This window comes from Aquirufa sp. Wall-65K1 (assembly GCF_054558475.1).
Map to the genome: position 1 here is coordinate 230,686 of NZ_JBPXKD010000003.1, position 57,671 is coordinate 288,356.

General features: G+C 38.5%; 52 protein-coding genes and 1 tRNA gene (2 of these 53 only partly in view). 35 read left to right on the forward strand and 18 right to left on the reverse strand.

Annotated features, from left to right (window positions below; translation table 11 throughout):
- The 3 genes in view from ACST15_RS06300 to ACST15_RS06310 are tightly spaced (at most 5 nt apart) and all read left to right on the forward strand, a layout consistent with a single transcriptional unit that may run on beyond the window.
- On the forward strand, positions 1–291 hold the end of the coding sequence (locus tag ACST15_RS06300) for a dTDP-4-dehydrorhamnose reductase family protein (RefSeq protein ID WP_459453845.1). The gene continues 576 nt to the left of window position 1, outside the view; the window shows 291 of its 867 coding nt (coding positions 577–867); its start codon lies beyond the left edge, outside the window; its stop codon occupies positions 289–291.
- Positions 292–1,491: a glycosyltransferase family 4 protein gene (locus tag ACST15_RS06305; RefSeq protein ID WP_459453846.1), complete on the forward strand. Its 1,200-nt coding sequence runs from the start codon at positions 292–294 to the stop codon at positions 1,489–1,491. It begins immediately after the preceding gene.
- Between the two features lie 5 nt (positions 1,492–1,496).
- A complete protein-coding gene (locus tag ACST15_RS06310; RefSeq protein WP_459453847.1) occupies positions 1,497–2,390 on the forward strand; it encodes an NAD-dependent epimerase/dehydratase family protein in 894 nt (297 codons plus the stop codon).
- 36 nt (positions 2,391–2,426) lie between these two features.
- Here the strand turns inward: ACST15_RS06310 and ACST15_RS06315 are convergent, their stop codons facing one another.
- Positions 2,427–3,806 (reverse strand): capsule assembly Wzi family protein, encoded by a 1,380-nt coding sequence (locus tag ACST15_RS06315; protein WP_459453848.1) that lies wholly within the window; start codon positions 3,804–3,806, stop codon positions 2,427–2,429.
- Between the two features lie 323 nt (positions 3,807–4,129).
- On the opposite strand from ACST15_RS06315, the gene ACST15_RS06320 reads away from it, so the two are divergent.
- The 4 genes from ACST15_RS06320 (at position 4,130) to ACST15_RS06335 (ending at position 7,828) form a co-directional block, all read left to right on the forward strand.
- Positions 4,130–4,360 carry an acyl carrier protein gene (locus ACST15_RS06320; RefSeq protein ID WP_459453849.1) on the forward strand — a complete coding sequence of 77 codons (231 nt, stop codon included), beginning with the start codon at positions 4,130–4,132 and terminating at the stop codon, positions 4,358–4,360.
- Positions 4,339–5,526 (forward strand): cytochrome P450, encoded by a 1,188-nt coding sequence (locus ACST15_RS06325; protein ID WP_459453850.1) that lies wholly within the window; start codon positions 4,339–4,341, stop codon positions 5,524–5,526. Before ACST15_RS06320 ends, ACST15_RS06325 begins: the two co-directional genes overlap by 22 nt.
- 1 nt (position 5,527) lies before the next feature.
- Positions 5,528–6,898, forward strand: a complete 1,371-nt coding sequence (locus ACST15_RS06330) for an MBOAT family O-acyltransferase (protein WP_459453851.1) — start codon at positions 5,528–5,530, stop codon at positions 6,896–6,898.
- A gap of 117 nt (positions 6,899–7,015) precedes the next feature.
- Positions 7,016–7,828 (forward strand): hypothetical protein, encoded by an 813-nt coding sequence (locus ACST15_RS06335; RefSeq protein WP_459453852.1) that lies wholly within the window; start codon positions 7,016–7,018, stop codon positions 7,826–7,828.
- A gap of 3 nt (positions 7,829–7,831) precedes the next feature.
- On the opposite strand, the gene ACST15_RS06340 is transcribed toward ACST15_RS06335, so the two are convergent.
- The 3 genes from ACST15_RS06340 to lptB all read right to left on the reverse strand — a co-directional run bounded on the left by ACST15_RS06340 (position 7,832) and on the right by lptB (position 11,231).
- On the reverse strand, positions 7,832–9,241 hold the full coding sequence (locus tag ACST15_RS06340; RefSeq protein WP_459453853.1) for a capsule assembly Wzi family protein: 1,410 nt from the start codon (positions 9,239–9,241) through the stop codon (positions 7,832–7,834).
- 84 nt (positions 9,242–9,325) lie between these two features.
- On the reverse strand, positions 9,326–10,453 hold the full coding sequence (locus tag ACST15_RS06345; RefSeq protein WP_459453854.1) for a trans-sulfuration enzyme family protein: 1,128 nt from the start codon (positions 10,451–10,453) through the stop codon (positions 9,326–9,328).
- Between the two features lie 46 nt (positions 10,454–10,499).
- Positions 10,500–11,231 (reverse strand): LPS export ABC transporter ATP-binding protein, encoded by a 732-nt coding sequence (lptB, locus tag ACST15_RS06350; protein WP_223143362.1) that lies wholly within the window; start codon positions 11,229–11,231, stop codon positions 10,500–10,502.
- Between the two features lie 138 nt (positions 11,232–11,369).
- On the opposite strand from lptB, the gene ACST15_RS06355 reads away from it, so the two are divergent.
- From ACST15_RS06355 to ACST15_RS06365, 3 genes are all read left to right on the forward strand, one after another.
- Positions 11,370–11,442, forward strand: a tRNA-Phe gene (locus ACST15_RS06355).
- Positions 11,443–11,752: 310 nt separating this feature from the next.
- Positions 11,753–12,700 carry a sugar phosphate isomerase/epimerase family protein gene (locus tag ACST15_RS06360; RefSeq protein WP_459453855.1) on the forward strand — a complete coding sequence of 316 codons (948 nt, stop codon included), beginning with the start codon at positions 11,753–11,755 and terminating at the stop codon, positions 12,698–12,700.
- 8 nt (positions 12,701–12,708) lie between these two features.
- Positions 12,709–15,126: a glycoside hydrolase family 95 protein gene (locus ACST15_RS06365; protein ID WP_459453856.1), complete on the forward strand. Its 2,418-nt coding sequence runs from the start codon at positions 12,709–12,711 to the stop codon at positions 15,124–15,126.
- A 276-nt stretch (positions 15,127–15,402) separates the two neighbouring features.
- On the opposite strand, the gene ACST15_RS06370 is transcribed toward ACST15_RS06365, so the two are convergent.
- Both ACST15_RS06370 and ACST15_RS06375 read right to left on the reverse strand, forming a co-directional pair.
- Complete coding sequence (locus ACST15_RS06370; RefSeq protein ID WP_459453857.1) at positions 15,403–17,370, reverse strand: TonB-dependent receptor plug domain-containing protein; 1,968 nt, start codon at positions 17,368–17,370, stop codon at positions 15,403–15,405.
- A 40-nt stretch (positions 17,371–17,410) separates the two neighbouring features.
- Positions 17,411–19,873 (reverse strand): bifunctional YncE family protein/alkaline phosphatase family protein, encoded by a 2,463-nt coding sequence (locus tag ACST15_RS06375; protein WP_459453858.1) that lies wholly within the window; start codon positions 19,871–19,873, stop codon positions 17,411–17,413.
- Positions 19,874–20,003: 130 nt separating this feature from the next.
- Between ACST15_RS06375 and ACST15_RS06380 the strand changes: the two genes are divergently transcribed.
- A complete protein-coding gene (locus tag ACST15_RS06380; protein WP_459453859.1) occupies positions 20,004–20,414 on the forward strand; it encodes a GNAT family N-acetyltransferase in 411 nt (136 codons plus the stop codon).
- 4 nt (positions 20,415–20,418) lie between these two features.
- Here the strand turns inward: ACST15_RS06380 and ACST15_RS06385 are convergent, their stop codons facing one another.
- Entirely contained in the window at positions 20,419–22,158 is a 1,740-nt protein-coding gene (locus ACST15_RS06385; protein WP_459453860.1) for a T9SS type A sorting domain-containing protein, read from the reverse strand.
- Between the two features lie 246 nt (positions 22,159–22,404).
- On the opposite strand from ACST15_RS06385, the gene ACST15_RS06390 reads away from it, so the two are divergent.
- The 5 genes from ACST15_RS06390 (at position 22,405) to ACST15_RS06410 (ending at position 29,256) form a co-directional block, all read left to right on the forward strand.
- On the forward strand, positions 22,405–23,790 hold the full coding sequence (locus tag ACST15_RS06390; RefSeq protein WP_459453861.1) for a DUF6056 family protein: 1,386 nt from the start codon (positions 22,405–22,407) through the stop codon (positions 23,788–23,790).
- 65 nt (positions 23,791–23,855) lie between these two features.
- Entirely contained in the window at positions 23,856–26,861 is a 3,006-nt protein-coding gene (locus tag ACST15_RS06395; protein WP_459453862.1) for an amidohydrolase family protein, read from the forward strand.
- Positions 26,862–26,872: 11 nt separating this feature from the next.
- Complete coding sequence (locus tag ACST15_RS06400) at positions 26,873–28,174, forward strand: amidohydrolase family protein (protein WP_459453863.1); 1,302 nt, start codon at positions 26,873–26,875, stop codon at positions 28,172–28,174.
- Positions 28,175–28,372: 198 nt separating this feature from the next.
- Complete coding sequence (locus ACST15_RS06405; RefSeq protein WP_109324460.1) at positions 28,373–28,579, forward strand: helix-turn-helix transcriptional regulator; 207 nt, start codon at positions 28,373–28,375, stop codon at positions 28,577–28,579.
- A 101-nt stretch (positions 28,580–28,680) separates the two neighbouring features.
- Positions 28,681–29,256, forward strand: a complete 576-nt coding sequence (locus ACST15_RS06410) for a hypothetical protein (protein WP_459453864.1) — start codon at positions 28,681–28,683, stop codon at positions 29,254–29,256.
- Here the strand turns inward: ACST15_RS06410 and cysM are convergent.
- Genes cysM through bshC form a run of 4 tightly spaced genes read right to left on the reverse strand, consistent with a single transcriptional unit; the run spans position 29,242 to position 33,517 of the window.
- Positions 29,242–30,117: a cysteine synthase CysM gene (cysM, locus tag ACST15_RS06415; RefSeq protein ID WP_459453865.1), complete on the reverse strand. Its 876-nt coding sequence runs from the start codon at positions 30,115–30,117 to the stop codon at positions 29,242–29,244. The genes ACST15_RS06410 and cysM overlap by 15 nt on opposite strands.
- A 1-nt stretch (position 30,118) precedes the next feature.
- Positions 30,119–30,919 carry a serine O-acetyltransferase gene (locus tag ACST15_RS06420; RefSeq protein WP_459454002.1) on the reverse strand — a complete coding sequence of 267 codons (801 nt, stop codon included), beginning with the start codon at positions 30,917–30,919 and terminating at the stop codon, positions 30,119–30,121.
- Between the two features lie 17 nt (positions 30,920–30,936).
- Complete coding sequence (gene mnmH, locus ACST15_RS06425) at positions 30,937–31,962, reverse strand: tRNA 2-selenouridine(34) synthase MnmH (RefSeq protein ID WP_459453866.1); 1,026 nt, start codon at positions 31,960–31,962, stop codon at positions 30,937–30,939.
- On the reverse strand, positions 31,955–33,517 hold the full coding sequence (bshC, locus tag ACST15_RS06430) for a bacillithiol biosynthesis cysteine-adding enzyme BshC (protein ID WP_459453867.1): 1,563 nt from the start codon (positions 33,515–33,517) through the stop codon (positions 31,955–31,957). Before bshC ends, mnmH begins: the two co-directional genes overlap by 8 nt.
- Before the next feature lie 107 nt (positions 33,518–33,624).
- On the opposite strand from bshC, the gene ACST15_RS06435 reads away from it, so the two are divergent.
- Positions 33,625–34,761, forward strand: a complete 1,137-nt coding sequence (locus ACST15_RS06435) for a PorP/SprF family type IX secretion system membrane protein (protein WP_459453868.1) — start codon at positions 33,625–33,627, stop codon at positions 34,759–34,761.
- Here ACST15_RS06435 and ACST15_RS06440 read toward each other — a convergent pair.
- Both ACST15_RS06440 and ACST15_RS06445 read right to left on the reverse strand, forming a co-directional pair.
- The gene (locus ACST15_RS06440; protein WP_459453869.1) at positions 34,758–35,228 is read right to left on the reverse strand and encodes an NADH-quinone oxidoreductase subunit A; all 471 of its coding nucleotides are present in this window, start codon (positions 35,226–35,228) and stop codon (positions 34,758–34,760) included. The two genes, ACST15_RS06435 and ACST15_RS06440, sit on opposite strands and share 4 nt — an antisense overlap.
- Positions 35,228–35,845, reverse strand: a complete 618-nt coding sequence (locus ACST15_RS06445; protein WP_459453870.1) for a DedA family protein — start codon at positions 35,843–35,845, stop codon at positions 35,228–35,230. The genes ACST15_RS06440 and ACST15_RS06445 overlap by 1 nt, the downstream gene beginning before the upstream one ends.
- A gap of 114 nt (positions 35,846–35,959) precedes the next feature.
- On the opposite strand from ACST15_RS06445, the gene ACST15_RS06450 reads away from it, so the two are divergent.
- From ACST15_RS06450 to ACST15_RS06460, 3 genes are read left to right on the forward strand one after another with little or no spacing between them, the layout of a single operon-like run.
- Complete coding sequence (locus ACST15_RS06450; protein WP_459453871.1) at positions 35,960–36,343, forward strand: hypothetical protein; 384 nt, start codon at positions 35,960–35,962, stop codon at positions 36,341–36,343.
- A gap of 44 nt (positions 36,344–36,387) precedes the next feature.
- Entirely contained in the window at positions 36,388–40,716 is a 4,329-nt protein-coding gene (locus ACST15_RS06455; RefSeq protein WP_459453872.1) for a CusA/CzcA family heavy metal efflux RND transporter, read from the forward strand.
- Positions 40,709–41,839, forward strand: a complete 1,131-nt coding sequence (locus ACST15_RS06460) for an efflux RND transporter periplasmic adaptor subunit (protein WP_459453873.1) — start codon at positions 40,709–40,711, stop codon at positions 41,837–41,839. Before ACST15_RS06455 ends, ACST15_RS06460 begins: the two co-directional genes overlap by 8 nt.
- Here ACST15_RS06460 and ispE read toward each other — a convergent pair.
- Genes ispE through ACST15_RS06480 form a run of 4 tightly spaced genes read right to left on the reverse strand, consistent with a single transcriptional unit; the run spans position 41,836 to position 45,365 of the window.
- On the reverse strand, positions 41,836–42,642 hold the full coding sequence (ispE, locus tag ACST15_RS06465) for a 4-(cytidine 5'-diphospho)-2-C-methyl-D-erythritol kinase (RefSeq protein WP_459453874.1): 807 nt from the start codon (positions 42,640–42,642) through the stop codon (positions 41,836–41,838). The genes ACST15_RS06460 and ispE overlap by 4 nt on opposite strands.
- Before the next feature lies 1 nt (position 42,643).
- The gene (locus ACST15_RS06470) at positions 42,644–43,636 is read right to left on the reverse strand and encodes a VWA domain-containing protein (protein ID WP_459453875.1); all 993 of its coding nucleotides are present in this window, start codon (positions 43,634–43,636) and stop codon (positions 42,644–42,646) included.
- Positions 43,633–44,493 (reverse strand): hypothetical protein, encoded by an 861-nt coding sequence (locus ACST15_RS06475; RefSeq protein WP_459453876.1) that lies wholly within the window; start codon positions 44,491–44,493, stop codon positions 43,633–43,635. Before ACST15_RS06475 ends, ACST15_RS06470 begins: the two co-directional genes overlap by 4 nt.
- Positions 44,493–45,365 (reverse strand): DUF58 domain-containing protein, encoded by an 873-nt coding sequence (locus tag ACST15_RS06480; RefSeq protein WP_459453877.1) that lies wholly within the window; start codon positions 45,363–45,365, stop codon positions 44,493–44,495. The genes ACST15_RS06475 and ACST15_RS06480 overlap by 1 nt, the downstream gene beginning before the upstream one ends.
- Before the next feature lie 100 nt (positions 45,366–45,465).
- Between ACST15_RS06480 and ACST15_RS06485 the strand changes: the two genes are divergently transcribed.
- The 7 genes from ACST15_RS06485 (at position 45,466) to ACST15_RS06515 (ending at position 51,205) form a co-directional block, all read left to right on the forward strand.
- Positions 45,466–45,807, forward strand: coding sequence for a DUF4296 domain-containing protein (locus tag ACST15_RS06485; RefSeq protein WP_459453878.1), 342 nt, complete (start codon positions 45,466–45,468; stop codon positions 45,805–45,807).
- Positions 45,808–45,851: 44 nt separating this feature from the next.
- The gene (locus ACST15_RS06490; RefSeq protein ID WP_459453879.1) at positions 45,852–46,703 is read left to right on the forward strand and encodes a glycerophosphodiester phosphodiesterase family protein; all 852 of its coding nucleotides are present in this window, start codon (positions 45,852–45,854) and stop codon (positions 46,701–46,703) included.
- Positions 46,704–46,714: 11 nt separating this feature from the next.
- The gene (locus ACST15_RS06495) at positions 46,715–48,235 is read left to right on the forward strand and encodes a GH3 auxin-responsive promoter family protein (protein WP_459454003.1); all 1,521 of its coding nucleotides are present in this window, start codon (positions 46,715–46,717) and stop codon (positions 48,233–48,235) included.
- A gap of 4 nt (positions 48,236–48,239) precedes the next feature.
- Positions 48,240–48,692 carry a GatB/YqeY domain-containing protein gene (locus tag ACST15_RS06500; RefSeq protein WP_459453880.1) on the forward strand — a complete coding sequence of 151 codons (453 nt, stop codon included), beginning with the start codon at positions 48,240–48,242 and terminating at the stop codon, positions 48,690–48,692.
- A 1-nt stretch (position 48,693) separates the two neighbouring features.
- On the forward strand, positions 48,694–49,755 hold the full coding sequence (gene rlmN / locus ACST15_RS06505) for a dual-specificity RNA methyltransferase RlmN (RefSeq protein ID WP_459453881.1): 1,062 nt from the start codon (positions 48,694–48,696) through the stop codon (positions 49,753–49,755).
- A gap of 9 nt (positions 49,756–49,764) precedes the next feature.
- Positions 49,765–50,349: a precorrin-2 dehydrogenase/sirohydrochlorin ferrochelatase family protein gene (locus ACST15_RS06510; protein WP_459453882.1), complete on the forward strand. Its 585-nt coding sequence runs from the start codon at positions 49,765–49,767 to the stop codon at positions 50,347–50,349.
- 253 nt (positions 50,350–50,602) lie between these two features.
- Positions 50,603–51,205: a transposase gene (locus ACST15_RS06515; RefSeq protein ID WP_459453883.1), complete on the forward strand. Its 603-nt coding sequence runs from the start codon at positions 50,603–50,605 to the stop codon at positions 51,203–51,205.
- Positions 51,206–51,569: 364 nt separating this feature from the next.
- Here the strand turns inward: ACST15_RS06515 and fbaA are convergent, their stop codons facing one another.
- The gene (gene fbaA, locus ACST15_RS06520) at positions 51,570–52,652 is read right to left on the reverse strand and encodes a class II fructose-bisphosphate aldolase (protein WP_459453884.1); all 1,083 of its coding nucleotides are present in this window, start codon (positions 52,650–52,652) and stop codon (positions 51,570–51,572) included.
- A gap of 533 nt (positions 52,653–53,185) precedes the next feature.
- Between fbaA and rplC the strand changes: the two genes are divergently transcribed.
- The 8 genes in view from rplC to rplP are tightly spaced (at most 47 nt apart) and all read left to right on the forward strand, a layout consistent with a single transcriptional unit that may run on beyond the window.
- Complete coding sequence (gene rplC / locus ACST15_RS06525; RefSeq protein ID WP_109324432.1) at positions 53,186–53,803, forward strand: 50S ribosomal protein L3; 618 nt, start codon at positions 53,186–53,188, stop codon at positions 53,801–53,803.
- Between the two features lie 42 nt (positions 53,804–53,845).
- The gene (rplD, locus tag ACST15_RS06530; protein WP_109324431.1) at positions 53,846–54,475 is read left to right on the forward strand and encodes a 50S ribosomal protein L4; all 630 of its coding nucleotides are present in this window, start codon (positions 53,846–53,848) and stop codon (positions 54,473–54,475) included.
- A 37-nt stretch (positions 54,476–54,512) separates the two neighbouring features.
- The gene (gene rplW, locus ACST15_RS06535; RefSeq protein WP_109324430.1) at positions 54,513–54,800 is read left to right on the forward strand and encodes a 50S ribosomal protein L23; all 288 of its coding nucleotides are present in this window, start codon (positions 54,513–54,515) and stop codon (positions 54,798–54,800) included.
- A gap of 47 nt (positions 54,801–54,847) precedes the next feature.
- Positions 54,848–55,675 carry a 50S ribosomal protein L2 gene (rplB, locus tag ACST15_RS06540; protein ID WP_459453885.1) on the forward strand — a complete coding sequence of 276 codons (828 nt, stop codon included), beginning with the start codon at positions 54,848–54,850 and terminating at the stop codon, positions 55,673–55,675.
- Between the two features lie 3 nt (positions 55,676–55,678).
- Positions 55,679–55,957: a 30S ribosomal protein S19 gene (rpsS, locus tag ACST15_RS06545; protein WP_109324428.1), complete on the forward strand. Its 279-nt coding sequence runs from the start codon at positions 55,679–55,681 to the stop codon at positions 55,955–55,957.
- 39 nt (positions 55,958–55,996) lie between these two features.
- The gene (gene rplV, locus ACST15_RS06550; RefSeq protein ID WP_109324427.1) at positions 55,997–56,374 is read left to right on the forward strand and encodes a 50S ribosomal protein L22; all 378 of its coding nucleotides are present in this window, start codon (positions 55,997–55,999) and stop codon (positions 56,372–56,374) included.
- 23 nt (positions 56,375–56,397) lie between these two features.
- Positions 56,398–57,225, forward strand: a complete 828-nt coding sequence (rpsC, locus tag ACST15_RS06555; RefSeq protein WP_109324414.1) for a 30S ribosomal protein S3 — start codon at positions 56,398–56,400, stop codon at positions 57,223–57,225.
- A 43-nt stretch (positions 57,226–57,268) separates the two neighbouring features.
- Positions 57,269–57,671 carry the 5' portion of a 50S ribosomal protein L16 gene (gene rplP, locus ACST15_RS06560; protein ID WP_109324413.1) on the forward strand. Its footprint extends 17 nt past the window's final position, so the window shows 403 of its 420 coding nt (coding positions 1–403); the start codon lies at positions 57,269–57,271; the stop codon falls past the right edge of the window.

The following is a 57,671-nucleotide window of genomic DNA, read 5'->3' on the forward strand; positions in this document are numbered from 1 at the left end:
CAGTTAGCAATTGCAATTGAACACGCCATTGAACAGCCCATATGTGGTCTAATCCATTTGACGAATGGTACAAGAATAAGCAAATATGATTTAGTTAATATATTTAAAAATGTGTTTGACAAAGATGTGTTGATTAAACCAGATGACAATTATAAAGTAGATAAATCCCTAGCAATATCTCTACAAACAAATCTGTTAGGGAGAGTTCCTTCTTATGAAAAAATGGTACAAGAAATGAAATCTTGGATGCAGGATAATAGAGATTTATATAGCCATAATTATACGTATTAGATGCGCTATTGGATTATTTCTGAGCTCTTTTTCCCTGATGAAGTATCTACAGGATATGTCATGACGAGGATCGCTGAGAAAATCAATGAAACCGCGTCAGTGGGCGTTATCTGTGGACCTTATGGTTACCAGTCTGGGGTTTTTAATGCAAAACATCAACTCTCAGAATCAATTCTAGTAAAAAGAGTAAATGTCCCAAGATTTAATAAAAATAGCCTTTTACTAAGAATCCTAGGTTTTATTCTTTTAACCACGGGAATTGCTATTAAAATACTGGTGCATGTAAAAAAAGGGGATAAGCTAGTGTTGGTTACAAATCCACCTACTTTATTACCTGTAACTGCTTTATTAAAGTTGATCAAGAGATTTCGGTTTATCATCATCGTGCATGATGTCTTTCCTGAAAATGCTGTGGCTGGAGGAATGATCAGTGAGAAATCTATCCTGTATAATTTTTTCCTTAACTTATTTAATTGGTCTTACCGAGTTGCCGATAGGTTAATTGTCGTGGGGAGCGACATGAAAGAACTTTTCTATGAAAAGGTAGGTAATAAAAAGCCCATCAGTGTAATTACTAACTGGGCTGATCATACAGATATCTTTCCCATCGAGTATTCAGGCTTTTCCAATAATTATCGACCTGAATCAAAGAATAAGATTATAATTCAGTTTGCAGGTAATATAGGAAGGGTGCAAGGGCTTGAGCAATTTTTTAGGCTTTTAGGAAAAATAAAAAACCATTCATGGTATCTGGTGCTAATAGGAGATGGAGCGCAAAAAGAACTACTTGAAAAAATGGTTGAAGAGCTTTTAATTGCAAATATTCAATTTCTCTCATCAAGACCTAGAGATGAGCAAAATGAATTTTTGAATGCCTCCGACATAGGTTTAGTCACATTAAGTCCTGGAATGTTTGGACTTGGTGTTCCATCAAAAGTATATAATATTTTCTCTGCAGGAAAACCAGTACTTTACATTGGCGATCGAAATGCTGAAATTAGTAGATATATCCATGAAAATAATGTTGGTTGGGCATTTTCCTGGGATGAAGAGGAGGCCATTGCTGATTTTTTTGAGAATATTCATCAAATAGTAGATGAAATTTCTGTAAAAGGAGTTAATGCAAGGAGATTGACGGAAAAGAACTTCACTAAAGATACTATTCTTGATTATTACCGATCTGAAATAGTTGATAACTAAGTTATATGAGAATATTGTTGACTGGAGCTAGTGGATTCCTTGGAAAGTACATTTTATCCAATTTTCAGGTTAATCATGTAGTCGACACTTTGGGGAGGAATAATAATTGTCATTATAAATGTAACCTAGCCAATGAAATTCCTACACTAAATGAAAAATATGATGTGGTGATTCATGCTGCTGGTAAGGCTCACCTAGTCCCGAATACACAAGTTGAGGTAGATGATTTTTTCGGGGTTAATTTTCAAGGGACAATCAATCTATTGAAGGCTTTGGAAGGTCAGCAATTAGGAGCCTTTATTTTCATAAGTTCTGTGGCTGTTTATGGCTTGAATGAGGGGAATAATATACCAGAAACAGCAACACTTCAGGCTATTGACCCCTATGGTAAGAGTAAGATAATGGCAGAGGAAGCGGTGCAGGACTGGGGTTTTAAAAACAATGTCCCCTGCACCATTTTCCGTTTGCCACTCTTGATAGGAATGGATGCACCAGGAAATTTAAATGCGATGATTAATGCAATAAAAAGTGGTATCTATTTTAATATTTCCAATGGTGTTGCCAAAAAAAGTATGGTTCTGGCAAGTGAGATACCTATTGCCATTGAAAAGGCTATGGGCGAAGCGGGAATTTTTAATCTTACGGATGGCCATAATCCCTCATTCAATGAACTCAGCCAACTTATCTCAAAGCAACTAAATCGAAAGGTTTATAGAATGCCTTATTGGATTGCAAAAATTATTGCAAAAATTGGAGATTTAATGGGTAATAAAGCACCTTTAAACACTAATAAATTCAAGAAAATTACTACTGACCTAACATTCGATGACACCAAGGCTAGAGAAGTTTTTGGGTGGAACCCTACACCTGTTTTGGAGGGGTTTAGAAATATTCATTAGTTTGTTTTGAACTAATTATTTCGGGTGGACAATTTATTAAAACAACAAATATTTTAAACCTATACTTATTCCCAACGTGTTTTCTACCCGTTTCCCTTGGTCATAAGCTAGCTGAAGTGTTCCACTGAATCGATCTGAAAATCTTTTTTGTAGCGAAATCATACCTGAAAATTGGGATATGAAATCTTTATCACTCAATCTTGGAGCCAAATGATTTCTTGGGCTAGCATAGAAAGAGTTTGAAATTCTTGTTTGCCAATGTAAGGTTTTTGTCATACTTCCTGAAAGACCTAGGTAAAGTGATTTTACAGCATTTAAAGTAAAATTAGATTCTCCGCCCTGTTTACTTTCACTATCAATGATAATCAATGGCGATCCAATTCCCTTTCCCCAATATTGCCAGCTTCCACGGCCATTGTTAAAATAGGATTCAACTTCTATTTGATGAGGATCTTTGATTTTTAAGAATTCAGCTAATCCTGAAACATAATTTCCTTGGTTGGCTGTATATAAATATTCTAAAGTAATTTTATCGACGAATCCACTAGATTTATTTTTAATGGAAATCCCAGTTAATCCATCATTAATTTGGGTCAAAGCAAATCCTCTACCTGTTTCATAGGCCGATTGTTTGTAGATCAAAATTTCCCAGCCTTTGGGTTGAAATTTTACAGCCAAATCAAAAGAGCCTAAATGGTTGCCAAATTGGTTGCCTAAATCATCATAAGTAGCCGTGGAGTCAGTTTTAACGAGTTCTCGATCCTTTAACACGGTAACTACATAAAAATAGGTATTTAATTTACTGGGATAGTAATCAGACTCTCCACCTGTTTTTACTTTGGCTTCCCCTCCCCACATTACTTGGTGGTTTAATCCAGCAAAAATATTGATAAAGCTTTCCGGTTTTCCGAATCGTCCATATAAACTTTTTTGGTGTAAATAACCATGGATAGTTGGACCTTGATTATCCATCCAGCCATGAGAAAATGTCATGTGTACTCCAAGCCACCCTTTAGCAAAGTTTATATAGTCTCTAGTTCCGATTTGAACTTTTGGTATTGGAACAGCATTGCCTGACCAAGCATAAAATCCTCCTGTTAGGCTAGAATCACCTAAACCATATATTTCTTTTCTCCTTCCAGCCCATAATTCCCATTTTCCTCGCCTTCCACTGATATAGGCTTGAGTTAACCAAAAATCATTTTGTTTGCCTCCCCATCCAGTGCCTTCTAGTTCATATTTCCAATCAGATTTATTCTGCAAATTATAATTTTTTCCCGACCATGCTTTAAGAATAGCCCCAGCGTTTTCCATGGGAACCTGACCATATTGTAAACTAAGTATCCAAAAGGGCGTAGTTCCTGCATTTGAAGCTAAAAGTTGAGTCTCAATGCGTGCATGAATGCTTGTATCCATTCGGCCCAATAATGGAGAATTTTGGAATAGTAAAATTCCCCCCAAAAGCAAAATGGATATGCTAGAAATAGTGTTTATTCTAAATGGGAGCATTTGGTTAATTATCCAAGTGTAATTTAAAATAAGACAATAATACGAGCAAAGTCAAAGATATAAGGGTCTAATTATTTAATGGTAATGCATGACTTTCCAAACGATGACCGATAAATCAATTCAGCTAAATCTAAGTCTTAAATTAAGATAGAATTACCTTTAAATTGAATTTAAGTGAAGTAATTGTTATAAATGATGTAAATTTGAAAATTAATTAGAAATAAAATTTAATGAATTTCAAGAATTGGATGATTACACAAATTGCCTCAGAGGCGTCTATCGCTGAGGAAGAGGTTGATTGTGATGTGCCATTTGAGCATTTTAATTTAGATTCCTTATCTATTGTGTCTATTTCTTTTGAAATGGAAAGTGTATTTCAATTGGAAAATGTCGATCCTTCCTTATTTTCGGAGTATAATACCATAAATAAACTCTGTGTATGGATGGAAAACCGCCAATAAAATGGAATCCATTTGCTCCTGATTATTTTACTGATCCCTATCCTATTTATGCGCTAAGTCGACAGCATAACCCTATCCAGAAAGACAGTTTTGGAAATATTTTGTTGTTTAGATACCGTGATGTTGCGCCCATCTTAGATTCGTTGGATTTTGAGGTGAGTAGTTTGGGCACTTATTTCGAGAGTAAAGAAAGTTATATTTTTAAGAATAGTTCAGCTTGCCCCTTTTTAGCCAAGACTACCAGTAAGTGGCTGATGTATTTGAATGGAGATATTCATCGGAAGTTGAGAATTGCTTTGGGAAGGGTATTATTCAGCTATGATTTTGATCGTTTAATTCAGGAGGCGGTACAGGATTGCATAAGCCATTTTGAAGATGATAAGGAATTAGATATTGTTGATTTTTCTAAATATTTCATCTTTCATATTTTAAAACAGTTTATTGGATTAAGGGATTTTGCAAGTCTGGAGAAAGTTGTTGAATTCTCTAATCTGGCGGCAAGAAGTCAGGATATATTTGTTTCAAAACAAATGTATCTTAAAATGAATGAATGTTTTATCGAGGGTAAAGGGCTATTTGCGGATTCAAATTTTAAGGCTAATTTGATCAAAGAGTTAGATGGATTTGAATTTGAAGAGGATGATTATTACTCTCTTTTGGCGGTGACATTAATGGCATTTTTTGAAACTTCCAAAGATAATTTAACCATCACTCTTTATACTATATTATCAAATCCCCATTTGAAAGAATTTGTAATTCGGGCTAATCAAAAAGAAATCAAGTTGTTAACGGAAGAGTGTATACGTTACGTTTCTCCCTTGCAATTTACTGTTAGAATTAATAAAAATGATGAGACTATTCAAGGTCAGCATTTTTCGGCAGGTACTCGATTTGTTTTGGGAGTAGCTAGTGCTAACCGTGATGAGGAAGTATTTGACTCTCCTGATGAAATTATTCCCAACAGAATGGTTAATCCACACCTGGCATTTGGAGCAGGAGCGCACCTTTGTTTAGGTGCGTTGATTGCTAGAAAAGAAATGGAATTTGGACTTAAACCTATGGTAGAGTTCCTCCAAAAATTTGAAATTGATTCAATACAACCTTTAGAATGGGGGAATCAAATATTCATGAGGACTTTAGAAAGTGCCAAGATTAAATTGAAATAAAATGGCGCAAATTGGACTTTTTTCTAGTGTCGTCTATTTGCTTATTGCTTTTAGTTCCATATTCATTTTTAGAATTCAAGTATGGAAATCCTTATTAATTAGTTCTATTCTCACACTTGGGATTTTCATGCCGCTTACCTTACTTTTTTTGTTATTGGGTACTGCTATTACCTTTCAAATAGGAATTAAAATTCAAACTTCAATTTATTGGAAAAGCATCGGCATCGGATTGCTCATTGGATTCTTGATTGTATATAAACTGAAAGAATCGTGGATTGATCACATGGATTCGCTTAACCTGAATTTTCGGGGAAATATGGAAATTTGGCAAATCGTGGGCTTAAGTTTTTTTGTTTTCAATGCGGTAAGTTATTTAATGGACATAAAAAAAAGATTTATTAAGCCGACAGATTCTTTCTTCAAATTAATGCTTTATTTGCTGTATTTCCCCACATTACATGCTGGCCCTTTACATCGGTTTACTTATTTGAAGAAACAGTTTGAACAAGCAAAAATCACAGAAGCATCATTTACGAATGGAATGAGGTTGATCCTGTGGGGTGTATTTAAAAACTTTGTTTTGGCACAGCGATTAAACCAGTTATTAATTTCACTCAATGGAAGTGAAATAGCGGGTTGGTGGACTTTGTTAATTGGCTTTGTCTTCTTCTTTTATTTGTATTTTAGCTTCAGTTCATTTGTTGATTTTTTCCAAGGAATTTCGGAAATCTTTGGTATTCGACTAAAAGATAATTTTCACAAGCGGGTTTATTTTTCTACGAACCGACATGAATTTTGGAAAGGGTGGCATATCACCTTAAATGAATGGTTTAGAGATTATTTTTTCTATTGGCAAATCAAGTTTACATTTTGGCGATCTAAGCCTTATCTACTTCTATTGTTAACCTATGTGCTTATTGGCTTATGGCATGGGATTAGCTGGCAATATCTTTTATGGGGATTGCTTAGTGGTTGCTGGATTATTCTAGAGAAGTTTGGGAGAATAAATGAAAAAATTAATCAAACTCAAATTTCAAAATTTGCTGGACTAGTATATCATTTATTTTTTTGTTCCATTTTAGCTGTGATTTTTATTTTCCCTAATTTTAGCCAGCTTTGGACTTTATGTTCCAAGGATAATTATTTACCTCTGGACATTTTGAAATTACACCAAAGGAATATGGGGATATTACTTTTCATGTTTATTCTGGTTGACATTATGCATATGCACGCTAGAGGCCTTCGTATGGATGAATATTTTGGAACAATGGTTACTTGGAAGCGACGGATACTCTATCTAGGTTTATGCTCCTTTATTATACTGTTTGGAGTTTTTTTAGGAGGGATAGACAATTACTATTTAAGATTTTAGATGCAGGCATTATTTAAGATAATATGTTGGGTCGGGATTTTAGGAATTTTGATTGGATTTGTTTTGCCGAAACTATCAGGCGAAAATCAAAATACTAAGGTTAAAGAACTTTCAAAAATGGCTTCAATAAAAAGTAATTCAAAAACCATATTTTTCATAGGTTCTAGTCGAGTAATGAGGAGCATAAATACACAATTATTGAATGATTCCTTGGATGAATGCGAATCTATCAATGTGGGGGTTTCAGGAAATAGTCTTGCTCAAAATTTGTACTTGGCCAATTATCTTAAAAACAAACCGGGGTTTAAAGTTTTATTTATTGAACTTTCGAGGTACAAGAAAAATCGTCCTAATTCTATCGTTGCCCAAACTCTGGGTTTAATCAATTATCCAGATTCTTACTATGAATTTATTCATGATTGTCCGAGTGTGACAAGAATTCTGAATAATTGGGAATCCGATGTGTGGGAATATCTAAATAATACACAGAGTATCATTAAGCAAATTCTTTCTCAAGAAAGGATATTGAAGTATCAAATGATTGGTTTTGCCCCAGTTTTTAATTCAAGTTATAGGAAAACTGATTCATTTATCTCCGAAAAAGATTTATTGGAATTTTCAAATGGGACTATTGACATGGAAGTCATGGGGAGGGTTCAAGAATTATTACATGGCCAGGTTAAAGGTAATTATCGGGTAATATTTTTGCTCCCCGTAACCACTATGGAAAAAAGTGAATTGAAATTTACCGTTCCTATCTTTCAAAATATTCCCATGAACAATAAATGGTATTACGATTCACCATTTATTCAAGCGATTTCTCACCCAAAATACTTAGCAGATAAAAATCATTTAAACTACCAAGGATCGGTCATATATACCCAAGGCTTACTTAAATACATTAAAGCCAATGAAAAATATTGGGAATAGAATTTATTGGAATCGATACTTCATTCCTAGCATGCCACCTAGCGTATTTTTGATTCGGTCGCCTTGGTCTACAGCAATCTGAATACTAAGTCCCAGTTTTTTATTGACTTGCTTTTGTAGATTCAAAGAGGCAGAAATTTGCTTTAAATAACTTTCTGGATTATTGGTTGGGATTACGGGATAGTCATACGAAGTGGATGAAAGCCTTGCCATCCAGTGAATTTGTTGAGGCAATGTCCCCCGAATTCCAACATACATGGACCTCACTGCATTATAAGCAAAACTTAGTCCGCCTCCTTGTTGACTTTCTTTGTCCATAATAATTAAAGGCGTACCTAATCCTCTTCCCGAGTAAATCCATCCATCTCGCCCACGCACATTTAGATAATTGACCATATTGGGGTAATCATGATCTTGTTTATTCAACAAGCTCCCTAATATAGACTGGTATGTACCTTGGTTTCCCGTATATAGGTATTCTAAACTTATACCTTCAATGATATTGGGTTCTTTCATGGTGAATGAAAGTCCGGTTAATCCATCATTAATGGTATTTAGTGACCAAATTCTATCTGATTCATAAGGGTTTTGGCGGTAAAGTAGGGCCGACATTTGGTCGTTTTGATATCGTATGCCCAAATCCAAACTTCCTAAATGATTGCCATATTTATTGTTCTCGTCATCATCAGGAAGTATTCCTTCCCCAGCGCCTAGAAGAACTTTAGTAAAGGCATTAAAATCTGAAGGATACACATCATAAAAGCCTCCCTTAGGATCTCGCCTACTACCTCCCCACTGCGCTTGGTGGTTGAATCCCACAAAAAGATTAAGACTTGAAATAGGTTGACCTAAACGAAAATAAAGAGATTTTTGATGAAGATAAGAATCGCCTATTGACCCTTGATTGTCAAACCAGCCATGGGCAAATTGGAAATTGATTCCCACCCAATCATGAAGTACGTTCACATAATTTCGGGTACCTACATGAACTTTAGGTAATGGAAGGGCATTGCCTGACCAGATGAAAAAACCAGCCGTCATCGTAGTGTCTCCTAAGCCAATAACTTCTCTTTTTGATCCCCCCCAAATTTCAAAGGCCCCTTTTTTTAGTCCAAGGTAAGCTTCTGATAATAAAAATTTGGATTCTTTACCCAGCCATCCAGTTCCTTCAATCTGGTACATCCAGTCAACATCTTTTTTGGGGCTGTACCATTTGCCATTCTTTATACGTATTATCCCAGTTGAATTTTCTACGGGAACGGTACCATATTGTAAACTTCTGGTCCAAAAAGGATTGGTACCATTGGTAGAACCAACCGCCCTAATATCTACAGAGGTATGACGTAAGGTATCTTTACCGATGTAAGGATTTGATAGGCCAATAAAAGAACTAAGTAGAAGAGAAAGAAGCATGTATAGAACAGTTTGTATCGATTTTGGATTACGAATCTATACCCTTAATTTACTAATATGCTCGAATAATCGAACATCATCTTTTTATAATTTATCCAACGCAACGCTTAAATCATCCCATAAATCGTCCACATGTTCTAAGCCAATGGACAAGCGCAATAAATTTCCAGGTGTGTTACTTTGCGGTCCCTCAATCGACTTGCGATGTTCAATCAAACTTTCCACACCTCCCAAGCTTGTCGCCTGTTGGAATAAAGCTAGGGTAGAAGCAAACGTTTGAGTCGCTTTTTCTGAGGCTTTTAGCTGAATGGCGATCATGCCACTTTGTCCGTTTGGCATTTGCTTCTTCGCCAATTCAAATTGTGGATGACTAGGAAGTCCAGGGTAATACACTTGTTCAATTGCAGGATGTTTTTCTAGTTTTTCTGCCAAAATGGCGGCATTTTTGCTATGCTCTTTCATCCTCAAGGGCAAAGTTTTTAGACCTCGGGCAAGCAAGTAACAATCCAGCGGATTGGGCGTAGCGCCCATTAAAATCTGTACTCGCTGAATTCTATGAGCCCATTCATCCTCTTTTTTTAGAATAATGGCACCGCCCAATATGTCAGAATGTCCGCCAATGTATTTGGTCGTCGCATGCATCACAATATCGGCGCCAAGGGCAATGGGGTTCTGTAAAATAGGACTGGCCAAGGTATTGTCTACACCTACTTTGATGCCTAATTTACTGGCGATTTGGCAGATTCCTTCGATGTCGCTGATACTTAACATGGGATTCGCTGGAGACTCCACCCAAATCAATTTGGTATTGGGCTGTATCGCCATTTGAACGGATGCCAGATCCGTCATGTCCACTTGGGATACCTGCAAACCCCAAGGACCCAAGATTTCTTCGGCTAATTTATAGCTCGCATAATAACCCACAGAAGGCATAAGTACATGATCTCCCGATTGTAGGCATTGGAATACGGCATTGACAGCCGCTAAACCTGACCCAAAGGCAAAGGCTCTAGCGCCACCTTCTAGTGCGGCCAAACCTTTTTCTAATACTTCGCGGTTGGGGCTTGAATTTCTAGCATACATGTGCCCTTTGGGATATGTTCCATCCTCTGAACGCTCAAATGTGGTACTTAAAAAGATGGGAGCAGCAATGGACGCCGCCGTTTCATCTTTTAAGTGGCTACTATGTATGGCTAGTGTTTCTTTTTTCATTTATATTGAAATTCTACATTCTACATCCCTAATCCCTAATAACTAATTAGTTTTTCTTTCTTAATTCGAAATTCTTACCCAGATACAGGCGACGAACTTGCTCATCATCGGCTAATTCTTGCGGGGTGCCGGCTTTCAGGATTCTGCCTTCAAACAACAAGTAGGCACGATCCGTAATGGAAAGAGTTTCATCCACATTGTGATCAGTGATTAGGATACCGATATTTCGGTATTTTAATTTGGCAACGATACTTTGAATTTCTTCTACCGCGATGGGGTCAACCCCAGCAAAGGGTTCATCTAATAGGATAAACTTGGGGTCTACGGCCAAAGCCCTCGCGATTTCTGTCCTTCTACGTTCTCCTCCTGATAGTACTTGACCTAAACTTTTTCGAACATGCGTTAAAGAAAATTCCTCTAAGAGTAATTCTGTTTTTTCTTTTTGTTCTGCTTTGGTCAAGGCAGTCATTTCTAGTACGGCCAGGATATTTTCTTCAACAGTCAAAGTTCTGAAAACAGAGGCTTCTTGGGCTAAATACCCAATTCCTAACCTAGCGCGCTTGTACATGGGTAGGTGAGTGACATCTAAATCATCCAACCATACTTTACCTTCATTGGGCTTAACTAAGCCTGTAGCGATGTAAAAAGAGGTTGTTTTTCCCGCACCATTAGGTCCTAAAAGTCCAACGATTTCTCCTTGGGCAACCTGATAGCTAATGTGGTCATTGACCAAACGTTGGCCATATTTTTTTACCAGATTTTCTGTTCTTAGGATCATATTTCAAAAATAGGGAAAAGAGTTGGGGTCAGCAAGCAGATTGCTCATTCCAAGCTTTTTCATTTTTTTTATTTGCGAGATTGCCATTTTTAAAAAATATTCCTACTTTTGCAATCCCGAAAGCAATCGGGCAATTGAGGTGGAGTAGCTCAGTTGGTAGAGCATCGGACTGAAAATCCGTGTGTCCCCGGTTCGAGTCCGGGCTCTACCACTTCAATTTTAGAAAGACCCTGACGAAAGTTGGGGTCTTTTTTTTATCTACATATTGGATTAGATTTGTTTCTGTTAGATTAGCTATTTATTTTAGGCTTTAGAGATTTGTCAACTCAGATTTGTTAACTCAGATTTGTCAACTTTTTAAAAGTTGACAAATCTTAATTGACAACCTTAATTGACAACCCTAATTGACAACCCACACAAACAAACCTTAATCGATAAACCTGAGTAGACAAATCTACCATTCATTTGTCAAATAGGTGCGCAAATAATATCACTAAACTGATTTTAACCTGGTAATTACTATGAAAATGAGTCGAAGGGACATATTGAAGGCCTCAAGTGCTACTGCTAGTTTGGGGCTATTGCCTCAGCTTTCTTCTGTCCAAAATACCCCCAACAAGAAAACCTTTCGTTTGAGTTTAAACCTAAGTACCATCATGGGTCAAAATTTAGGTTTTATCAAAGAATTAGAAGTGGCATCTCAAGCAGGCTTCCGATCTGTGGAAATTTGGATGCCGACCCTAGAAAAATACTTAGCTGGAGGAGGAACCATCGCGGATGCCAAAAAACGTATTTCCGACCTAGGGTTAAGTATTGAAAATGCAATTGGCTTTGCTCAATGGATAGTGGATGATTCAACAACCCGTAATAAAGGAATAGAGCAATTAAAAAGAGAAATGGCTTTATTGGCAGAATTAGGTTGTAAACGTACTGCTGCTCCTCCAATGGGAGCCACTTTAGAAGCAGGTTTAAACTTAAAAGCTGCCGCAGAACGTTACCGAACGATATTAGAATTGGGAGAACAAATGAATGTAATCCCTCAATTAGAAATGTGGGGCCATTCCAAAAATTTGCATCGGGTAGCTGATGTACTATTCGTAGCAGCAGAAAGTGGACATGCTAAAGCACGTTTATTGTTAGACGTATTTCATATTTATAAAGGAGGATCTAGCCATGAAAGTCTTCATTTGGTTGGAGAAAATTCCATTGAGATTTTTCATATCAATGACTATGTCACTACCATCAAGCCTGAACAAATAAAAGATGCAGATCGTATCTATGCAGGTGATGGGGAAGCTCCAATTGATAAAATTGTACATGCTCTAAAACCTAGTGCTCAGCCCGTAGTACTCTCCTTAGAATTATTTAATAAACAGCTTTACGCTCAAGATCCATTAGTTGTGGCAAAAACAGGGCTAGAGAAAATGAAGGCCGTGGTTCAACGAGTTAATGCCCAATATAAAGTTTAATCAAATTCATGAAAAAATTAAGTTTACTGCTAGCGCTTTTGTGTGGAATTACCTTTGGATCCATTGCGCTAAATCCCGCGAATCCTGCGCCTTCAAAAAAACTCAAGCTTTGGTATAATAAACCTGCCCAATATTTTGAAGAAGCGCTAGTTTTGGGAAATGGTCGAATTGGTGCAACTGTATACGGTGGCACAGAAACCGATAAGATTCATTTAAATGATATCACTCTTTGGTCAGGCGAGCCCATGGATCCTTATATGAATCCGCAAGCTTATAAACATCTTCCTGCCGTTCGAGAGGCGCTGAAAAACGAAAACTATAAACTGGCAGATTCTTTGGTTCGAAAATTACAAGGTAAATTTTCTGAGTCTTATGCCCCGCTTGGCGACTTATACATTGATTTCAAATCAAGTCCAGTAAAGAATTATTATCGAGAGTTGGATTTAGAAAAAGCAATTGCCTCCGTAAAATATGAAGCAGGAAATCAAACTATTTCTAAGGAGTATTTTGTATCCTCTCCTGACAAAATTTTAGTCATTCACTTGAAAAGTTCTCAAGCCAAAGGACTCAACTTTAGTGTTCGATTTGGTTCGCAATTAAAATATAAGTCGAAATCTACGATCAACCATTTGCATTTTCAAGGTGTGGCTCCTGTTCGAGCAGAACCTAATTATGTCAGAAAAAAAGGGAATCCCATCATTTTTAAAGAAAATCAAGGGACCCGTTTCTCCGCTGATGTCTTATTACAATCCACAGATGGACAAGTATCAAGAACGGATAGCACTGTCAGCCTAGCTAATGCCACAGAAGCCACCATTTTAGTTTCTTTGGCTACCAGCTTCAATGGCTTTGATAAAAACCCTAATAGCCAAGGTTTAAATGATGACGCGATTGCCCAAGAACAATTGCAAGTGGCCAGTCGAAAAACAGTCGTGGAAATGCGCGCTCGACATATTCAAGATTACCAACAATTTTTCAATCGAGTGAATCTCCGCTTGGGTGGAGAACAAGCCCCCGAACTACCTACAGATGACCGATTAAAAAGGTATGCCAAAGGTGAAAAAGACCCATATTTAGAGACTTTGTATTTTCAATTTGGTCGCTATTTGTTGATATCTAGTTCCAGAACTCCTGGTGTTCCAGCTAATTTACAAGGTTTATGGAATCCACACATCCAACCACCATGGAGTAGTAATTACACCATGAACATTAACGCAGAAGAGAATTATTGGCTTGCCGAGAATACGAATTTATCGGAGATGCATGTTCCTTTCTTAAGTTTCATTGAGAACCTAGAAAAAACGGGAAAAATCACGGCCAAAACATTTTATGATGCTCCAGGCTGGACAGTGCACCATAATTCTGACATCTGGGCGATGACAAATCCTGTAGGAGATTTTGGAAACGGTTCACCTAGTTGGGCTAACTGGTACATGGGTGGCGCTTGGGCAGCAACCCATTTATGGGAACATTATAGTTTTACTAAAGATCAAAAGTTCTTGAAAGAAAAGGCTTATCCCCTGATGAAAGGTGCAGCTGAATTTTGTTTGGCCATGCTAATTCAAGATAAGAATGGAAACTTAATTACTTCTCCATCCACTTCTCCAGAAAACCGCTACATCACACCTAGCGGATACCAAGGAGAAACAGTTTATGGAGGAGCTGCCGATTTGGCGATGATTCGTGAGCTTTTTCAAGACCTGATTGAGGCAGATAAAATTTTAAAACAAGACACGGCTTTCAGTCAACAGCTTCAGGATGCCATCAAGAAATTGTACCCTTATCAAGTGGGTAAAAAAGGGAACTTGCAAGAATGGTATTTTGACTGGGAAGATGTTGAACCTACTCACAGACATCAAAGTCACTTATTTGGACTATTTCCAGGAACCCATCTTACCGTGGAAAATACGCCTAAATTAACCGATGCCGCTAAAAGAACCTTGGAAATAAAAGGAGATGAAACAACGGGCTGGTCTAAAGGATGGCGGATTAATTTATGGGCTAGATTAAAAGACGGAAATCATGCCTATAAAATGTACCGTGAGTTGTTGAAGTATGTTGAACCCGACGGTGTTAAAATTGAGTATCGCCGTGGAGGTGGAACCTACCCGAATTTATTTGATGCTCATCCTCCTTTCCAAATAGACGGAAACTTTGGAGGAGCGGCCGCTGTAGCAGAGATGTTAGTACAATCCGACATGAATAAAATTTATCTTTTGCCTGCTATTTCAGACGAATGGAAAGTAGAAGGAGAGGTGAAAGGATTAAAAGCCAGAGGTGGATTTGAAATTGATATGGCCTGGAAAAATGGTAAAGTGGTACAATTATTCATCAAAGGTGTTCCAGGTGGTAAAACTTCATTATTTGTCAATGGAAAATCTCAGGAAATAAACATTGCTAAGGGGAAAAAAGTGAGAATATTGTAGGGAATGAAGAATGAAGAATGTAGAATGTAGAATGTAGAATGTAGAATGTAGAATGAAGAATGTAGAATGTAGAATGTAGAATGAAGAATGTAGATTTTTCCCTATTGTTCAGTTCTAGCAATAGTTGATTCTTTCCGCTTGCGGCTTTATTTAGTAGAATGTATATTTTGGGATTAGCTGGAAAATAGAAGTACTACACCTAGAGAGTATGTATACCCATAATAATTCTACATTCTACATTCTACATTCTACATTCTTCATTCTACATTCTTCATTCTAAAGAAATACCTGAAACTGTCCCCAGATGCTTCTACCTACGCCATTGATGCCAGAGCCATGCATGCGGTAATCTACATCACCTAAATTTTGAAGCTGAAGACTTAATTGCCAATGCTTACGTGAATAGGTTGTTTGTAAATTGACCACCCCCCAGCCCGCAGTACCTAAAGGATTCATCCGATTATCCGATTTATCACCGGTACTTAAGCGGTTTTGACTAAGGGCAAAAACATGTTCTATTTGGGAAGTAAATCGACCCGTTTGAATCAAATATTGAATAGATCCATGCAAGGGGGGGATTCGGCGCATAGGTTCATTTTGTGTCAAATTTTGACCAAAAACATAGGATAATTGTCCTTGTAAAGCACTTTTTGGATTGATTTTATATAATCCTGACCATTCTCCACCTGCTAAATAACTCTCTTCCACATTCCTTTTTTCGTAAACAGGATATCCTTGTATGACGGCAGATGTTTTCACGCGCGTAATTAAATTGCTTAGGCTAGTTCTAAAAACAGAAACTTGTTGACGAAAACGATAATTTTCAAATTTATAACCCATTTCCAAGTTTAAAGAGTACTCAGGTTTTAATTGGTAAGCGGGTTTTTCATACCTAAAATCAACAATTCCTAAGCTTCCTAAATCATCTAAATTAGGAGAACGAAATCCAGAACTACTAGATATAAAAATGGAAGAATTATGGCCTAAAAATCTACTTATCCCGGCAGTATAAACCATAGCTTGGTTTTGAACAATGCTTAAGCCTAAGGTGGTATCTGGTAAGGTGGCTTTGACTTGATGCCATCGTAAGCCTAACTCAATTTGGTAATGGGGAATTCGGATATGATGTAAAGAAAAAATGGAGCTCTGCTCATATTTCGATTGATCCGGATAAAGGCCTCTCAAAGGAGTGTTTTTTAGGGTATTTTGATTGATGTCGGCCCTTGAGCTTCCTACTCCATCATGGTATATTTCAAAACCTGAGGTAGAAGACCAATACTTGCTCCATTGGCTTTCAATATCGATACTCACACTTTGTGTATTCACTTGATCAGATTCAACCCGTAATATACTACTGCCATTTTTCTGTGCTCTTCGGTTTTCTAAACTAGACTGATAGGCTAAAGTTCCTATAATTTTTTTTGCCCAAGCTTGTTGGGTCGTAACAATTCCTTTCCAATAGACACGTTCATATTTTTGCTTTTCCATCTCATTAATGGCAAAGTTTTCCAAGACTATTTTATGATAAACGGGCACATTGGATTGAACCAATTGTTGGTGACCGATCTCCCATTCAAAAAATCTGCTTGCTTGATGCCTAAACTTTAACATGTATGAACCCTCTCGATAAGCACTTGGACTTTGTGCTCCTAATTGATTTCCGCGGATTAAATCACCAAATTTTTTACTAGATCCAGCAACCAATAATCCCCATTTTTTCTCACTATACATGATTTTTCCTTGATAGGAATTTTCCATGTCACTACTTGCCCAACGCGATTGTAAGTTAACTTGTAAAGAGGGATTCGAACTAAATTGTGGCCTTTGGCTATATAGATGAATAACTCCCGTTAAAGCATCTGAGCCATATTGCACTGCACCAGAACCCATGACACTTTCTACTTTTTCCAGCGTGAAGGGGTCAATGGTATTAAGGTATTGATTAGGCCCATACCGAAAAGTGGAATTATTAAATCTGATGCCATCAAGCATCAAAAGGGTTTGATTCCCCGTTAGTCCTCTCACGAACATAGAACCTCCTCCATGATTGGTTTTTTGAAGGAAAATGCCTGGCATATTCATTAAAAGCTCAGGACTAGTCCTGGCACTTTTTTGTTGGATTGAAGAATCTGTCCAAACTTGAATGGAATACGGTGATTTTAGGGCGTTTTGGGCGCTTCTACTGGCACTGACAACGATATTCTGTAAGGTGTCGCTAGCATTTTTTTGTGCAAATAGCGACACCCTTTGGCTCATTAAAATCAAAAAAATATAAACGAAAATTTTAATCCTCATCCTCATCGTCTTCTTTCGTATTTAAAATGGCTGCTCGGCGTGGAGCTGGCATTTCAGAATGCTCGCCATGTACTGATTTCCAAATAATTTGATTTAATACTAAATCAGGAATAGCATCCTCCTTAGAAAAATCTAGTTTTTCACTTAATCGAGCACTTTCTGTATCGGCTTTGTTCTTCTCAAAAATATCTACTTGAGGAGCTATATGTTGGAAAGGTCTAAGATCGGCTTTGGAAGTAAAGCATCTATACATCGGCGTAGCTGCGGCATCATACTGGCTCATTGGGGGTAATCCTAAGATTAATTCCATGGTTCTCAACATAGAAGAAGTAGAATAAGGAGTATGATCTACAAAACCTCTTTTAACAAAACCTCCCGCAACATAAGCCGTAGTTCGGTGTGCATCTACGTGATCTGATCCATTTTGAGCATCATCTTCCACGATAAAAATGGCAGTTTCTTTCCAAATTTTAGATTTTGATAGATGCTCTACGAATAAACCAATGGCATAGTCATTTTCTGCCACAAAGGCTGTAGGCGTATAAGAACCCAGTTTTTGACCTTCCGTATGGTCATTCGGGAATCTCAATGAATTAAATTGAGGAACCTGGTTTTTGGCTAATAAGGCATCAAAATCCTTTTTCCAACGATGGAAACGAAGCGTATCCATGATTTTCTGGTCGAAAGAAGGAAAATCTGGACAAAAATGCCCAGCAATGGACGGGATATTGGGTTTGAAATCATCTGCAAATTCTCCATAAGTTCTATATGAAACACCTGCTCTTTTGCAGTAATCCCAAATAAATCCATTTTTAGGATTAGCAATGCTGCGATTCCCCTCTCCGTCATATTTTCCTCCTCTTCCGCCATAACCCGTTGGCCATGTTTTTTCTAAATAATCCGTCGCATGAGCTGAAGTAGACCAGTTGTGGCCGTCCGAACTCACTTCTCCATCTACATAAAAATTATCGAGTAAGACAAAGTCTTTCACTAATTTATGTTGGTTAGGAGTAACTTTCTCTCCAAATAAAAGTAAAGATAAATCGCCATTACCACCCTTGACATCAGCTAATACCTGATCGTAGGTGCGGTTTTCTTTTAAAATATAAAACACATATTTAATGGGTGACTTTCCTCCAACTCGGGAAGGTATGGGGTTCCCTTTTTCCCCTTTGGCTTGAAGTTCAATCTGCTTATTGTAGGGTGTATTGGTATACACAGCACGGGAAATTATAGCTAATTCAGCACCTGTTGGCTCTTGAAATAAAGACATTGTCCCTTTCATTAAGCCTCCAATGTATTCTACTTTTGCCTTTCTCTCATTATCTGCTTGCTGGTAGGTTACTTTTTGAATTTTAGCTAATGGATTTGGTCCTTTGGGGTTGGCAAAGGAAGAAAATCCTTTTCCATTGGCCACGTAGACTGTTTTTCCAATTACCTTGACGGCGGTAGGATACCAACCTACAGGAATAAAGCCTAATGATTTAGATTTTCCAGGCTTTTCCACTTCAAATACTGCCAAGCAGTTATTGTCTGCATTTGAAATATATAGCCTTTCCTCATCCTCTGATAGGGCTAATCCGTTAGTAGAAGAACCCTCTAAAGCATTTGGAAATAAGGCAGCATTTAATACTTCTATTACTTGATGATTGCTTGTATTGATTACAGAAACTGAATTATCGTTGGCATTTGCTACAAACAAAGTTTTACCATCTTTGGTCAATAAAATCTCATTTGGGTGATCGCCTACGGCTATGCCTTTGTCAAAGCTTTTTGACTGGCAATTAAAAGGAAGCACTTGAGCACCTCCCCAAATGGAGATATACAATTTTTCTCTATTGGGACTTAATATACACGTAAATCCTTCAGCAGGTAAGGCAAATGATTCGCTTACCTTATTCTGACGAACATCCACCAAATAGAGTTTATTATTGTCTTTGGATACAACATATAATATTCCACGTTCATCATCCAAAGCCATGCCTGTTGGAGATATGATGTCTTTTGCTTTATCCGTTAATGAAATAGAACCCTTCGCAACGAGTTGTTTATTACTTATTTCAAACTTTAACACTTTATTGTCATTCCCACCGGAGGCATAAACAGTTTTATTGTCTTTTGAAATAGCTAAGCCGTACCAAGATTTGGCTACTTCTACACTATGTACTACCTCGTTCGATTGAGTATCGATTAATTGTAAACTTTGTATGCTTTGGCCATTATTAGTCGCCACCATCCATTGTTTGTTGGCCGTTACCGCTAAATTTAGTGGCAAATCACCTAGGGAAAGAGATTTTCCATGGGGGGATAATTTCCAGCCATTAGGTAGTCTTACCCTCTTTTTTTGTAAATCTTGTTGTAATTTGCTGCTACCTTGGCCCAGCATTGGGTGACCCATCAAGAATGAGCAGGCTAAGCCTAAAAAAAGGCTTTTAGAAAAATGTATTTTCATAGTGAAAGGTTTTGATTGTTCAATTTACAAGCATTTTTAAATAAATGAATCCTGAAATCATTTTTTAATGATTTGGTAAAATGCTACACAAAGGCTGAAACTAGATTAGAATGAATAAAATGTATATCAAATGGAAATTAGCTACCGAGAAAATCCAATAATTGAACTAAAGGATTTTATGGCCATTTTAGAAAGGTCTACTTTAGGACAAAGAAGACCTATGCACGATATCGCTGCCATGCAAACCATGCTAGATCATGCTAACGTTTATGTGGGGGCTTATGATGGAGATACATTAGTGGGCTTAGCCAGAGGAATGACGGATTTTGTTTACACCACCTATTTGGCAGATTTAGCCGTTGATGTTGACTTTCAACATCAGGGAATTGGAAAAGAATTACTGATTCGAGTGAAAAAATTACACCCTAGGGCCAAATTAATATTGTTAGCGGCTCCTGCAGCTCAAGGCTATTATCCTAAAATTGGCATGCAAAGACATGAGCATTGCTTTTTCATTGATGATGTCAATGAAATTCGATAAAGCTCTATTTAACTATCGCTAAGCGCTTGGTGATAGTTGAGCCATCAAGCCCCGTGGTACTCAAAAAGTAATTAGCCGCAGGTAATTTGGATAAATCCACCACCTTGAAAAAAACAGCTAGGTAGGTGTCTTCAAAAACTATATTACCTTTCATGTCATAGATTTTTAAAGTACCAGTCGACATATTTTGCCAGCGGATGGTAATGTTATCTACTGCTGGATTAGGTCCTATACTAAAATCAAAGTTTTGATCTAGGCGCACAATGGGAATTCCCGAGAAAGCAAAAGCTCTCATACCAGCCTTATTTCTAAGAAAAGGCCCCGGGAATGGTGCTTTATTGAAATTATAAAACTCCCTAAAATAATCTGGTAGATAACTGATAATCTCGCTTGGGTATTCTTGGTTTAAGTTAAGAATGACCTTATTCCCTTCCACTTCGATGTTGTCTATGTACTTGGCGGCACTTACCGCATTAATACCATCATAAAAGAAATTATCTTTCATGATGCGCTTTTGAGTTTTTCCTGTTGGATCTATAAAGGTGGTATCAGTAGGAGCCACCATTATTTGACCTTGCTCAAATTCCAAGTACAACTTCCTTGTTTCGGATTTTGATTTGAAATAGGCTTTAACCACATTCGGACTATAAACTTGCTTATCCCAAGGGCGCTTATAAATTTCCGCAGAAATGATTCGGAATTGTTCAAATCCACTTTGGCGATAACCTTCATTTCCATAGTGTAAACCATCAAATTGCTTGGTTCCAACAGTCGCAAATGACTTAACATATAGGTCATTCGTATATTGGGCACGTTGGTTTTCTCTTACTAAAGCAGCGGGTGAATATTGGAATTCATAAACGTTAGTCTGAGGACAAAAAACATACTTAGCACTGGGGAAATACTTCTTATACTTCGTTTTTAACTGATCAAATTTCCACCACCAGTCGAAAGGACTGCCCGCCGGAAGGGTAGATTCTGCTTCACCTTGTCGGTAAATAATGGCCTGCACCTTATCAATTACCCCCGCTTTTATGGCTTTGTAGAGCATGATATTTCCACCATAAGGAGCTTTTAAATCACCATCTAGGATTAAATGGAAATCGATGTTGGAGCCACCGGCAGCAGAATTAATAAAACAAAAAGGGATTTTTTCGGACTCAATTAAGTATTTAGCAATTTCAGAAACCCATGGGCCTACTCTGGCTTGATCGGTTGCCAAAGACCACAAGGTATCGGCTAATTTATATGGACCATAATTATCCGGAGCTTGAACCGCCCCAAAGGACCTTAAATATTCTCCTTGAAATACTTTATCATCAATGGGACCAATCCAGGCATTGGATTGCCCACTCACTAAAAAGGCATCTCCTGCGACTATGTTTTTCCTTTTGACAACCAAGCTAGAATCTAAGCCAATGAATTGATAGACCTCAACGTCATATTCTGCTAATTCCGCATTGATACTAAATTTGTTTTTATAAGGATTGCCGGCTGTTAAGGCTGTTTTGTCGTATTTAAATAAGTTTCCATTTCTAAAAATCTTCACTGAAACCGCCGTGATGGATTTATTAGTAATATCGGCTACGATAGGAATATCAGCTTTGTTTTTATCGTCCCTAGGATAAAAGTGATAATTCTGAGGTAATTTATTGAATACAAAATCACCAATTTTTTGGGCACTCAACTCTGTTTTAATACAAAAACTTAAGAGGCAACAAAAAATTAAAATTCGATGAATCATGGATATGCTTTTCTTTCCCTAGCTGAAAACTTCTGACAAATATATTTAGGAAACCCTGTACAAGGTATCAATATTTTTAAATTTATTCATTCCTTTCCGTGCAATACGCCATTAATTTATTCCCCGGTGTGGTTCATTTTCTTATTATGAGATCCTGATTCAAACTCTTCAAGGGTTTAATTTTTTTGATTTTTATCCGTATTTTTACCACATACCTGTCTTTTACAGGGTTCTATATTTTCAAACATGTCCCAAACTAACCTATCCAAAGCTCGGATTAAATCCCTTACTCTTCTTTCCTTAGGCTTTATTTTTTGGGGAATGATGGTCTATCTGATGGGGACTATGGCATTAGCTAACGGCCCCAATATTACCGACGATTTTTGTTTTGCCTGGGTTGGGAAAGAATATGGAGTTTTTGGAGGTGCCTATCAATATTATATCGGGTGGAGTGGGCGCTATTTTGGCAACATCATGTTACACCTCAATCCATTAATTTTTAGTCCAGATTTCGGCTATTTCAAATGGGGAACTTGGCTGCTCATGGTGCTGGGATTGGCCAATGCACTATATTTATTTAAAAACATCTATCAGCAATCTTGGCACAGTTCCAAGGTACTTTGGAGTGCTTTGGTTTTTCAAGCCATAGGATGGTATACCATTCCAGGCTTTTATGAATGGTATTTTTGGTTTTCTGGGCTCTTTTACCCACTTTCTTTTCAGGTGGTCATCCTGTTTTTCAACCTTTATTATTTTGAAAAAGCGAAAGTGATTCGTTTTTTCCTTTTGCCCCTCGTGCTATTTTTTCTAATTGGTAGTAGTGAAATCACCATGATTTTCTTTTCAACTGTATTCGGGTGTTTACAGCTATATCGACTGATAAAAATCAAAAAGATAGAACCAGAACTTTGGCTTTTGGGAATCGTCTGGGTCATTGGTTTGGCATTGGTCATTTTGGCTCCAGGAAATGCCATACGTGCTACTAAACATATTGCCCTCATCGACGGCCTGGTGGAGGCGGCTAAAAGTGCAGGAAAACAGCTTATTTTATTTTCAAAAGAGCCTCTTTTTTGGCTAATGAATCTTTGGATTATCTTATTTGGTACAGGTCAAAAAAAGGCATCAGTGATCTCTTGGGCTAGCTTTCTAGGTTTGATGGGTATATTTGCTTTGGGGTATTATTTGAGCTTTTTGCCTATTTCTTTAGCTTTAGATGAATCAGGAATTCCTAACCGTACTTTGAGTCTATTGTTTATGTATTTGTTGATGGCTTCAGGCTATTCTAGTTTTATCCTACACCAAAAAATAGCATGGACACTTCCAGAAAAGTTTAAATTCCCCGTCCAAGTTTTGATCATGCTACTAATTTTGCCCAATATGCATTACAGTAAAAGTGCTCGACTGATGGCCGCTGAAATTAGTTCAGGGACTGCTTTTCAATTTGCCAAAGAGCAAAAAGCAAGGTTTGATGCAATCCAACAAACTACTGAGGCTCAGGTGGAGATACCTGCTATTCAAACTAAATCTGCCTTTTTATTTAATGAGGAAATTTCTAGCGACTCAAGTCACTTGTGGTGTAAATGCATAGCCAAATATTATGGCAAAAAACAAGTTCGACTTAAAAACAATTGAATGTCAATACAGGTTAATAAAACTCTAAGCATTCAATACCTTTAAAATTCATTAATAAACTTAACATGAAACACCTTTTTACCTGGGGGGCTTTAGCCTACCTTTGGCTCATTATTATCCCCATATTTGGCCAAACAACCTATCCACTCAATGATGTGGCCAATCCAAGAAAAGGATACTATGCTTTCACTCATGCAACCATTGTGAAGGATACTAAAACTACCTTAACTGATGCCACCCTAATCATTCGTCAAGGGAAAATTGAGCAAGTAGGAGTTAACATACCAATCCCCAAGGAAGCCGTGGTGCTAGATTGCCAAGGGAAGTTTATTTATCCTTCCTTTATCGATATGTATACCGATTATGGAACTCCAGCCATTTCCAGTGGAGGAGCAAGTTACCGAGCTCCATCTCAAATGTTATCCAATACCAAAGGGCCTTATTCTTGGAATCAAGCTTTAAAGTCGGAGGTAGCCCACGTGAAATTATTTAATGTCAATGAAGCCAAAGCAAATGAATTGCGACAAGCAGGTTTTGGAGTGGTACTGACGCATCAAATGGATGGAATTTCTAGAGGAGCTGGTGCGATTGTGAGCTTGGCTAATCAGAAAGAAAACTTGGTTATTTTAAAAGAAAAGGCCTCGGCTCATTATTCTTTTAGCAAAGGTTCATCTACCCAAGATTATCCAACTTCCTTGATGGGGAGCGTGGCTTTATTAAGGCAGAATTTTTTAGATGCCCAATGGTATAAATCCAAACCTGTAAAAGAAGGCTTAAACCTGAGTTTGTCCTCTTTTAATGAGCATTTGTCTTTACCTCAAATTTTTGAAGTAAGTGATAAATGGTCGGCTTTACGTGCAGACAAGATTGGAGATGAATTTGGTATACAATATATCATCAAAGCGGCAGGTGATGAGTACCAGCGCATGGAAGATATTAAAACAACACAAGCGAGCTTCATTTTGCCTTTAGCTTTTCCTCAAGCGATGGATTTGGAAGATCCAACCGACGCTCGTTTTGTGAATGTGGCTGAATTAAAGCATTGGGAGTTAGCTCCAACCAATCCAGCGGCTTTTGAAAAGGCAGGCATTCCTTTTGCCCTTACAACACACGGTTTAAGGGAAACAACTTCTTTCCTTGCCAACCTAAAAAAGGCAATTCAAATGGGCCTTTCGGAGCAGAAAGCAATGGAAGCCTTGACTACCACACCTGCACAGCTTTTGGGCATTGCTGACCAAGTAGGTACTTTAGAATCAGGGAAATTGGCCAATTTCTTAATTACAACGGGTCCAATATTTCAAGATAAAACCCAAATGGTCGAGAACTGGGTCCAAGGAATTGGCTATGGCGTACAGATTGACGCCTGGTCAAATTTAAGTGGGAAATATGCCTTCCAATTAGGACCTGAAAAATATACTTTGGTAGTCAAATCGGATTTAAAAGCTACTTTACAAGGTGCCGATACCATCCAGGTTGAATTAAGCCAAAAAGATCAATTAGTCAATTTAGTATTTAGCAAGAAAGCAGACGCAGGCAAAAGGGTTCGTTTGACTGGTACTCAACAAGGGTCTAATTGGTTTGGTACAGGACAATTAGCCTCAGGAGATTGGGTTAGTTGGAAAGCTACTCGTGAGGGGGCTATGGAAGAGGCAAAATCAGATAAAAAGGAAAAGAAAACAGAAGATGAATCCTTAGGCGCTTTGGTTTATCCATTTAATGGTTTTGGTCAAAAGAGTAAGCCCAAACAGGAAAATATATTAATAAAAAATACCACTGTTTGGACCAATGAAAAACAAGGAATTTTAAAGGAGACGGACGTATTGGTTAAGAATGGAAAAATTGTCTCGATTGGTAAAAATTTAAAGGATGCAAGTGCCAAGGTAATTGATGGAACCAATAAGCACGTAACGGCGGGTATCATTGATGAACACTCCCATGTGGCAGCCACCGGAGGTATCAATGAATGTTCACAATCTGTAACTGCGGAAGTGCGCGTGGCCGATGTGATTGATCCAGAAGATGTAGAAATTTATAGGCAATTAAGTGGAGGCGTGACCAGTAGCCATATTTTACACGGAAGTTGTAATACGATCGGTGGTCAAACCCAATTAATCAAATTTCGTTGGGGACAAAACGCCGAGCAAATGAAGTTTGCTAATTGGGATCCATTTATCAAGTTTGCCTTGGGTGAAAACGTGAAACGTTCTTACAATACCGCTAATAACCGATTCCCAGATACTAGAATGGGGGTAGAGCAAGTCTTGATTGATGCATTTACTCGGGCTAGGGAATATGAAAAATTAGGGCCAGGAAAAAGAATTGATTTGGAATTAGAAACCTTGTTGGAGATTCTAAATAAGAAGCGATTTATTACATGTCACTCCTATGTGCAGAGTGAGATTAATTCTATGATGAAGGTAGCAGAGAGCTTTAATTTTACCGTAAATACATTTACTCACATCTTAGAAGGGTATAAAGTTGCGGATAAAATGAAACAGCATGGAGCCAATGCCTCGACTTTCAGTGATTGGTGGAATTATAAAATGGAAGTATTAGACGCTATTCCTCAAAATGCTTATTTGATGCAAAAGAATGGTGTAAATGTAGCCATCAATTCAGATGATGCTGAAATGGCTCGACGATTGAATCAAGAGGCCGCTAAATCTGTGAAATACACAGGAATGAGTGAGGAGGATGCCTTAAAAATGGTTACTCTGAATCCAGCTAAGATGTTGCATGTGGCTGATCGAGTGGGAAGTATTAAAGAAGGAAAAGATGCCGACTTAGTGCTGTGGTCTGCGCATCCATTGAGTATTTATGCCAAATCTGAAAAGACGATTGTAGACGGAATGATTGTTTTTGATCGTGACTTGGACGCGACTTTACAAGCGAATTTGAAAGCAGAAAAACAGCGCTTGGTTCAAAAAATGGCAAATGCTAAAAAGGGAGGAGCCAGTACACGTCCGGCTGCACCCACCTTCAAAGAGTTAAATAATTGCGAAGAAGATCATCAACACGACAAAAGCCTTTGGGAGCGTATTCAATCTCGTATGGTTTTGACTGAAAACTAATAGACATCAATATGAAAAAAATATTCATAGCTATAATAAGTATGATTTCCTTGGGGCTTCAAGCACAGGAAACCATGCATCCTGCTCCTGCTCAATCAAAGAAAATAGTGATTACAGGAGCCACCATCCACGTCGGAAATGGGCAGGTGATTACATCGGGTAATGTGATCATTGAGAAGGGGAAATTGAAAATAGAAAACGGCACTCCTAGCTTAGGAACTGACGTAGAGCATATTGATGCCACAGGAAAACATATTTATCCTGGTATCATAGCACCCAATACGAACTTGGGTTTGGTAGAAGTAAGCTCCACTAGAGCTACTCTAGACTATGCCGAGTTAGGAGATATCCATCCCAATGTTCGCTCATTGGTAGCATATAATACAGATAGTAAAGTGATTAATACCTTACGAACGAATGGTATTTTAATGGCACAAATTGTACCACAAGGAGGATTGATAACTGGTAGCTCCAGTGTAGTACAATTGGATGCTTGGAACTGGGAAGATGCGGCTTATTTGGTAGATGAAGGAATACATATGACCATGCCAGCCTTGATTAATCGACCTAGTAATACCATAAGCCGAAGGGGAGCGGCCAACGGAGATCCTGTCAGAGCGGGTTTAGCACGCATTGAGCAGGCAAAAGGCTTTTTTAGGGAAGCCAAAGCCTATTTGAGTGAAAAATCCCATGCAGAGGTTAATTTGAAGTTTGAGGCAGTTAAAGGATTATTTGATCGCAGCCAGTCGCTCTACATTCATTGTGATTTAGTGAAGGAAATGCTAGCGGCTATCGAATTAAACAAAGAGTTTAATTTCAAATTAGTCATAGCAGGTGGAGCGGATAGTTGGATGATAGCAGATATTTTAAAGGAAAACCAGGTGAGTGTTATCCTTTCTGAGCCTCACAGTTTACCAGCTACAGAAGATGATGCCGTAGATCAGCCTTATAAAACAGGGGCTATTTTATATAAAGCTGGTGTTTTAGTTAGTATTAGCCAAGATTCAGGTGATGGATATACCCAGCAAAGAAATTTGCCCTTTATGGCAGGAACTTTAGCAGCTTATGGCTTGACGAAAGAGGAGGCATTGCAGGTTATTACCTTAAATCCAGCCAAGATTTTAGGAGTAGATAAAAAAACTGGAAGTATTGAAAATGGTAAAGATGCTAATATCTTGATTTGTCAAGGGGATTTATTGGATATGAAATCCAGTGTTTTGACTCATGCATTTATACAAGGCAGAGCTATAGATTTACAGAACAAACATACCCAGTTGTTTGAAAGGTATAAATATAAATATCAAATCAAGTAGTGGTGACATTGCATCAATACCAAATTATTGATTTTACTAATAAGCCTGAAATTCTCATTTCAGGCTATTTTTTTGCATTAGATGTGGGGTGAATATCAAAAAAATCATAAAATATGATATTTTTTTTATCTGCATTTGTAATTTATCAATCAATTCGAAACATTTGACCTATTAAGTGTAACCTAACCAACCAAAAGTATGAAAACCAAACATTTATTTTCTGTTGCTTTGATAAAATCAAGGCAATCTTTACAACTTACCCAACAACAAGTAGCCAGTGCCGTAGGAGTAAGCCAAAGCGCTTATAATTATTGGGAATCTGGTAAACATTATCCCAATGCGACAAAAATTTTTCAATTGACCAAGGTGCTTAAGATACCTTTGGAAGAAGTTATGGCCAGTTGATACCATACCTAGTGAAAGCCGGCTTTTCAAATGCCGGCTTTTCTATTTCTTATTTAGGTATTATCCGTACCTTTATGCCTGCATCAAACAATCTTCTTGTTTTGAGAAATCCGAATTCATATACCCGTCAATTTGCCCCCTTATTCTATTTATTGATGGGTTTACTATTTATTTCTTGTACAGAATCGGGTAAATCAAGTCCGAAAAATACCTATTTTGCTTGGGCAGATTTACTTAATTCCCATATCAAGTCTTTTGAAATCACTAAGCCCAAGGTACACAAAACCGTATTCTTGGATGGAGCCAAAGAGGTAAAAGTGGTATCGGATATTGATTGGTCCAAAGAATGGGCCTTGTTTTTAGAAGCTGATTTGAATAAACCAGCATTTGAAAAAAGTTACGATAATTTATCTGAGCCTGATATGATTTGGTACTCTTTGAAATTGGGAGAAAGTTTACCAGTCAAAAAATTCATGGTTCATTTAGATGACTTGAATAGACCAACCAGGGTGGAGATTGAAGTATCTCAAAAGAACTTTCTATTTGAAACTAGTAAAAATATGCACATGACATTTTCAGATGGACATGTACAAACCTATTACATTGAAGGGAGTCAAAAATTACGCTGGGCCAAAGCTACCCACTATAAATTATTAGGGGTATTACTCTCCAAATAAGTTACTTGATAAATAGCGGTCTCCTCGATCGCAAATGATACAAACAATCACGCCTTCTTCTAATTCTTCGGCTAATCGGAGACTCGCTGCAACGGCACCTCCACTGCTCATTCCTCCAAAAACCCCCTCTATTTTTGCTAGTTTTCTAGTCATATTCACGGCCTCTTCCTCAGCAATATCCATGATGCGGTCTACGCGCTCAGGTTGGTATATTTTTGGTCGGTAAGCTTCAGGCCATCTGCGAATCCCTGGAATTGAAGAGCCCTCCGTAGGCTGACAACCCACAATTTGGATGTTGGGATTTTGTTCTTTCAAGTACATGGAAGTCCCCATAATGGTTCCAGTAGTGCCCATGGAACTTACAAAATGGGTTATTTTACCTTGGGTATCCCGAAAAATTTCAGGACCTGTGGTTTTATAATGGGCCAAATAATTATCTGGGTTTTCAAATTGATTGAGTAAAATATATTCACCTGTTTCAGCTTTTTCAACAGCATAATCGCGCGCGGCTTCAATACTTTTGGTTAAGGTCACTTTAGCACCAAAAGCCTCCATGGTAAGCACACGTTCTCTAGTGGAATTAGCTGGCATAGCCAATTCTATTTCTAAATTATATAAGCGGGCAATCATGGCTAGTGCGATACCCGTATTTCCTGAAGTAGCCTCGATGAGCTTCATGCCAGGTTGGATATCTCCTCGATTTAAGGCAGACTCAATCATGTTTTTTGCAGCTCGATCTTTGACAGAACCACCTGGATTATTGCCTTCTAGTTTTCCAAAAATTTGCACATGCTTATGGTTGTGCAATTTATTTAATTCGACTAAAGGGGTATTGCCTACTAAGTCTAAAAGCGTGCTCATGTTAGTCTAGGATAACTTTTGTATTTTCTTGATGATATATTTTGGTGTTTGGTGCAACACTTCTGGTGAGCCAAACATTTCCGCCAATAACGGAGTTTTTGCCTACAACGGTATCGCCTCCTAAAATTGTGGCCCCTGAATATATTACCACATCATCCTCTATGGTTGGATGTCTTTTGGTAGATGCCATGCTTTTGTCCACGGACAATGCTCCTAAGGTTACACCTTGGTAGATTTTTACGCGTTCCCCAATGATACAGGTTTCACCAATAACAATTCCGGTACCATGATCCATAAAGAAATATCTACCAATACGTGCCCCTGGATGAATATCAATACCCGTTTTTGAATGGGCATATTCAGTTAATATACGAGGAATTAAAGGAACACCTAGCGCGCAGAGCTCATGAGCTAGGCGATAAAATGCCATGGCATAAAATCCAGGATAGGTTCGGATGACCTCAAAATCTGTGTTGGCAGCAGGATCCCCGTTGACCATTGCCTCTACATCAGTCAATAAGGTTTCATAGACCTTAGGAATACAAGCCATGTAGGATTGAGTAAGGCTATGAGGGTCCGTGGGTAATTCACTCTTCATGGAATGTAACATGGATTCTAATCCATTCTCAATACTTTCCCATACCGCTACCAATTCCTCTTTTTGTGAAAAATGTTTACGGGTTTGTTCTGGAAATAAGGTCAGAATAATTTTTGTAAATAGTTTCTTTACATCCGAAGTAGCAGGAAAATCACGAGTTTGCTCGTGCTTGGCTAAAATGGTATCTAGGAATTTGGAAGGCAACATAAGCTCTTAATTTTTTAGGCCTGCAATAAATGAGGTAGTATAGCCTCAACTTGTTTCTGCGTATTTAATGATTCTATTTCTAATCGTTGAATTTTATTCTTATCTCTTTGCTCTAATCCGTGTAAATAGGCTTTGTCATAATATTGAAGGGTGATTGCTGCCACCTCTTCAAATTGACCCATTTCCAAACTAGCCAAGGCTCTCTGATAATGTTGGCCACCCAGTCGTTTTTTTATTTTCTCAATGGCCTCAGCTAACAATTCTTTAGGATATTGGGCATATACTTCTACCAAATAAGGTAGTCGGTATTGGGCATCAATGTCCAAAAATAACACAGGAGCGTCTCTAAGTTGGTTATAAAATTCTAAATTCATGAATACTTTACCAATGTGTCGACTTTCGTCTTCCACCCAAATAGATTGCTGGTAATCCATTTGACGTAATTCATGAAACAAAAGATTTTCAAATTGCTCACTGGTGGGCTGCGGGGCCAATCCCAAATGCCCAAATGCTGAACCACGATGATGGGCGAGACCTTCCAAATCAATGACTTGTATGCCTCGTTTTTTCATTTCAATCAAAATTTCCGTTTTACCACTTCCTGTTTTTCCTCCCAAAACTCGCAGGGGAATAGGGGCCTCAAACGTTTTTAAAACCAAATGTCGGTATGCTTTATAACCCCCAATCAATAATTTGACCGGCAGGCCCGCTGTTTCTAATAACCATGCCATACTACCGCTGCGCATGCCACCACGCCAGCAATGAACGAGCAAAGGTTTTCCTTGAGCTAATTTTTTAGCTGTTTTTACCCAAGTGGCAAGTTTAGGTCCTACGATGGATAAACCTAATTCTACCGCTTTATCTTTTCCTTCTTTTTTATAGCAGGTTCCTACCGCTGCCCTTTCCTCATTACTGAACATAGGAAAGGATATTGCACCTGGAATATGCGCTCTTTCGTACTCTCCAGGTGACCGCACATCTAAAATAACCCCTTCGGAAGAAGCGGAGATGAAATCCACGGGGCTAAGTTTCTCAGGCATTGGAAGTTTTTAAGGGAATCACGTAAAGTTCAAAATTCAAAGGGTCAAAACTGGCCAGAAGGTCTTGAATGAGGCTAGGTTTTTCTGGGTAAAAATCTTGGAGATTATTATATCTTTCCTGCCATTGGCCATGCGGGAATAACCGATTTTTTACTTCTTTGATTTGTCGAATGGCCGTTTCATGGTTTTTTTCTTCCGCCCGCTTCAATTTTTTCTCCATTCGATTTAATCCATTAAGCCAACGTTGTTTTTCTGCCAAAATCAGACCTTCTAAGGTGGGGTCTACCTGCATGGCTTTTTGTATCATTTGTTCTAGTATAGGATTAACATCCTCAATTTCTTGTTTAAAATCTAGGCTGTAAACGGTATTGTCCAGTACATATTTCCGAATTAAGGAAGCTTCATCTAGGAATAAATCGGGGATAGAAATGCCTAATTTTTCGACTCTCTTCTGCTCTACACCCGGAAGAAGTAGGGCGAAATTTCTGGGTAATAGAATGGGGTAAAGTATTTGATGCTGGTCAAAAATGCCTTTTAATTGCAACCAATACGCCACTTCTGCGGGACCACCTAAGTAAGCCAAATTGGGTAAAATATATTCTTGATACAAAGGTCTAAGTACCACGTTCGGGCTAAATCTCTCTGGATGTAGCTTTAGCTCGTTTTTTAATTCTTGTGAACTAAATTGGATAGCTTGATTTAGTACCTTGTATACATCACCTTGCTTTTCAATGCGCTCCCTAATGCCATCATGTAGATAAAATAAATTGATTCCGCGGGCATTAATTTGAGTCTTGTATCCCAAATTATTTAATTGTTGATTTTGCTTTTCTACTAAAGATTCATGCACATGGTCCATTAAATCAGCTTCCATCACAGGGAGAAATAAGGATTTTAATCGCGCATCATCCGCGTCTAAACATACTAAACCCTCCTGGCCAAATAGTTCGTGCATATAACATCGAACAGCCTCAGCTAAGGTCTTGCTTTGGGTATAGGCTTGTTGGAAAACAGGTAAAGAAAAGGGTAAAGATTGAAGGAAGTCTTGCATTCCTTCCAATGAAAATCTTCCTACTGCCCCTGTTTGTTCTGTATTCCATGCGTAAGTAGCATCCTGAAGGTGTACATGATTAATTTCATCCCAATCATGGTCTTCCGTCGCCATCCAATACACCGGAATAAAGTGGTAGCTTGGATATTCGGCCTTCAATTTTTTTGCCAGATTAATCGTTGACACGATTTTATAAATGACGTACAAGGGCCCTGTCATTAAATTTAATTGGTGACCCGTGGTAACAGTAAAGGTTTTTTCATCCAATAATTTTCCCAAAGCTGGAACGTTATCAAGACCTTGATATTGATCTTCCAACACTTTTACCAATATTTTCCGATGCTCTAAAGGGAAAGGCTTTTTATCTTCTAATTGATTTTTAAAGCCCGAGATGGTCGGACTATTTTGATATAAGTTTTTTAAATTAGATTTCTCTTCTAAATAGTCAATCAGTAAGGAATTGAAACCAGAAAGATGAGATAGCGGGTAGCTTTGGGTAGGCATATGGTTGAATAGAAAGGGCCGTTAATATATAAAAACCCAACTGTTTTCCAGAAAGTTCGAACGAAATTAAATATATTTAACAGATTTTTGAGGTACTAATTTTTCTAATGAGATTTTTCGTCTTTCTTTTATTATTTCTAGTTGCACAATTGGGCCTAGCTCAACAAACACCTCAAGTTACTCAATTCATGATGAATCGTTATCTGTATAATCCTGCTTTTGCAGGATTTGAGGATTATAATGATATAAAAGTAGGGTATAGGCAGCAATGGGTAGGTTTAGCCGAGGGAATGAAAACCTTTTATGCGACGGCCAACTGGGCCATAGATAAATCGGATAGAACTTCTACTGGACCCACGCCTTATATGTCCAAGACGATTCGTCGGTCTTTTAATCCAACCAGAAGAAGAAAGAAGGATTATCGTTGGGAGTTTCATCAAGGTTTAGGCCTTCAGATTCAAGCTGACCAGTTTGGCCCCATGTCTACATTTTCTGTGGGGGGCTCCTATGCGTATCATGTTTCCTTGGGTGGGGAAGATAAATTATCAGTAGGAGCTACGGCGGGTTATTATTCGCGGGGTTTAAATATGAATAATTTCGATGTCAAAGACGGGGGAGACCCACTGATTTTATATTTAGATCCGCCAGCTGGAACGCCCATTACCAGTGCTCCTACTCCTTACGGATCACTTACGGCGGGCCAATTGCTAGCTAATGTTGGTGTGCTATATTATAATCGTGAGTTTTTCTTAGGTCTATCTGCCAATCAATTGATATTCGAAAATTTTACCTACGAGCGTTCAGATCCTTCTGCCTTGGATACGCTAAGTAGGAGGTATTATTGGCCCAATAATTCAGAATTTGACGATAATAAGGTCTTGACAAGGGCCTTATATTCTGGAACCATGAAGCCCAATATGTTTGCCATGGTGGGTTATCATTTTAGAACTTCCAAAGTTTTCACGATTTCTCCAGCAGCTATCGTTAAATTTTATAAAGCTGGCACCATGTCGATTGAGGGCAATATTAAAGCTGATTTCAATAAACAATTCTGGATGGGCTTGGGATATCGTCATAAAGAATCATATTCTGCCATGTTTGGAGTACAACTGCGGCATAATATGCACATGTCTTATTCTTATGATTTGCATCTGAATGGCCTCGCAAATCAATCCATGGGTTCTCATGAATTGGTATTGGGAATTACTTTAAATAATAAGATTGGAGTTCCTACGCCACATTAAGCGTTTTTAGCAGAATATTTATCTCGAATTTTTTGATAAGCTTGATCCGGAATCGGGCTTTCGGTTGTATGGTTGGGGGCTACAGGTTTTTCCCAGTTTAAATAACCTTTTACCCAAGCTAAGGCAAGTCCTAATGCTAAAACTCCAATGAAAATAAACATTTCTACCAAGGCATAACTAGACCAAAGGGGACTGGCTTTTTCTAAGTCAGGATGATGGAAAACCGAGGCCCAAGGAAAAAGAAAGATTAATTCTATTTCGAACAAAACAAAAAGAAGGGCAATTAAATAGAAGCGGGGATTGAACCGTATATTGGCATTTCCTACGGGAGCTTCTCCCGACTCATAGGTACTTAATTTTTCTACATTGGGGCGGTTGGGCCTTATCCATTTGGCTAAGGTTAGTATGAATGCCAAAAATAAAATTCCTGCAATCAAAAAGGCCGCGACATATCCAAAAGCTTCCATTATTGCCTCATTTTTAAATAGCCTTTAATGACTGTAAAGGTGGTTATTCCTAAGAAAAACAAAATAATGTAATGTACGTAATTGATTATCCAAGGGAAATGTTGCCCCAGGTAGTATCCTGACGTAACCAAAATTCCAACCCATAATCCCCCACCGATGACATTGAGTAATAAGTAACTATACCAAGGCATCCGACTGATACCAGCCAAGATGGGTGTAAAGGTTCTGACAACAGGCAAAAAGCGACTAATCACTAAGGCCATAAAGCCATACTTATCAAAAAAATCTCGGGTTGAATCCAGGTGTTTTTTCTTAAAAAAGAGACTATCGGGCCTATTTTCTAGGGATTTGCCAAAGAAACGACCGGATAAATAACCCACGAGGGACCCAATGACCGCGGCTAAAAAAATACTAGCTAAAAGGCCTGAAAGAGGTTCTTTTAGGACCCCAGTTCCTCCAAAAACTCCAGTCAAAAAAAGTAGATAATCTCCGGGCAAGAAAAAAGCGAAGAATAGTCCATTCTCTGCAAAAACAATTAATGTGATAACTAGTAAGCCAGAGCGAATGATGGTTTCAGAATCAGTTAACTGATGCCATAAAATATTTATTTCATCCATAATAGGGGCTATACTCGCTTATTAATCGTTGGTTTTTAGGCTTTTGTCTCAAAAAAATGTACATTGAGAGTATAAATATCCATTAAAATTTCCATTTTTTCCTACATTTGAGCAATGAAAACTTGGTTAGCCTCTTTCCTTTTTGTGATTATCTTTTCGGGATCCTGGATACCCAAGGTGGGAATGGAGCAAAGTTTCAAGGCAAACGAATTGCTAAAACACTTTCAAGATCATAAGCGACAGGCTCCAGCAGGCTTTAGTTTTATGGACTTTTTATGGATGCATTATGCCGCTGATTCGAAACATGCTAAAACCACCAAGCATCCCAGCTTACCTAGTTTTGATTTTAGTGGCGTAAGTGGCTATGTACTCCCATCTATTTATTTGATTTTCCTATTGCCTTTACTTTTTGTTTCGGCGCGTCGCCAGTTAATCAATTGGCAAAATCTATATCGTTTTTCATTAGCAAGAGTACTCATTGCTCCTCCTCGGTGCTAAGGTTTTGATATTCATTTCCTTACATTCACCTTTTCCATTGAAAAATGATTAATTCGATAATATATTTTAGTATTCGAAATAAACTCATCGTAGGTTTATTCGTCTTAGGACTTGTGGCTTGGGGAGGCTATTCGCTTACCCGTTTACCCATAGATGCATTACCTGACATCACATCCAATCAGGTACAGGTGATTACGCAATCACCAGCTTTAGCGGCATCAGAAGTTGAAAAGTTTGTTACATATCCGCTGGAGATATCATTAAGGACAATCCCCAATGTGAAGGACATTCGCTCCATTTCTCGCATGGGTTTATCCATCATCACGGTCGTCTTTGAAGATGAAGTGGCTATGGAAGTAGCCAGGCAGCAAGTTTCAGAAAAATTAAAAGCTGCAGAGCCCTATTTGCTGCGAGGAGCGGGTATTCCCGAAATGGCTCCAATTACTACGGGTCTTGGAGAGTTTTATCAATACACCTTGGATGTTGATCCTGAGTTTAAAGACCAATATTCTTTAGCAGATTTAAGGACATACCAAGATTGGATTGTCAAGCGTCAGTTGCTGGGCATCAAGGGTGTGGTGGAAGTAAGTTCTTTTGGAGGTTATGTCAAACAGTATGAAGTTGCTGTTAATCCAGAACGTATTCGAGCCATGAATATTAGTATTGATGAGCTATTTGCAGCCTTAGAAAATAACAATTCCAATTCAGGAGGAAGTTATTTAGAAAAAGGAACCGATGCTTATTTTATTCGTTCTGAGGGGATGATTCAGTCCTTAGCGGATATTGAAAATACCGTGGTAAAACAGCGCGGGGATGGTGGATTACCTGTTTTTGTCAAGGATGTAGCTCAAGTTCAATTTGGTAAGGCCGTTCGTTATGGTGCCATGACCAAAAACGGACGCGGAGAGGCCGTTGGTGCCGTTATGTTATTATTGAAAGGTGCCAATGCCAACACGGTGGTGAAGGATGTGAAAGATCGAATGGAATTGATTCAAAAAACACTTCCTCAAGGAATCCATATTAATGCCTATTTGGATCGAAGTATCTTGATTGGCAAGGCCATCAATACGGTAGAGAAAAACTTAATAGAAGGAGGGCTAATTGTCGTATTTATTCTTGTCTTGCTTTTAGGAAACTGGCGCGCCGGTTTAATCGTAGCCTCCATGATTCCTCTTTGCTTGTTGTTTGCTTTTGCTATGATGCACATTTTTGGTGTTTCCGCCAATTTAATGTCATTAGGAGCGATTGATTTTGGACTCATTGTCGATGGGGCCGTAATTATCGTGGAATCCATTATCCATCGACTTCATTCTAGAAGGAAAGGGGAAGTTCTGAGTCAACATGAAATGGATGAAGAGGTGAATATTTCTGCTCAGGCCATATTTAAATCAGCCGCTTTTGGAGTCATCATCATTTTAATCGTGTATTTACCCATCATGGCTTTGGGGGGTATTGAGGGAAAGATGTTTAGACCAATGGCACAAACGGTTTCCTTTGCCATTTTTGGGGCTTTGATTCTTTCTTTAACCTACGTGCCCATGATGTCTTCTTTGTTTTTGAGCAAAAAGGTGAGTCATCATGTTACTTGGGCCGACAAAATCATGAACTTTTTATATGGGAAGTATAGTCCTATGGTCAATTGGGCCTTAAGTAATCGAAAGAAAGTAGTTATTGCCTCCTTGCTGCTCTTTTTATCGAGTATAGGTCTATTTACAAGTTTAGGGGGCGAATTTATTCCAGAACTGAATGAGGGAGATTTTGCTGTAGAAACCATTCTACCTACCAACGCTTCTTTGTCCCAAAGTATTGAAGTAAATAACAATGCGCAGGCATTATTGCTCAAAAAATTTCCAGATGAAATTAAACAAGTGGTATCTAGGATTGGAGCCTCTGAAATTCCGACAGATCCCATGGGTATTAATGCTTGTGATTTAATCATCATTTTAAATGAACCCAGCGTTTGGAAAAAAGCTAAGACCATGGAAGAGCTAGAAGAGAAAATGGATCGTGAGTTGGATGCTTTTCCTGAGGTCAACTTTGAATTCACACAACCCATTCAAATGCGTTTTAATGAGTTAATTGCTGGAGTAAAGTCTGACGTGGCCATTAAAATTTTCGGAGAAGATTTGGAAATTCTATTCGAGAAAGCAACGGAGGCAGCTCGATATATTCGTAAAATTGAAGGTGTAGGTGATATCAAGGTTCAACAAATAGATGGTGTCCCTCAATTAGTGGTTCACTATAACCGAGCAAAAATGGCTCAATATGGTTTACGCATACAAGATGTAAATCGTCGGGTCAAGATGACTTTTGCTGGAGAAGCGGCAGGTTTGGTGATGGAGGGAGAAAAACGATACGACCTTGTAGTTCGTATGGATTCTGCCCATCGGGCCGACATACAAAATTTGAAAGAGCTGTATTTAGATTTGCCAAATGGATCCCAAATTCCTTTGGAAGAAGTAGCCACCGTGGATTATCAAAATGCTCCTGTAGAAATATCAAGAGACAATACCAATCGCCGAATTACCATTGGTATTAATGTTAGAAATAGAGACGTACAAAGTGTGGTAACAGACATAGAAAAGGTGATGAAGAATAAAATCACTTTACCTGCTGGTTACTATGTGAAGTATGGTGGGACATTTGAAAACTTACAAGCAGCAAAAGCCCGGCTTTCCTTGGTAGTACCTTTGGCTTTGGCTCTGATTTTTGCTCTTTTGTTTTTCACGTTTAATTCCATGTTGGAGGCAGCCATTATCTATTTAGCTATTCCTCTTTCAGCCATAGGTGGAATTTGGGCCTTGTATCTAAGAGGAATGCCCTTTTCCGTTTCTGCGGGGATTGGTTTCATAGCCCTATTTGGGGTAGCTGTTTTAAATGGGATAGTGCTGTTATCCTTTTTCAAACAATTGGCAACGGAGGGTTATTCCGTGGCTGAACGGCTTAAAAAGGGCTTGGAATTACGTTTCCGTCCGGTGATTATGACCGCTTCTGTAGCATCTTTAGGTTTTCTTCCGATGGCTTTGAGTCAATCTCCTGGAGCTGAGGTTCAGCGGCCACTTGCAACCGTGGTGATTGGAGGTTTGATCACAGCCACTTTCCTTACTTTGGTAGTAATTCCGGTGGTTTATTCCTTAGTCATGACCAGAAAAGAAAATAAGTTGAAGTCGCAACCCATGATTGTCTTGGTGATTTTAGCGGGCCTTATGATGAGTTTTTCAAGTTTCGGACAAGCTCCCAAACCTAGTTTAAACTTGTCGAGCTGCATGCAAGAGGCTATGCAACATAATGCCTTGTTAAACACGGGGAATTTGGAAATTCAAAGTGCGGAGGCTTTAATTCAATCCGGGAGAGAGTTACCTAAGGGAACGATAGATTTTCAATATGGTAAAACTCAAACGTATTTCAGTCAGGATTATACGATCCTTGCTTCTCAAAGTATTCCTTGGCCTACCTTGCTAAGAGCACAAGTAAAGGCGCTTACATCTCAAAAAATGTTGGCAGAAAAGAGGCAGAAGATTACCCAAATTTTGGTTCTTTCAAGTGTCAAATGGTATTACTACCAATTATTGATTCAACAAAAGCATTTGGAATATCTACATCAACAAGATAGTATCTATACACAAATGCTGAAGGCAGCCAGTTTACGCTTTAAACAAGGGGAAACTAATCGTTTAGAAATGGTAGCTGCTGAGGCGCGTTTAAGAGAATTCCAACAGAAACAACTCTCTTTGCAGGCAGATATTCAGACGAATTATCAAAATTTGGCCTATTGGATGAACAGAAAAGAGCCATTTGAGATTCAAAGTTCCAATGCTCTGACCATGCAAGCGCCTCTTATTTCAGTGGATTTATCAAAAAATCCGACGCTACAATTGCTGGAGGAACAAGTGGTTCATGCCCAACTTCAGACAGAGGTGGAGCGTAATAAATTGAAACCTGATATTCGTGTGGGAGCCACGTCTCAAAGTATTGAAAATTATGGCGGGCAGAATTTTGTTCAAGCTGGTTTAGCCTTACCCATATTTGCCAAAGGTCAAAAAGCACGTATTTCAGCCTCGCAAAAACAAGAACAGGTTTTTGTGAGTCAAAAGGACCAGGTAATGAGTCAGATAAGTACGGATTTGCAAAATGCTCAAATCTCCTTAGGCAAGTTTGGAAATTCGTTGAAATACTACCAACAAACTGCCCTTCCACAGGCAGAATGGTTAGTTCAAACGGCTTTGAAAAGTTACCAACAAGGGGAAATTGAGTATGTTGAAATGCTTCAAAATACCCAGCAAGCATGGCAAATTAGAGAACAATATTTACAAGAAGTTTTGGCGTATAATCAAAACATCATTCAAATTGAAACTATTTTAGGAAATGAATAAGCGCATCATAAATACATGTATTACCCTTCTTTTTATTTTAGGCATGTTTGCTTGTGGTAATAAAGAAGCAGCAACAACAGAAGCGGAAAGTGCCGTTTCAAGCATTAAATTAACTGCTGAGCAAAAGCAAAATGCAGGAATTGTGTTAGGGGAATTGGAAGAAAGGGAAATGGCTTCCGAAGTATCTTGTACCGGCTTGGTCGACGTGCCTCCTATTTCATCGGCTTCTATATCCTTACCCATTGCTGGATATGTAAAATCTACTTTTGAATTATTGCCGGGTAAACAAGTTCGCAAGGGCCAGGTCTTGGCAACAATTACCAGTTTGGATTATATTCAAATGCAGCAAGAATACATTCAAGCCTTGAGTCAATTGACTTATTTGACTTCGGAGAAATCACGCCAACAAGTATTGAATACCGAGGAGGTAGGTTCCAAAAAGAAGCTTCAAATGGCGGAGGCCGATTTTTCCAATATTCAAGCTCAGGTTAAATCATTAGCTTTGAAATTAGAAATTTTGGGATGTGACTTGAAATCTTTGGCCAAAGGCAATATTTCTTCCTTCTTACAAGTCAAGGCCCCCATTGATGGCTATGTGGTAGATGTGTTTATGTCTATTGGGAAGTATGTTCAACCAACCGACGAATTAGTAAAATTGGTGGGCATCGCCCATAAACATGTGGAATTGAAGGTCTTTGAGAGGGATTTAGGCAGTTTGAAATTAGGTCAAACCATACAATTTGAAGCCGAAGGTTTAGAAGGTAAAGGCAAGGTATTTTTAATTGGCAAACAAGTGGATCTAAGCAACCGTACTACTTCGGTACATGGTCATTTTAGCAATGAGGCAGACGAAGTACGATTTACAGTTGGCCAGTTTATCAATGCCAAGATTTTGGTAGGGAATCAAAAAATGAAAACCATTCCTCAAGCGGGTCTAGCACGCGTTGGAAAAGGTGGATTTATCTATGTGGAAAATCCACAGGGAGCCATGGAACAAGTTCCCGTGAAGGTAATTAGTTCCAATGAGGAATATGTGGGTGTTCAACCTATAAAAGCTTTACCAGCAGGTAAGGTTGTCATAAGTGGGGCTTCGGCTTTGGAAGCTATTTTTGCCAAGGATTAAGAAATAATTCCTTGGAAACAGGTGAAGTCGGCCCATTGATTTAGGTCGACTTCTTTTTTAAATAATCCAAACAGGGTTGATCCAGAACCGCTCATGGCAGCATATATAGCCCCGTGATTGTATAATTCTTGTTTGATTTCTGCTAGGATAGGATATTTAGGAAATAAACTTAGCTCAAAATCATTGGAAATATATTCTTTCCATTGTTCAAGGGGCAAAAGGATAGATTCGGCCAAATCATAGGTGGGAGCTTTGGGCTTCACTTGTGAATAAGCTTCTTGAGTTGAAATCCCAAAATTGGGATAGATAAGCACAGCATGTAGCCCCTTCAAGGAACAAGTTAAGGGACTCAATTCATCCCCTTTTCCTTTGCCTATTTGAGCCTGCTGGTTTAGAAAAAAGGCACAATCACTTCCAAGTTGTTGAGCATAAGGAACTAATTGATCATTGCTAAGAGGCAGTTCAAATATATCTCTTAAGCCCATTAAGGTGAAGGCGGCATCGGATGAACCGCCACCCAATCCGGCACCCATGGGAATGATTTTATGTAGGTGAATATGTACAGGAGCTAAACTGAAATCCTTTGATAATGCTTGATAGGCTCTAAAACACAAATTATTTTGCATTTCACCTGAAATGGCTAATCCTGAGGATGAAAATTCAAACTGTTGACTGGTAGTAATTTCTAATACGTCTGTCCAGGGCACATGAAAGAAGCAGGTTTCCAATTCATGAAAGCCATCGGGTCTTTTGGAAGTAATGTATAGCCCGATATTGATTTTGGCATTTGGGAAAAGAACCATATTAATCTTCTAAAATGTTACTGATGGGACTTAATTTGATGCACAGGCCTAGGAAGAATAGGATAAAGGCAAAATCAAAGAAGAATTTACTTTGATCCTGATGTTCTTCCCAATAAATTTCTTTCACTTTGGAGGCCTCCATTTGATTGATTTCTTCAAAGATAGCATTCAAGCTTTTCTGGTCTGTAGCACGGTAAAACTTACCTTTGCTTTTTTCAGCAATTAGTCTCAATGTGCTTTCATCTACCGGGTCCATGGAAGGTTTTAAGCTACCCACGGCGATGGTATATACTTTAATACCAAAGGTTTTGGCCAGTTCTGTTGATGTTAATGGATCTAGGTTTCCCGCTGTATTGTTCCCATCACTAATTAAAATACTGATTTTTTTAGGATTGGGGGAATCTCTAATCTGATTGATACACATTCCAAGGGCATCGCCTAAGGCTGTGCCCTCCTCTTTAATTAGTTTGGAATCTAGCCCCAGTAGCGCCTTTTGCAGGTAAATAGAATCGTTGGTGATGGGACTGGCTAAATATGGGGCTCCTGCAAAAGCTACAATGGAGATAAAATCATTTTTTCTTTGTTTGACAAAACTAGTTGCCACTTGCTTCGCAATGACCAATCGGGATGGGCTAACATCTCGGTTCAGCATGGAAGATGAAATATCAATGGCTAAGGCCATATCAATGCCATCTGGTTGTATTTTTCTTTTTGGATTGATTTTATAAGGTCCAGCCAATGTCAAAATAATACTGGTTAATAGCAGGATTTGAATGACATCAGGAATAAAGCTAATGAGTCTTATTAGACGGTTTTGAACTAATGGTTTAGTAAAGGAGAGGGTAATTCGTGCCTGATTTTTTCTATTTAATAAATACCGGATTAAAAAAATCAGGAGAGGCAAAGGAAGTAGAAAAAGAAATACTTCATGTTCCCAATGGTATGAAAACAAAGAGAGAAATTGTTGCCAAGAAAAGTATAGCTGAAATTTCATGACTTTTTATTTTCCTGTGAAATGATTTTTCTCTCACCTTGGTAAATGGAATTAGCAATTTCTAAGAGCATATTGACTGAATCCGTGGTTTTACTAGAAAAATTTCCTCCGTAAATCGCCGAATCCAATTCATGAAGTGCTTTGGCTAATTTTTTATTTTCTAAAGTATCCACCATTTCTTTGGTGGTAAAAGTTGTGAATGGTTTTAAGGTTAAGTTTTCTACATATTTTTTCCAAAGCGAAAAGGCACGTTCTAAATTTTGCAGTCCAACTTGGTTGTTTTCGATGTTCCGAATTAGTCGTTGGTAAACGCGTCGGAATTCAGCATTTTTTCTCCACAAGACATATAATTTAAACCATCTCTTAAGGCTATTGCCTAAGAACCAATAAATTAAACCGCTTAAAATTAGCAGGCCCAAACCCCAGATAACTACATTTTTTAAATCAGTTTTTGGTTGTAGAGGACTTATCGGGACATGTTGGTAGAGCGAGTCCAAATTGATTTTTTCCGGATGGGGAACTAGTCTCTTCAGGAAAATTCGATCTTTTAAGGGGTATATTTTAGTACAATCAGCCTCCTGCATGAGGTAAACAGGTATAGCTAGGCTGTGTTCATTTTCAATTTGAAATAATTTGAAGGTATATACGGCGGAATCTATGCTTCCGCTGGCATCAGTCCGCGTAGGAAAATAGGTTCTTTCTACCGCTTGAAAAGCACCAAAATGTTGGTTGACCGTAGGGAAAAAGATTTCTTGGTTTTTGCCATGTCGAACGGAAAGGCTATAGTGAATCTGCTGTCCTATTTTCACAGAGTCTTCTAAAAATTGGCCTTTGATTTGAATGGGCTTTTGCTGCATTATTTTCTAACGGTAAACAATTTTACTAAGGTGGGAACGAAATCTTCTCCAGCTTGAATGCTGATGTAATCCGCTTGCCATTGTTTACACAAATTTTTGAGCTCTTCAGCCTGATGGGCTCCTTGCTCTTTTTGTAAGTTTTTAAAGTATTTGGAACTAGTGTTTACCCAGGTCGTTCTTTTTCTTTCTGGGTCAAAAATAGGAATAATGCCCAATGAGGGCAGTTTTATTTCCTGTTTATCGATTATTTGAATAACGACCAAGTCATGCATTTGGGACATGGCCCTTAACAAATCCTGATAATTTTCGTCAATGAAATCGGATATAACAAAAATTAAACTACGTCTTTTAAGCACTTGTAAGGTAAAACCTAGAGCCGCCTTTAAGTCGGTTCCAGTGCTTTCTGCTTCCATTTTAAACAGTTCGGAAATAACCCGGTAGGCATGCTTTTTACCCATGGCGGGAGGCATGAATTTCTCATTTTTATCTGAAAACCCACAAAATCCCAAGTGGCTAGCTTCTTGCATGGCCGAAAAAGAAAGTACTCCTGCGACTTCTTTTAAGGTCTTTAGTTTAGATTGGGAATTTCGCCCGACTTGTTGAGAGGCACTAACATCCAATAAGAAAAAAACGGTTTGTTCTTTTTCCTCCTTGAATAATTTAACAAATGTTCCGTGACCTTTTGCTGTGGTGTTCCAGTCTATATGCCGAACATCATCTCCATAATGGTATTGGCGCAGATCGCTAAATTCCAATCCTGACCCTTTGAAAATGGATGAAAAATTCCCGTGCATTTGGGTATTAATCGCTTTTCTAATGCGAATTTCCAATTGAACTACATGGGAAAGAAAGGAATGAATGTCCGAATCCATGGAATGAAAGAGGGCTTAGAATCGTGCTAAATTACCTATTTTTTAAGCAAGTCGAATGAAAAGCCATAAAAGCTTTCTAAATTAAGGGGAAATTTGAACCATGAGAAAAATTTATTTCCTACTATGTCTAGGATTCTTGGCTTGTAAGGAGTCCTCTACTTCTCAACCCATTGATGAGGATAAATTAGCGGAAATATTGGTGGATATACATATTGAGGAATCGAGGGTTTCTAATATGCATTTTATGAGTATTGATTCATCCATTTTGGCATATAATTATCAAGAAAAGCTTATTTTTAAAAAATACGGAGTGGATTCCTTACAGTTTGCGAATAATTTTGATCGCTATGTACAGGAGCCGAAGGATTTTCTACGCTTGTATGATAAGGTAAACCAAATCATGGAAAAAAGATTTAAAAAGCCTGAAACTTCCCACCGATGAACAAAGGAGTATTTAGTTTTTTATGCTTGTTAAATTTCCTAGCTATGGCACAAATGCCTTTTATCCAAGGCCATCGGGGTTTTAGGGGCCTGTATCCAGAAAATACCTTACCTGCTTTTGAAAGCGCGCTTCAGGCGGGAGTTCAAGTATTGGAGATGGATGTATGCATCTCTGCAGACGGACAAGTGGTTGTATCACATGAACCCTATATGAATTCCATTTATAGTTCCAAGCCAGATGGACAAGCGGTTTTAAAGGAAGAGGAGAAGTTGTTCAATCTGTATCAGATGCCATACAGTGAGATAAAAAAATTTGATACGGGTAAAAGAGGAAATAGTCAATTCCCCGAACAAAAGCCTATGGCGGCCCATAAACCACTATTGTTAGAAGTCTTGGCATTGGGAGAGGCTTACCGCAAAAAACATCACCAGGATATTTATTACAATATTGAAATCAAATCGGCGGAAGGTGAATATGGGATTTCTCAACCTAAGACGGTAGAGGAGTTTTCAGATAAAGTTCGGGAGGTAATTGGTCAGCATGTAAACCCCCAATTTGTCATCTTACAAAGCTTTGATTTTCAAGTCTTAAAATTTTGGGATAAATCGATGAAAGCGGGAAAGTATCCCAAGCAGATTTTACTATCCGCATTGGTATCAAGAAAAAGTCCGGAGAATACCCTAAAAGATTTGGGATTTACCCCAGCAATTTATAGCCCTAATTACCAATCGCTTAGTGCTGAATGGGTTGTTTTTTGTCATAAAAATGGCATGAAAGTAGTACCCTGGACAGCCAATGATCCGGACTCCATTGCCAAATTATCCGAGTTGGGGGTAGATGCCGTCATTACGGATTATCCAAACCGTGTTCCTCATTATTTAAAACCCATGCATTAATGGCGAACGGTATTTCTCTATTCAATGAAACACTATTATGGTTCATGAAACGACGTATGTCGAGAATTGAATCCATTTATACGCGTCCTTTGGATTTACAAGAAATTTGTTTGAAAGAATTGGTTCAGGCAGGTCGACAAACGGAATGGGGGAAAAAGTTTGGATATGGTCAGATTAACGACTACGCTACATTTAAATCTCAAGTGCCTATTTCTACCTATGAGGAGTTATTCCCATATATAGATCGGGTGATGCAGGGAGAGCAACAAATACTTTGGAATAGCCCCATTACCTGGTTTTCTAAGTCATCTGGGACCACCAACGCCCGGAGTAAATTCATTCCAGTATCTAAGGAGTCCTTGGAGTCTTGCCACATGATGGGAGGAAAGGATATGATTACTTTATTGATTAATAACAGGCCGGAAACCAGGGTTTTTGAAGGAAAAGGATTATCCATTGGTGGTAGTTTGTCTAGTTGCCCCACTAATCCTAATGTACTTGTAGGAGATGTTTCGGCGGTTATTATGAAGAATTTACCCGTTTGGGCCCAAATGATTCGAACGCCATCTTTGGAGGTAGCTTTGATGGACGATTGGGATCAAAAGATTGAGCGGATGGCCTTGGAGACATCCAAAGAAAATGTAACGAGTATTTTAGGGGTTCCCACTTGGACCTTGGTTTTGATTGAAAAAATCTTAGAAATTACCGGGAAGAAGTCTATTTTGGAGGTTTGGGAGAATTTTGAATTTATGATTCACGGAGCTGTGGCCTTTGGTCCGTATCGGGAATTATTTCAAAAACAAGTATTTAGAGATCAGGGGGTAGGTTTTCTTGAAATTTATAATGCATCGGAAGGATTCTTTGGAATACAGGATGATTTATCGTTGAACGATGAATTATTATTGATGTTGGATTATGGAATTTTTTATGAATTCATTCCTATAAATGACGAAGGAGAAGAGCAAGACACGATTGTTGATTTAACTCAAGTGGAATTGGATGTCAATTACGCTTTGGTAATAAGCACTAATGCCGGTTTATGGCGGTATAAAATTGGAGATACTGTTCGTTTTACCGCATTAGATCCATATCGTATAAAAATATCAGGTAGAACTAAGCATTTTATCAATGCCTTTGGGGAGGAAGTCATTATGGAAAATGCAGAAAAGGCTATCTCTAAGGCTTGTTTAATGACGAATTCGGTGATCAAGGAATATACGGCGGCACCCAATTATATGAATGGAGGGCAAAGGGGAAGTCATGAATGGATTATAGAATTTTCAAAAGCACCAAAAGAAATGCATACCTTTGTGGAGATATTGGATCAAACCCTCCGCGAGATTAATTCAGATTATGATGCGAAGCGGTCGTATGATTTGGTATTAGGCCCACCCATTATTCATCAGGCACCTCAAGGAACTTTTTACGCATGGATGCGAGAAAGAGGAAAGTTAGGAGGTCAGCATAAAGTCCCTCGATTGAGTAATAATCGAGAATTTTTGGAGGGAGTCAAAGCTCATTTTAAAGAATAAAAACATGTCATTAAAAGTTACTATTGAGAACGGGATCAAAGACGCGATGCGTGCCAAAGATGCCGATAGGCTACGTGCATTGCGGGCTATCAAATCACTTATTTTATTAGAGGAAACTTCTGGTTCAAACGCTGGCGAGTTATCTGCAGATACGGAGATGAAGATTTTGATGAAGGCCGCTAAGCAGCGTAAGGATTCTTTGGAAGTTTACGTAACTCAGAATAGACCAGATTTAGCCGAGAAAGAGCAAGCTGAATTAAGTATTATTGAGGAGTTTTTGCCCAAACAATTGAGTGATTCAGAATTGACAGAAAAGATACAAGCCATTATCAGTCAAGTGGGAGCTATTAGTCCAGCAGATATGGGAAAGGTTATGGGAGTGGCGAGTAAGCAATTGGCCGGATTGGCTGATGGGAAAGCCATTTCAACTAAGGTAGGGGAACTTTTAAAGAAATAATGTGTCGGAATTAACCAAGAAAGATGAATTAGGGGCCATTAGAAAGCTCAGTTTGGATGAGTTGAAGCAGCTAATGATTCAGCATGGAGATCCTGCGTTTCGAGCAAAGCAAGTTCATGAGTGGATATGGAAAAAATCTGCCCGCAGTTTTGATGCAATGGGAAATATTCCTAAAACTACCAGGGAGTGGTTAAATCAGCATTTTTCTTTACAATGTGTGCAAGTTGCAGACATGCAGGTTAGCTCTGATCGAACCATTAAGTCGAGTTTTAAATTGCATGATGGTCATTTAGTAGAAGGGGTATTAATTCCCACCCGGGAGCGAATGACAGCCTGTGTTTCATCTCAAGTAGGTTGTTCTTTGACTTGCAGTTTTTGTGCTACGGGTTATATGGATCGAAAGCGCAACCTAGAATCATTTGAAATTTATGATCAAGTTGTTTTGATTCGAGATCAGGCACAAGAAAAATATGGTATTCCTTTGACCAACATTGTCTATATGGGAATGGGGGAGCCTTTATTGAATTATGCCAATGTGTTGAAATCAATTGATGAAATCACTTCTCCGGATGGATTGGGAATGTCTCCTAAACGCATCACGGTTTCTACGGCGGGGATAGCAAAAATGATTAAGAAGTTGGGTGATGATCAAGTTAAATTTAATTTGGCATTATCTCTTCATGCGGCGAACGATACCAAAAGGAATCAAATAATGCCCATCAATGAGACAAACACGTTGGTCGCTCTTGCGGAGGCCTTACGGTATTTTTATGATAAGACTGAAAATGAAATTACGTTAGAGTATATCATGTTCAATAAGTTTAATGATTCGGTAGAAGATGCTAAGGAATTGTGGGAGTTTGCAAGAAAATTACCTTGCAAGATTAATATCATCGAATACAATCCGATTGCTCAGGCGACATTTGTGAATGCAGAAGCAGATGCTTTGGCCAAGTTTACCGCCTTTTTAGAAAGTAAGAAGATGATTGTTAATGTTCGCCGTTCTAGGGGGAAAGATATAGATGCGGCTTGTGGACAATTGGCGGGTAAGAAAACTGCTTAAAATTAATCGATGGAAGGGCAAAATAAGTTATTCCCTGTTTTTCTAAAATTGGAACAACTAGACGTATTGGTGGTTGGGGGAGGGAATGTAGCTTTAGAAAAGGTTTCAGCCATGTTGAAAAATTCCCCTGAAGCTAGAATAAGTATAGTGGCGCCGTTTTTTCGTGACGAGATTTTGGCTTATTTGAAGGCATATCCACATGTAAAATTAATCCATCGGGCATTTGAAGAAGCGGATTTGGAGAATAGGGATTTGGTCATTTGTACCACGGATCAATATGAATTGCATGTAGAAATCAAAGCCTTAGCTCAGAAAAGACATTTATTGTGTAATGTGGCAGATACGCCATTATTATGTGATTTTTATTTAGGCTCCATCGTTCAAAAGGGAGATCTTAAAATTGCGATATCGACCAATGGTAAATCCCCTACCTTAGCTAAGCGTATAAGGGCCTTTTTAGAAGAAGTAATTCCAGAAGATATTCAGACATCACTGGATAGTTTAGAAACTTTGCGAAAAGACCTAAAAGGAGATTTTGAATCCAAGATTAAAGCTCTAAATGAATTAACGAAAGGGTTGATTTTTAAGAAATGATTGGGGGTTTGGGGGGGGGTAATTTTTTTAAGATTTGACAATTTTTTAAGTTTTTAAGATTTGACAACTTTTTAAAAGTTGTCAAATCTAAGTACTCTCTTGACGAATCTATCTTGGAATTTCTTTGTCAAATGTAGTCGCAAATTCAATCCATTTTCATTTCGGTCGGAAATAATCAAGTAATTGATAATTTGATGCCACGGAAGTTATTTGAAGGTCGTGATGGTTAGCTTCGTTTTTAAGCTTTTACAAGATGGCCTTTGTTGAACATTATTACACTCAATTTACTGCTGGAGATTTCTTTCATATTTATAATAGAGGGATTGATAAGAAATCAATTTTCAAGTCCAGGTCAAATTATGCCTATTTTTTAAGACAATGGAATAAATATTTGGATGGATATTTAGATGTAATTGCTTACAGTTTAAATGATAATCATTTTCATTTTTTAGTCCAAGTGAATCATTTTACTGAAGAGGAATTGGAGGGTAAAACTGTACATCAATTAATCTCAAATCGGCTTAAAAAATTCTTTCAATCCTACACCATGGCATTTAATAAACAACATGGTCGGGTTGGCACTTTATTCCAAACTCCATTCAAAAGAGTTTGTATTGCTAAGCCAGAGGATTTATCTACATTAATAAGTTATATCCATGTAAATCCTCAGAAACATGGATTAATTGATAATTTTAGGCAATGGGAATGGAGCTCATTTGGCAGAATATTACAATTCAAAAAAAGTTTTGTGAAAAGAGATTTTGTCCTAGAGTGGTTTGGGGGAAGAAAACAGTTTATTGATTTTCATTTCAGAGAATTCAAGGAAACTGATATTCTTTTGTTGACAGACGAATAATGACTTTAAAATCCATCATCTTTGAATCAAGATTTAATTATTTTATTCCCTGTTAGATTTGACAACTTTTTAAAAGTTGTCAAATCTAACAGGGAACAGAGAACGAAGAACGGAGAACAATAAATTGTGACCTATGAATTCCGAACTAAAAACTAAAATCTCTGAACCAATACCAAATAACCACCTGCTAAAATCTAGCAGCCAAGCACCAAACATTACACGATCATACTTCAGTCTCAATTCCTTAGTTCTAACCTCTTTTACTTTAAAATCAGTGCTGTGCTACAATGGCAACAAACTTTAAGAAATAAAAAAGGGAGCTCGTTGGAGCTCCCTTTTTAAACATAATATATGCCCTAACTTATTATAAATATTGATTTGCGTTGTTGGCATTCAAATCTTCAAAGGCAGATTTTAAACGGGCTACAAACGTATCTTCTCCTTTGCGTAACCAAACACGAGGGTCATAATATTTCTTGTTTGGAGCATCGTCGCCTGTTGGATTGCCGATTTGACCTTGTAAATAGGCTTCTTTCTCCTTGTAGAAATTTAAAATACCTTCCCAGAATGCCCATTGCAAATCGGTATCGATATTCATTTTGATAGCTCCATAAGAAATAGCCTCACGAATTTCTTCACGAGAAGAACCAGAACCACCATGGAATACGAAGTTGATCGGTTTTTCAGCTGCTAAAGCATATTTATTACGAATGAAATCTTGAGAGTTTTTCAAAATAACAGGTTGCAACTTCACATTTCCTGGCTTATAAACTCCATGAACGTTTCCAAAAGCTGCAGCAATAGTGAAGCGATGCGAGATGGCATTTAATACTTCATAGGCATAAGCTACTTCTTCTGGCTGCGTATATAATTTGGAAGAATCAACATCTGAATTATCAACTCCATCTTCTTCACCACCCGTTACACCTAATTCAATTTCAAGCGTCATGCCAATCTTGGCCATGCGAGTTAGGTACTTGGCACAGATTTCTAAATTTTCTTCTAAAGGCTCTTCAGATAAGTCGATCATATGAGAAGAGAACAAAGGTTGTCCTGTTTCAGCATAAAATTTTTCACCTGCATCCAAAAGTCCATCCAACCAAGGAAGTAATTTTTTAGCACAGTGATCAGTATGAAGAATTACTTGAACACCATAAACTTTAGCTAATTGGTGGACGTGGTAAGCACCTGAGATAGCTCCAGCGATGGATGCTTCTTGGTTTCCATTAGGAAGAGATTTTCCAGCATAAAATTGAGCACCGCCATTAGAGAATTGAATAATGACAGGAGAATTAACTGCCTTAGCAGCTTCTAATACTCCGTTAACAGTGTCAGTTCCTGTAACGTTTACCGCAGGTAATGCAAATTGATGCTTTTTAGCAATTTCAAATAATTCCTGTACGGCATCTCCGTGCAAAACACCTTTTTGGTTGGTTAAACTTGACATAATGATTTTTTTTCTTGGGAAATAAATAAAAACTACCTGATTAACAGGTGAGTAGGCCACAAATTTAGTAAAAATGCACAAATTCTAAGGCTAAATTCCGATTAATACACAGACTCAGGGGATTAGCTAAAAAATATTTTTATTTGAGCTATTGGATGTATTAATATTTTTCCTACCTTTGCACTCCCGTTCGACAAACGCAGTTTTTTATTCAGAAAGAGGTTGGCAGAACTTCTCGAATTTATTTAAAACATCAAAAATGCGAGTCGAAATGGTTTTAAATTGAGGTAAGCTCGATTTTTGTGTTAGAACTGGTATTGATTAATGAATGTTGAATGCCCAACCCATTGATTGAATATTAAGCTACACAAGGTGTTTCTCGCTGTTATCCACAGCGCCTCCATCTTGTCGCTTTACGCCAATCTGCAATTTTTATTGATTCTTCGTCATTGGTAACAATGATTTATGAATAAAAGTCTCACAACAAGCCATAGTTAGCCTTGTGAGCATAATTTTTTTAAACAAAATATTATATGTCTGGAATTATTGGTAAAAAAATCGGAATGACCAGCCTATACATGGAAGACGGTAGATCCGTTGCATGTACGCTGATTGAGGCCGGCCCTTGTGTAGTAACGCAAGTGAAAACTGTTGAGAACGAAGGCTACAACGCTGTTCAGATCGGTTTCGGTGAAAAGAAAGAGAAGCACACAACAAAATCTTTGTTGGGTCACTTTAAGAAAGCTAACACAACTCCAAAGAAGAAATTGGTAGAGTTTCGCACGTTCGAACAACCATTGAACTTAGGAGATGTATTAACAGTAGAAATGTTAGAAGTTGGAACCTTCATTGATGCGGTAGGAACTTCTAAGGGTAAAGGTTTTCAAGGTGTTGTAAAGCGTCACGGATTTGGTGGTGTGGGTGGTCAAACTCACGGTCAGCACAATCGTGGTCGTCACCCAGGTTCTATTGGAGCTTGTTCATTCCCATCACGTGTATTCAAAGGCTTACGTATGGCTGGACGCACAGGAGGAAATCGTGTTAAGGTTCAAAACTTAGAGGTTTTGAGAATCTATCCAGACAAAAACCTTTTGGTGGTATCAGGATCAATTCCTGGAGCGAAGAACTCATACGTAATTATTGAAAATTAAAACCCATAAAGGTGCAAGCCTTTAACAATAGACATTCTGATTATGGAATTAGCAGTATATAACATAGCAGGTAAAGATACCGGAAAGAAAGTAACCCTTTCTGACGAGATCTTTGGCATTGTTCCAAACGAGCATGTGGTTTACTTGGATGTGAAGCAATATTTGGCGAATCAACGTCAAGGAACACACAAGGCGAAAGAGCGTGCAGAAGTATCACGTTCTACTCGTAAGATTAAAAAACAAAAAGGTACAGGTGGTGCACGTGCCGGTTCGATGAAATCTCCTTTGATGAAAGGTGGTGGTCGTATCTTCGGTCCACGTCCGCGTGATTACCATTTCAAATTGAACAAAAAGGTGAAGTCTTTGGCGCGCCAGTCAGCTCTAGCTGCTAAAGCACAGAGTGGAGATATCGCGATTTTGGATTCAGTGGCATTTGACACTCCAAAAACTAAAGCGTATTTGACTATGTTGAAAGCTTTCTCTTTAGATAATACCAAAACATTATTAATCACTCCAGAAGTAGATAAGAATGTTGTATTGTCTGGACGTAATGTTCCAAAAGCTAAGGTTTCGACAGCATCAGATGTGAATACATATGATTTAGTTAACGCAACTAAATTGTTGATCACAGAAGCAGCGATCCAAAAAATTGAATCATCTTTTAGTAAATAATTTTCAGAACCTAGTTCTGTTATAAACGAAATATACCATGGGCATTATTAAACGTCCGGCCTTGACTGAAAAGTCGCAAGCCATGCAAGAAAAAGGCAAGTATGTATTTGTGGTTGAATTAACTGCAAACAAGATTGAGATTGCCAAGGAGGTTAAGAAAATGTACGGAGTAGAGGTATTGGATGTAAAAACCATGCGTCAAATTGGAAAGAAAAAATCCAAGAGCACTCGTACTAAGATTACTTCTGGACGTACTTCTACGATTAAGAAGGCAATCGTTACAGTAGGAACTGGAGAAGTTATTGACTTCTACCAAGGAATTTAATTAGAATGTATTAAGGGGGTTCATCCCGATAATTTGAACTAAAATAAATGGCAGCTATTAAAAAATTAAAACCAACAACTCCAGGCCAACGTCAGCGCATCGCGCCAACGTTTGAGGAGATTACTACGGACAAGCCGTATAAGCCCCTTTTGGAGCCTATCAAGCGCACAGGTGGTAGAAATGCAGATGGTCGTCGTTCGATGCGTTACATCGGAGGGGGTCACAAGCGTCGTTACCGTGTAATTGATTTTACTCGCTCTAAATTTGATGTTTCGGCTACTGTGTTAACAGTAGAATACGATCCAAACCGTACTTCACGTATTGCTCTTGTTGAGTATACAGATGGAGAGAAGGCTTATATCTTGGCTCCACAAGGAATTCAAGTAGGTCAAACAGTTATCTCTGGTGAGTCAGTGGCTCCCGAGATTGGAAATACATTGCCTTTGGCAAACATCCCATTGGGTACTTTGGTACACGCAATTGAGTTGCAACCAGGTCGTGGAGCTGAAATGGCTCGTTCGGCAGGAACTTATGCTCAATTATTAGCACGTGATGGTAAATACGCCACGCTTAAGTTGCCTTCAGGTGAGATGCGTATGGTATTGGCTCGTTGTTTAGCAACTGTCGGTACTGTATCCAATGCAGATCACATGAACGTGAACTTGGGTAAAGCAGGTCGTCATCGTTGGTTAGGTCGCCGTCCACGTGTTCGTGGTGTGGTGATGAACCCAGTAGATCACCCGATGGGTGGTGGTGAGGGCCGCGCTTCAGGAGGTCACCCACGTTCTCGTACCGGTTTATTGGCTAAGGGTAAGAAAACTCGTAATCCAAAGAAACACACTAATCGTCTTATCATCAGTAGAAGAAAAAAATAGTAGATGGCACGTTCACTAAAAAAAGGTCCTTACATTGATTACCGCCTTGACAACAAGGTACAGGTGATGAACGAATCCGGCAAAAAGTCGGTGATCAAAACATGGTCAAGACGTTCAATGATTTCTCCAGATTTCGTAGGCCACACGTTTGCGGTTCACAACGGGAATAAATTTATTCCAGTTTATGTAACTGAAAACATGGTAGGTCACAAATTAGGTGAGTTCTCGCCGACCCGTAACTTCCGTGGTCACATAGCGAAAAAAGACAAGGGTAAAAAGTAAAGATATTGACCTACGGGTCTTATAATCAGAAATTGAAAAATGGAAGCTATTGCTAAATTAAGAAATGTTCCTACTTCGCCTCAAAAGATGCGTTTGGTAGCGGATATGGTACGCGGACAAAAAGTATCTAAAGCTTTAGGTATTTTAAAGTTTGAGCCTAAAGTGGGTGCTAAAGCAATTGAAAAATTGTTATTATCAGCAGTCTCTAACTGGCAGAACAAACATGAGGACGCTAAAATCGAAGAAGCTGATTTATACATCAAGACTATCTTCGTAGATGGAGGTTCATCTATCAAGCGTTTACGTCCTGCTCCTCAGGGAAGAGGTCACCGGATTTTGAAAAGATCCAATCACATCACTTTAGTAGTGGCTTCTTCGGCAGCACCTGCTTTAGAGGAAACAAATTCAGCTGAATAATTAACTATTAGATATAACAAGAAATGGGACAAAAAATTAACCCCGTTGGATTAAGATTAGGTATCGTAAGAGGTTGGGATTCTAACTGGTACGGTGGTAAGACTTTCGCGGATAAATTGGTTGAGGACGAGAAGATCAGAAAGTATGTGGCTGCTCGTATTCCAAAGGGATCTATCTCTAAAGTTATTATTGAACGTACTTTAAAGCGTATCACATTAACGATCAACACAGCGCGTGCTGGTGTCGTAATTGGTAAGCAAGGTGCCGAAGTCGATAAGGTAAAAGAGGAGTTGAAAAAGATCACTGGAAAAGACGTTCAAATCAATATTTTTGAAATTAAACGCCCAGAAATCGATGCTAAATTAATTGGAGAAGCGATTGCTCAACAATTACAAGCTCGTATCTCTTTCCGTCGTGCGATGAAACAAGCTATTGCTTCAGCGATGCGTGTAGGTGCTCAGGGTATTAAATTGAAATTATCAGGTCGTTTAGGTGGTGCTGAAATGGCACGTTCTGAAGGATATAAGGAGGGACGTATCCCATTGCACACATTGCGTGCTGATGTGGACTATGCTATCTCTGAAGCATTAACTGTTTACGGTAAAATCGGTATCAAAGTATGGGTATTCCGTGGAGAGGTTTTTGGAAAGCGTGATTTATCTCCAAATGCGAACATGGGCTTGCAATCTACTTCGGCAGATTCTCGTCCTGGTGATCGTGGCCCACGTGGTCGTGATGATGACCGTCGCGGTGGAGGACGTTCTCGTCGTCCAGAAGGAGCAGATCAAGGTGGTGATCGCAACAAACCAGGTGCTGGCGGTGCAAACCGTGGCCGTGGAGGAAAGCGCTAAGCATCCATAATTATTTTGTATTAGATATTAGACTTATAAGAAGATGTTACAACCAAAAAGAACGAAATTTCGTAAGCAGCAAAAAGGTCGCGTAAGAGGGGTTGCTACCCGTGGCCACGAAATTGATTTTGGATCATTCGCTATTAAATCTTTGGAGCCAGGTCGTATTACAGCTCGCCAAATTGAAGCAGCTCGTATTTCGGTTACTCGTGCCATGAAACGTGAAGGTCAAGTTTGGATTCGTATTTTCCCTGACAAACCTATCACTAAGAAACCTGCAGAGGTTCGTATGGGTAAGGGAAAGGGAGCTCCTGAGTATTGGGTAGCCAACGTTCGTCCAGGTACTATTTTGTTCGAATCAGCAGGTGTTCCTTTAGCTTTAGCGCAAGAAGCTTTGCGTTTAGCAGCTCAGAAATTACCGATGCGTACAAAATTCGTAGTACGTA

Excerpts from the sequence above, each read along its gene's own strand:
- ACST15_RS06515 (WP_459453883.1), top strand. The coding sequence starts at position 50,603 with ATGGCCTTTGTTGAACATTATTACACTCAATTTACTGCTGGAGATTTC.
- rplV (WP_109324427.1), top strand. The coding sequence starts at position 55,997 with ATGGAAGCTATTGCTAAATTAAGAAATGTTCCTACTTCGCCTCAAAAG.
- ACST15_RS06380 (WP_459453859.1), top strand. The coding sequence starts at position 20,004 with ATGGAAATTAGCTACCGAGAAAATCCAATAATTGAACTAAAGGATTTT.
- ACST15_RS06455 (WP_459453872.1), top strand. The coding sequence starts at position 36,388 with ATGATTAATTCGATAATATATTTTAGTATTCGAAATAAACTCATCGTA.
- ACST15_RS06390 (WP_459453861.1), top strand. The coding sequence starts at position 22,405 with ATGTCCCAAACTAACCTATCCAAAGCTCGGATTAAATCCCTTACTCTT.
- ACST15_RS06320 (WP_459453849.1), top strand. The coding sequence starts at position 4,130 with ATGAATTTCAAGAATTGGATGATTACACAAATTGCCTCAGAGGCGTCT.
- ACST15_RS06315 (WP_459453848.1), bottom strand. The coding sequence starts at position 3,806 with ATGGATACAAGCATTCATGCACGCATTGAGACTCAACTTTTAGCTTCA.
- ACST15_RS06345 (WP_459453854.1), bottom strand. The coding sequence starts at position 10,453 with ATGAAAAAAGAAACACTAGCCATACATAGTAGCCACTTAAAAGATGAA.
- ACST15_RS06490 (WP_459453879.1), top strand. The coding sequence starts at position 45,852 with ATGGCACAAATGCCTTTTATCCAAGGCCATCGGGGTTTTAGGGGCCTG.
- ACST15_RS06480 (WP_459453877.1), bottom strand. The coding sequence starts at position 45,365 with ATGGATTCGGACATTCATTCCTTTCTTTCCCATGTAGTTCAATTGGAA.
- cysM (WP_459453865.1), bottom strand. The coding sequence starts at position 30,117 with ATGAGCACGCTTTTAGACTTAGTAGGCAATACCCCTTTAGTCGAATTA.
- ACST15_RS06305 (WP_459453846.1), top strand. The coding sequence starts at position 292 with ATGCGCTATTGGATTATTTCTGAGCTCTTTTTCCCTGATGAAGTATCT.
- ACST15_RS06500 (WP_459453880.1), top strand. The coding sequence starts at position 48,240 with ATGTCATTAAAAGTTACTATTGAGAACGGGATCAAAGACGCGATGCGT.
- mnmH (WP_459453866.1), bottom strand. The coding sequence starts at position 31,962 with ATGCCTGAGAAACTTAGCCCCGTGGATTTCATCTCCGCTTCTTCCGAA.
- ispE (WP_459453874.1), bottom strand. The coding sequence starts at position 42,642 with ATGGTTCTTTTCCCAAATGCCAAAATCAATATCGGGCTATACATTACT.
- rplB (WP_459453885.1), top strand. The coding sequence starts at position 54,848 with ATGGCAGCTATTAAAAAATTAAAACCAACAACTCCAGGCCAACGTCAG.
- rplC (WP_109324432.1), top strand. The coding sequence starts at position 53,186 with ATGTCTGGAATTATTGGTAAAAAAATCGGAATGACCAGCCTATACATG.
- bshC (WP_459453867.1), bottom strand. The coding sequence starts at position 33,517 with ATGCCTACCCAAAGCTACCCGCTATCTCATCTTTCTGGTTTCAATTCC.
- rplD (WP_109324431.1), top strand. The coding sequence starts at position 53,846 with ATGGAATTAGCAGTATATAACATAGCAGGTAAAGATACCGGAAAGAAA.
- ACST15_RS06360 (WP_459453855.1), top strand. The coding sequence starts at position 11,753 with ATGAAAATGAGTCGAAGGGACATATTGAAGGCCTCAAGTGCTACTGCT.
- rplW (WP_109324430.1), top strand. The coding sequence starts at position 54,513 with ATGGGCATTATTAAACGTCCGGCCTTGACTGAAAAGTCGCAAGCCATG.
- ACST15_RS06485 (WP_459453878.1), top strand. The coding sequence starts at position 45,466 with ATGAGAAAAATTTATTTCCTACTATGTCTAGGATTCTTGGCTTGTAAG.
- ACST15_RS06325 (WP_459453850.1), top strand. The coding sequence starts at position 4,339 with ATGGATGGAAAACCGCCAATAAAATGGAATCCATTTGCTCCTGATTAT.
- ACST15_RS06445 (WP_459453870.1), bottom strand. The coding sequence starts at position 35,845 with ATGGATGAAATAAATATTTTATGGCATCAGTTAACTGATTCTGAAACC.
- ACST15_RS06330 (WP_459453851.1), top strand. The coding sequence starts at position 5,528 with ATGGCGCAAATTGGACTTTTTTCTAGTGTCGTCTATTTGCTTATTGCT.
- ACST15_RS06385 (WP_459453860.1), bottom strand. The coding sequence starts at position 22,158 with ATGATTCATCGAATTTTAATTTTTTGTTGCCTCTTAAGTTTTTGTATT.
- ACST15_RS06435 (WP_459453868.1), top strand. The coding sequence starts at position 33,625 with ATGAGATTTTTCGTCTTTCTTTTATTATTTCTAGTTGCACAATTGGGC.
- ACST15_RS06460 (WP_459453873.1), top strand. The coding sequence starts at position 40,709 with ATGAATAAGCGCATCATAAATACATGTATTACCCTTCTTTTTATTTTA.
- ACST15_RS06340 (WP_459453853.1), bottom strand. The coding sequence starts at position 9,241 with ATGCTTCTTTCTCTTCTACTTAGTTCTTTTATTGGCCTATCAAATCCT.
- ACST15_RS06440 (WP_459453869.1), bottom strand. The coding sequence starts at position 35,228 with ATGGAAGCTTTTGGATATGTCGCGGCCTTTTTGATTGCAGGAATTTTA.
- ACST15_RS06310 (WP_459453847.1), top strand. The coding sequence starts at position 1,497 with ATGAGAATATTGTTGACTGGAGCTAGTGGATTCCTTGGAAAGTACATT.
- ACST15_RS06365 (WP_459453856.1), top strand. The coding sequence starts at position 12,709 with ATGAAAAAATTAAGTTTACTGCTAGCGCTTTTGTGTGGAATTACCTTT.
- ACST15_RS06475 (WP_459453876.1), bottom strand. The coding sequence starts at position 44,493 with ATGCAGCAAAAGCCCATTCAAATCAAAGGCCAATTTTTAGAAGACTCT.
- ACST15_RS06405 (WP_109324460.1), top strand. The coding sequence starts at position 28,373 with ATGAAAACCAAACATTTATTTTCTGTTGCTTTGATAAAATCAAGGCAA.
- ACST15_RS06470 (WP_459453875.1), bottom strand. The coding sequence starts at position 43,636 with ATGAAATTTCAGCTATACTTTTCTTGGCAACAATTTCTCTCTTTGTTT.
- lptB (WP_223143362.1), bottom strand. The coding sequence starts at position 11,231 with ATGATCCTAAGAACAGAAAATCTGGTAAAAAAATATGGCCAACGTTTG.
- fbaA (WP_459453884.1), bottom strand. The coding sequence starts at position 52,652 with ATGTCAAGTTTAACCAACCAAAAAGGTGTTTTGCACGGAGATGCCGTA.
- ACST15_RS06510 (WP_459453882.1), top strand. The coding sequence starts at position 49,765 with ATGGAAGGGCAAAATAAGTTATTCCCTGTTTTTCTAAAATTGGAACAA.
- rpsC (WP_109324414.1), top strand. The coding sequence starts at position 56,398 with ATGGGACAAAAAATTAACCCCGTTGGATTAAGATTAGGTATCGTAAGA.
- ACST15_RS06395 (WP_459453862.1), top strand. The coding sequence starts at position 23,856 with ATGAAACACCTTTTTACCTGGGGGGCTTTAGCCTACCTTTGGCTCATT.
- ACST15_RS06400 (WP_459453863.1), top strand. The coding sequence starts at position 26,873 with ATGAAAAAAATATTCATAGCTATAATAAGTATGATTTCCTTGGGGCTT.
- ACST15_RS06450 (WP_459453871.1), top strand. The coding sequence starts at position 35,960 with ATGAAAACTTGGTTAGCCTCTTTCCTTTTTGTGATTATCTTTTCGGGA.
- rpsS (WP_109324428.1), top strand. The coding sequence starts at position 55,679 with ATGGCACGTTCACTAAAAAAAGGTCCTTACATTGATTACCGCCTTGAC.
- ACST15_RS06335 (WP_459453852.1), top strand. The coding sequence starts at position 7,016 with ATGGCTTCAATAAAAAGTAATTCAAAAACCATATTTTTCATAGGTTCT.
- ACST15_RS06375 (WP_459453858.1), bottom strand. The coding sequence starts at position 19,873 with ATGAAAATACATTTTTCTAAAAGCCTTTTTTTAGGCTTAGCCTGCTCA.